General features: G+C 59.4%; 47 protein-coding genes and 5 pseudogenes (1 of these 52 running past the window's edge). 21 read left to right on the top strand and 31 right to left on the bottom strand.

What is annotated here, in order from left to right; translation table 11 throughout:
* Window positions 1–1000: the 5' portion of a translesion error-prone DNA polymerase V subunit UmuC gene (umuC, locus tag PSTU_RS0110400; RefSeq protein WP_019340966.1), read on the bottom strand. Its footprint begins 257 nt before the window's first position; 1000 of the gene's 1257 nt are visible here — the first part of the coding sequence; the start codon lies at window positions 998–1000; the stop codon falls past the left edge of the window.
* Window positions 988–1413: a LexA family protein gene (locus PSTU_RS0110395; protein ID WP_019340965.1), complete on the bottom strand. Its 426-nt coding sequence runs from the start codon at window positions 1411–1413 to the stop codon at window positions 988–990. Before PSTU_RS0110395 ends, umuC begins: the two co-directional genes overlap by 13 nt.
* Before the next feature lie 627 nt (window positions 1414–2040).
* Between PSTU_RS0110395 and PSTU_RS0110390 the strand changes: the two genes are divergently transcribed.
* The 4 genes from PSTU_RS0110390 to PSTU_RS0110370 all read left to right on the top strand — a co-directional run bounded on the left by PSTU_RS0110390 (window position 2041) and on the right by PSTU_RS0110370 (window position 11662).
* On the top strand, window positions 2041–2451 hold the full coding sequence (locus PSTU_RS0110390) for an antitoxin Xre/MbcA/ParS toxin-binding domain-containing protein (protein WP_019340964.1): 411 nt from the start codon (window positions 2041–2043) through the stop codon (window positions 2449–2451).
* Window positions 2452–3595: 1144 nt separating this feature from the next.
* Complete coding sequence (locus PSTU_RS0110380; RefSeq protein ID WP_019340962.1) at window positions 3596–7279, top strand: patatin-like phospholipase family protein; 3684 nt, start codon at window positions 3596–3598, stop codon at window positions 7277–7279.
* A 15-nt stretch (window positions 7280–7294) separates the two neighbouring features.
* Window positions 7295–9358 carry a dynamin family protein gene (locus tag PSTU_RS21070; RefSeq protein ID WP_019340961.1) on the top strand — a complete coding sequence of 688 codons (2064 nt, stop codon included), beginning with the start codon at window positions 7295–7297 and terminating at the stop codon, window positions 9356–9358.
* A 27-nt stretch (window positions 9359–9385) separates the two neighbouring features.
* Window positions 9386–11662 carry a dynamin family protein gene (locus PSTU_RS0110370; protein WP_019340960.1) on the top strand — a complete coding sequence of 759 codons (2277 nt, stop codon included), beginning with the start codon at window positions 9386–9388 and terminating at the stop codon, window positions 11660–11662.
* A gap of 336 nt (window positions 11663–11998) precedes the next feature.
* Here the strand turns inward: PSTU_RS0110370 and PSTU_RS0110365 are convergent, their stop codons facing one another.
* The 3 genes and pseudogenes from PSTU_RS0110365 to PSTU_RS20660 all read right to left on the bottom strand — a co-directional run.
* Complete coding sequence (locus PSTU_RS0110365) at window positions 11999–13009, bottom strand: helix-turn-helix transcriptional regulator (protein ID WP_019340959.1); 1011 nt, start codon at window positions 13007–13009, stop codon at window positions 11999–12001.
* Window positions 13010–13888: 879 nt separating this feature from the next.
* Window positions 13889–13987, bottom strand: a pseudogene (locus PSTU_RS21340) (antitoxin Xre/MbcA/ParS toxin-binding domain-containing protein); the annotation flags it as partial.
* A gap of 54 nt (window positions 13988–14041) precedes the next feature.
* A pseudogene (locus PSTU_RS20660) lies at window positions 14042–14227 on the bottom strand (antitoxin Xre/MbcA/ParS toxin-binding domain-containing protein); the annotation flags it as partial.
* A 1279-nt stretch (window positions 14228–15506) separates the two neighbouring features.
* On the opposite strand from PSTU_RS20660, the gene PSTU_RS0110350 reads away from it, so the two are divergent.
* Window positions 15507–15752 carry an AbrB/MazE/SpoVT family DNA-binding domain-containing protein gene (locus PSTU_RS0110350; protein ID WP_019340957.1) on the top strand — a complete coding sequence of 82 codons (246 nt, stop codon included), beginning with the start codon at window positions 15507–15509 and terminating at the stop codon, window positions 15750–15752.
* A 687-nt stretch (window positions 15753–16439) separates the two neighbouring features.
* On the opposite strand, the pseudogene PSTU_RS22280 reads toward PSTU_RS0110350, so the two are convergent.
* Window positions 16440–16577 (bottom strand): annotated as a pseudogene (locus tag PSTU_RS22280) (helix-turn-helix domain-containing protein); the annotation flags it as partial.
* A gap of 231 nt (window positions 16578–16808) precedes the next feature.
* On the opposite strand from PSTU_RS22280, the gene PSTU_RS22275 reads away from it, so the two are divergent.
* Window positions 16809–16994: an Arm DNA-binding domain-containing protein gene (locus PSTU_RS22275; protein ID WP_413771558.1), complete on the top strand. Its 186-nt coding sequence runs from the start codon at window positions 16809–16811 to the stop codon at window positions 16992–16994.
* Between the two features lie 390 nt (window positions 16995–17384).
* Here the strand turns inward: PSTU_RS22275 and PSTU_RS21320 are convergent, their stop codons facing one another.
* The gene (locus tag PSTU_RS21320) at window positions 17385–17771 is read right to left on the bottom strand and encodes an outer membrane protein assembly factor BamE (protein WP_157999800.1); all 387 of its coding nucleotides are present in this window, start codon (window positions 17769–17771) and stop codon (window positions 17385–17387) included.
* Between the two features lie 228 nt (window positions 17772–17999).
* The gene (locus PSTU_RS0110345; protein WP_019340956.1) at window positions 18000–18443 is read right to left on the bottom strand and encodes a TM2 domain-containing protein; all 444 of its coding nucleotides are present in this window, start codon (window positions 18441–18443) and stop codon (window positions 18000–18002) included.
* Window positions 18444–19361: 918 nt separating this feature from the next.
* Here PSTU_RS0110345 and PSTU_RS0110340 point away from each other — a divergent pair.
* From PSTU_RS0110340 to PSTU_RS22270, 4 genes and pseudogenes are all read left to right on the top strand, one after another.
* On the top strand, window positions 19362–20969 hold the full coding sequence (locus PSTU_RS0110340) for an OmpA family protein (protein ID WP_237709858.1): 1608 nt from the start codon (window positions 19362–19364) through the stop codon (window positions 20967–20969).
* A 21-nt stretch (window positions 20970–20990) separates the two neighbouring features.
* Window positions 20991–22586, top strand: coding sequence for a hypothetical protein (locus tag PSTU_RS0110335; RefSeq protein WP_019340954.1), 1596 nt, complete (start codon window positions 20991–20993; stop codon window positions 22584–22586).
* A complete protein-coding gene (locus tag PSTU_RS0110330; protein ID WP_019340953.1) occupies window positions 22583–23416 on the top strand; it encodes a hypothetical protein in 834 nt (277 codons plus the stop codon). The genes PSTU_RS0110335 and PSTU_RS0110330 overlap by 4 nt, the downstream gene beginning before the upstream one ends.
* 65 nt (window positions 23417–23481) lie before the next feature.
* A pseudogene (locus PSTU_RS22270) lies at window positions 23482–23625 on the top strand (IS3 family transposase); the annotation flags it as partial.
* A 265-nt stretch (window positions 23626–23890) separates the two neighbouring features.
* Here the strand turns inward: PSTU_RS22270 and PSTU_RS0110325 are convergent.
* Together PSTU_RS0110325 and PSTU_RS0110320 are read right to left on the bottom strand one after the other, a co-directional pair.
* On the bottom strand, window positions 23891–24616 hold the full coding sequence (locus PSTU_RS0110325) for a DUF4198 domain-containing protein (RefSeq protein WP_019340952.1): 726 nt from the start codon (window positions 24614–24616) through the stop codon (window positions 23891–23893).
* A 57-nt stretch (window positions 24617–24673) separates the two neighbouring features.
* A complete protein-coding gene (locus tag PSTU_RS0110320; protein ID WP_019340951.1) occupies window positions 24674–26797 on the bottom strand; it encodes a TonB-dependent siderophore receptor in 2124 nt (707 codons plus the stop codon).
* Window positions 26798–26935: 138 nt separating this feature from the next.
* On the opposite strand from PSTU_RS0110320, the gene PSTU_RS0110315 reads away from it, so the two are divergent.
* Window positions 26936–27304, top strand: a complete 369-nt coding sequence (locus tag PSTU_RS0110315) for a PH domain-containing protein (protein ID WP_019340950.1) — start codon at window positions 26936–26938, stop codon at window positions 27302–27304.
* 95 nt (window positions 27305–27399) lie between these two features.
* Here the strand turns inward: PSTU_RS0110315 and PSTU_RS0110310 are convergent, their stop codons facing one another.
* Window positions 27400–27585, bottom strand: coding sequence for a hypothetical protein (locus PSTU_RS0110310; RefSeq protein ID WP_029404715.1), 186 nt, complete (start codon window positions 27583–27585; stop codon window positions 27400–27402).
* Window positions 27586–27867: 282 nt separating this feature from the next.
* Between PSTU_RS0110310 and PSTU_RS21315 the strand changes: the two are divergent.
* Window positions 27868–28158, top strand: a pseudogene (locus PSTU_RS21315) (LysR substrate-binding domain-containing protein); the annotation flags it as partial.
* A 439-nt stretch (window positions 28159–28597) separates the two neighbouring features.
* On the opposite strand, the gene PSTU_RS0110295 reads toward PSTU_RS21315, so the two are convergent.
* The 3 genes from PSTU_RS0110295 to PSTU_RS0110285 form a co-directional block, all read right to left on the bottom strand.
* Window positions 28598–29035 (bottom strand): YqaA family protein, encoded by a 438-nt coding sequence (locus PSTU_RS0110295; RefSeq protein WP_019340947.1) that lies wholly within the window; start codon window positions 29033–29035, stop codon window positions 28598–28600.
* Between the two features lie 145 nt (window positions 29036–29180).
* Window positions 29181–29423: a hypothetical protein gene (locus PSTU_RS0110290; RefSeq protein WP_019340946.1), complete on the bottom strand. Its 243-nt coding sequence runs from the start codon at window positions 29421–29423 to the stop codon at window positions 29181–29183.
* A gap of 233 nt (window positions 29424–29656) precedes the next feature.
* Window positions 29657–30085: a DNA methylase gene (locus PSTU_RS0110285; RefSeq protein WP_019340945.1), complete on the bottom strand. Its 429-nt coding sequence runs from the start codon at window positions 30083–30085 to the stop codon at window positions 29657–29659.
* A gap of 379 nt (window positions 30086–30464) precedes the next feature.
* Between PSTU_RS0110285 and PSTU_RS0110275 the strand changes: the two genes are divergently transcribed.
* From PSTU_RS0110275 to PSTU_RS0110260, 4 genes are all read left to right on the top strand, one after another.
* The gene (locus PSTU_RS0110275; RefSeq protein WP_019340943.1) at window positions 30465–31418 is read left to right on the top strand and encodes a TAXI family TRAP transporter solute-binding subunit; all 954 of its coding nucleotides are present in this window, start codon (window positions 30465–30467) and stop codon (window positions 31416–31418) included.
* 170 nt (window positions 31419–31588) lie between these two features.
* On the top strand, window positions 31589–33622 hold the full coding sequence (locus PSTU_RS0110270) for a TRAP transporter permease (protein ID WP_019340942.1): 2034 nt from the start codon (window positions 31589–31591) through the stop codon (window positions 33620–33622).
* A complete protein-coding gene (locus PSTU_RS0110265) occupies window positions 33619–34020 on the top strand; it encodes a DUF1850 domain-containing protein (protein WP_019340941.1) in 402 nt (133 codons plus the stop codon). Before PSTU_RS0110270 ends, PSTU_RS0110265 begins: the two co-directional genes overlap by 4 nt.
* Before the next feature lie 302 nt (window positions 34021–34322).
* The gene (locus PSTU_RS0110260) at window positions 34323–34847 is read left to right on the top strand and encodes a DUF3617 domain-containing protein (protein ID WP_019340940.1); all 525 of its coding nucleotides are present in this window, start codon (window positions 34323–34325) and stop codon (window positions 34845–34847) included.
* A 38-nt stretch (window positions 34848–34885) separates the two neighbouring features.
* Here PSTU_RS0110260 and PSTU_RS0110255 read toward each other — a convergent pair whose 3' ends face one another.
* Entirely contained in the window at window positions 34886–35239 is a 354-nt protein-coding gene (locus tag PSTU_RS0110255; RefSeq protein ID WP_029404714.1) for a hypothetical protein, read from the bottom strand.
* A 91-nt stretch (window positions 35240–35330) separates the two neighbouring features.
* On the opposite strand from PSTU_RS0110255, the gene PSTU_RS0110250 reads away from it, so the two are divergent.
* Window positions 35331–36305 (top strand): CobW family GTP-binding protein, encoded by a 975-nt coding sequence (locus PSTU_RS0110250; RefSeq protein WP_019340938.1) that lies wholly within the window; start codon window positions 35331–35333, stop codon window positions 36303–36305.
* 6 nt (window positions 36306–36311) lie between these two features.
* Here the strand turns inward: PSTU_RS0110250 and PSTU_RS0110245 are convergent, their stop codons facing one another.
* Together PSTU_RS0110245 and PSTU_RS0110240 are read right to left on the bottom strand one after the other, a co-directional pair.
* The gene (locus tag PSTU_RS0110245; protein ID WP_029404713.1) at window positions 36312–36686 is read right to left on the bottom strand and encodes a DUF3301 domain-containing protein; all 375 of its coding nucleotides are present in this window, start codon (window positions 36684–36686) and stop codon (window positions 36312–36314) included.
* A gap of 85 nt (window positions 36687–36771) precedes the next feature.
* Window positions 36772–37179 carry an SMI1/KNR4 family protein gene (locus PSTU_RS0110240; protein WP_019340936.1) on the bottom strand — a complete coding sequence of 136 codons (408 nt, stop codon included), beginning with the start codon at window positions 37177–37179 and terminating at the stop codon, window positions 36772–36774.
* Between the two features lie 211 nt (window positions 37180–37390).
* Here PSTU_RS0110240 and PSTU_RS0110235 point away from each other — a divergent pair, with 211 nt between their 5' ends.
* The 4 genes from PSTU_RS0110235 to PSTU_RS0110220 all read left to right on the top strand — a co-directional run bounded on the left by PSTU_RS0110235 (window position 37391) and on the right by PSTU_RS0110220 (window position 43158).
* A complete protein-coding gene (locus tag PSTU_RS0110235; RefSeq protein WP_019340935.1) occupies window positions 37391–39649 on the top strand; it encodes an ATP-binding protein in 2259 nt (752 codons plus the stop codon).
* Between the two features lie 13 nt (window positions 39650–39662).
* A complete protein-coding gene (locus tag PSTU_RS0110230) occupies window positions 39663–40148 on the top strand; it encodes a response regulator (RefSeq protein ID WP_019340934.1) in 486 nt (161 codons plus the stop codon).
* A gap of 68 nt (window positions 40149–40216) precedes the next feature.
* Window positions 40217–42616 (top strand): hybrid sensor histidine kinase/response regulator, encoded by a 2400-nt coding sequence (locus PSTU_RS0110225; protein WP_019340933.1) that lies wholly within the window; start codon window positions 40217–40219, stop codon window positions 42614–42616.
* Window positions 42616–43158, top strand: a complete 543-nt coding sequence (locus tag PSTU_RS0110220) for a biliverdin-producing heme oxygenase (RefSeq protein ID WP_019340932.1) — start codon at window positions 42616–42618, stop codon at window positions 43156–43158. Before PSTU_RS0110225 ends, PSTU_RS0110220 begins: the two co-directional genes overlap by 1 nt.
* 50 nt (window positions 43159–43208) lie before the next feature.
* Here the strand turns inward: PSTU_RS0110220 and glmS are convergent, their stop codons facing one another.
* The 14 genes from glmS to PSTU_RS0110150 all read right to left on the bottom strand — a co-directional run.
* Entirely contained in the window at window positions 43209–45059 is a 1851-nt protein-coding gene (gene glmS / locus PSTU_RS0110215) for a glutamine--fructose-6-phosphate transaminase (isomerizing) (protein ID WP_019340931.1), read from the bottom strand.
* Between the two features lie 2 nt (window positions 45060–45061).
* Window positions 45062–45844 carry a DeoR/GlpR family DNA-binding transcription regulator gene (locus PSTU_RS0110210; RefSeq protein ID WP_019340930.1) on the bottom strand — a complete coding sequence of 261 codons (783 nt, stop codon included), beginning with the start codon at window positions 45842–45844 and terminating at the stop codon, window positions 45062–45064.
* A 75-nt stretch (window positions 45845–45919) separates the two neighbouring features.
* Window positions 45920–48067: a methyl-accepting chemotaxis protein gene (locus PSTU_RS0110205; RefSeq protein WP_019340929.1), complete on the bottom strand. Its 2148-nt coding sequence runs from the start codon at window positions 48065–48067 to the stop codon at window positions 45920–45922.
* A 108-nt stretch (window positions 48068–48175) separates the two neighbouring features.
* Window positions 48176–49540: a bifunctional UDP-N-acetylglucosamine diphosphorylase/glucosamine-1-phosphate N-acetyltransferase GlmU gene (gene glmU / locus PSTU_RS0110200; RefSeq protein WP_019340928.1), complete on the bottom strand. Its 1365-nt coding sequence runs from the start codon at window positions 49538–49540 to the stop codon at window positions 48176–48178.
* Window positions 49541–49662: 122 nt separating this feature from the next.
* Window positions 49663–50091 carry a F0F1 ATP synthase subunit epsilon gene (locus PSTU_RS0110195; protein WP_019340927.1) on the bottom strand — a complete coding sequence of 143 codons (429 nt, stop codon included), beginning with the start codon at window positions 50089–50091 and terminating at the stop codon, window positions 49663–49665.
* Between the two features lie 80 nt (window positions 50092–50171).
* Window positions 50172–51548 carry a F0F1 ATP synthase subunit beta gene (atpD, locus tag PSTU_RS0110190; RefSeq protein WP_019340926.1) on the bottom strand — a complete coding sequence of 459 codons (1377 nt, stop codon included), beginning with the start codon at window positions 51546–51548 and terminating at the stop codon, window positions 50172–50174.
* 30 nt (window positions 51549–51578) lie between these two features.
* Window positions 51579–52442 carry a F0F1 ATP synthase subunit gamma gene (gene atpG, locus PSTU_RS0110185; protein ID WP_019340925.1) on the bottom strand — a complete coding sequence of 288 codons (864 nt, stop codon included), beginning with the start codon at window positions 52440–52442 and terminating at the stop codon, window positions 51579–51581.
* A gap of 50 nt (window positions 52443–52492) precedes the next feature.
* Window positions 52493–54037, bottom strand: a complete 1545-nt coding sequence (gene atpA, locus PSTU_RS0110180; RefSeq protein ID WP_019340924.1) for a F0F1 ATP synthase subunit alpha — start codon at window positions 54035–54037, stop codon at window positions 52493–52495.
* Between the two features lie 15 nt (window positions 54038–54052).
* Window positions 54053–54589 carry a F0F1 ATP synthase subunit delta gene (locus PSTU_RS0110175; protein ID WP_019340923.1) on the bottom strand — a complete coding sequence of 179 codons (537 nt, stop codon included), beginning with the start codon at window positions 54587–54589 and terminating at the stop codon, window positions 54053–54055.
* A gap of 12 nt (window positions 54590–54601) precedes the next feature.
* Window positions 54602–55072: a F0F1 ATP synthase subunit B gene (locus PSTU_RS0110170; protein WP_019340922.1), complete on the bottom strand. Its 471-nt coding sequence runs from the start codon at window positions 55070–55072 to the stop codon at window positions 54602–54604.
* A gap of 93 nt (window positions 55073–55165) precedes the next feature.
* A complete protein-coding gene (gene atpE, locus PSTU_RS0110165) occupies window positions 55166–55393 on the bottom strand; it encodes a F0F1 ATP synthase subunit C (RefSeq protein ID WP_019340921.1) in 228 nt (75 codons plus the stop codon).
* A 69-nt stretch (window positions 55394–55462) separates the two neighbouring features.
* Complete coding sequence (atpB, locus tag PSTU_RS0110160) at window positions 55463–56335, bottom strand: F0F1 ATP synthase subunit A (protein WP_019340920.1); 873 nt, start codon at window positions 56333–56335, stop codon at window positions 55463–55465.
* Between the two features lie 14 nt (window positions 56336–56349).
* Complete coding sequence (locus tag PSTU_RS0110155; protein ID WP_080571200.1) at window positions 56350–56748, bottom strand: F0F1 ATP synthase subunit I; 399 nt, start codon at window positions 56746–56748, stop codon at window positions 56350–56352.
* A gap of 135 nt (window positions 56749–56883) precedes the next feature.
* The coding region (locus PSTU_RS0110150) for a ParB/RepB/Spo0J family partition protein (RefSeq protein WP_019340918.1) at window positions 56884–57671 on the bottom strand (788 nt) is incomplete at its 5' end.

The raw sequence follows: 57671 nt of genomic DNA, 5'->3' as shown, positions 1-57671 counted from the left end.
CGGGGCGGTAAATGGCATCCAGGCCGCGAACCGCCGCGGCGGCAAGCACACGGGTGTCGTCGGTGGGGTACGGCAGAGGGCAGTTGATGGCGTTGGCGTAGCGCGGCTGGTTGGGGTTGTGCATACCTGTGCGGATGGCCACCTGCAGGGTGCCGGCGAGGCTACCCTGGGCGCGCAACTTTTCCGCCGCCTTAGACACGTAGGCGGCAACCGCCTGGCGGATCGGCGGCAGTTCGCGCACCCGAGCACCAAACATCTTGCTACTGCAGATCATCTGCCGCGGCGGCTCTACCTCCGCAAGGTGCAGACACGAGATCCCGCGCAACTCGCGAGCCGTTTTTTCCAACACCACACTGAACTGCTGGCGTAGTGACGCCGGGTCGTACTGCGCCAAGTCCCAAGCCGTCTTGATGCCCAGCGGCTTAAGCCGCGCGGTCAGCCGGCGACCGACGCCCCACACTTCGCTCACCTCGGTTATCTGCAGCAGTCGATCGCGCCTAGACGGGTCGCGAAGGTCAATCACCCCTTCCGATTTACGCCAGGTCTTGGCCGCCCAATTGGCCAATTTTGCGAGCGTCTTTGTGGGCCCGATGCCAACGCCCACTGGGATGCCGGTCCACATCAGCACACGCGCCCTCGCCTCGCGTCCTAGCGCAGCCATGTCACCTGGCAGGCCGGTCAGGTCGGCAAATGCCTCATCAATGCTGTACACCTCCAATCGCGGAAACATCCCCTCGAGCGTGGTCATCACGCGCGCACTCATCTGCCCGTAAAGCTCATAGTTGCTTGAGAAGCAGACCACTCCCCAATCCCGCAACTGGTGGCGCCATTTGAAATACGGTGCGCCCATAGGGATACCCAAGCGCTTGGCCTCGTGGGTGCGAGCAATCACGCAGCCGTCGTTGTTGCTCAGCACCACAACGGGCACGCCGTCTAGCCAAGGTCGGTAAACCCGCTCACAGCTGGCGTAAAAGCTGTTGCAGTCGATCAGCGCGAACATAGGCTGTGCAGGTTATGCGTGGCCACGCCCCACACATGCAATGATTCGGTCACGGCCACTGCCCTGTAATCAGGGTTCTCGGGCTGCAGCCTCACTCCCGCGGCGGAGATTTGCAGTCGCTTGACCGTCATCCCGCCATCCACGTACGCGACAACGACGTTGCCCGACCGCGCCTCCAGGGCGCGGTTGACCACCAACACGTCCCCGTCATAGATCCCGGCGCCGATCATGCTTGGCCCGCTCACCCGTACCAGATAGACGTTGGGTGCCCGCAGGTCGACCAAGTCGTCGATCGACAGGGTTACCTCCTCATAGTCGGCAGCGGGTGATGGGAAACCCGCCGGCACTCGGCTGTCCACGTATTGAGAGAAAGTTTTGGCGGGGCCGAGACGCCCCAGAATAGTGACCCGCATTCTCGTACTGCTCTGCGATAACTGTATAAATATACAGATATCAGAGCCGCATCGCGCGGGTCAATTCAACGGCGATGACCGGAGGGCCTATGTGTGGACGATTCACCCAGTACCGGACGGCGATCGAGTACCTCGAGGCGCTGCGCTACAACGTACCGCCCCGCTCCCGGGTGCTCGTCTTCTTTGGGTGGGCGAATCGACGCCGCCTCGTGCGGCTACGAGACAGCCGCACAGAATGAGTCATGGGGCACCACAACCCTCCGGAGACGTTCGCGAATGAATCCGCAGCCATTGCCGCGGGCTACAGGATGGCAGCGACTGTCGCCAGTTTCCGGTCAGCGCTCAGCTAATTCCGGTCAGGTAGTCGACCTCCCTGTCGGCTCTGGCGGGCAGCCGATGCCCTCAACAGCGCCTGTGGGAATGCTGCACGAAAAGTCCGTACCCCAGCAACGGCGCGGGTTGAAGCCATGGTACAACCTTGACTGCATTCTCGGGGCGCTCATGAAATTCCTGTGGGCGCGACTTGGCTCCATCAAGGTCCTGCGTCGAAATCCGTAAGTCGGTGCGTAGCGCGCCACGCTCGTTATAGTGGAAGGGTTATCCCATAGCGAAGCCTAGGTCTCTAACGTGACTTTTAAAAATGAAGATGAAATTTCAGCCCCTGATACTCCGCTTGCAGGCAAGGTCGCGCTGACCTTTTTCTTCAACCTTATGAAGAAATGGGGATGCTCTGAGGATGAGCAGAAGGTTTTGCTCGGAGGCATCGGCGACGCCGCGTACCACGAGTACAAGAGGTTGCCAGAGGTATGCCTGTGCCACGATCTTCTGGTGCGGATTTCCTACCTGATGGGGATCCACAAATCCTTGAGGCTGATCTTCAGTAACCATGCCGACTACGTCTATCAGTGGGTAAAAAAACCCAATGAAACGCACCCTTTCAATGGCCAAAGCGCTCTGCAGTTCATGCTGTCTGGGCGCACTGCTGAACTGGCCGAGGTGCGCCGCTACCTAGATTCGGTACGGGAGCTACCTATCTAAATAAAGCTTTTCGTAACGCATCGAAGCATGCTGGAATTTCTGTCGGCGCAGCTACGTCTCTTGAGCGAATCCACAAGAAAAGCAGCGTTTAACTGAAGGGCCGCCCTAGGTAACCTTTTTTGGCGGCATCGAACCAGCCAAGCGGCCCCCCGGCTCCATATCTAGACCCGCAGCGCCGGCAGCGGCGGCAATAGCTAATAAGCGCCCTTGAGCACCATGGCGCTTAGCCAACACCAAGCGCGCTTCATCCTGGTATCGAGCTATCATTTCAGCTTTAGATTCACGTTTCCGCTGTTTCATCGAAACCTCACGTTGCTCCGATAGCATACTACGATAGCTGCCGCTGCAATGAAGCGCCGTGATAGAAGACACTCAGCATCTGCCCTAACCAGCCGCTGACTCTCGTTCAGTCTTTCCAACGACTCAGAGCGCGGAATCACGATTACGCCCCTTTCTAGGCTCCCGCCATTCTGCCCACTGGCATAGCCCACGTCGCGATTACCAGGACCACCAAGGCCCATAGCAGCCATTGCTGGGCTTGGTATTGACCGCTTTGCCAGAGACCGGCGCCACCGCCAAGCATCGTCACACAACTATCTCATCAGCGTGCTCTCGTTGACTACATACGAGATATCACGACAACGGGATGCTCGGCTGTGCTATGGCCTAGCTAGGGATTTTTCGGCTCCCAGATTAGGAAATGAAGGAGGACACTCCGCAACTATCACCTTCGCACGCATCCCGCGGTCGAGGGATGCGCCATTCATTTTTATCGCGCCCCCTCTGGCCCTTTGACACGTTACAACTATGCCCTCCACCAATGGGGGCGATAGATCGCTAAGCACACGTGCGCAGCAGCGTGACGTGCAGGGCCGATAATCGAGTTTTAGCAACCAGTCTGAAGGTTTGCTTCGTTTTGACCAGCGGGATATTGCAAAACGGGAGGCAGTGCCCGAGCATTATCAAAATGCCACCATGGCCGACTAACAAGGCCAGACGACTATTTTTCTTACCACCACGTCCTTGCAGACACTGTGCGAATGGCCCAGCGCAATAACGCCAGCCATCTGCCGTATCGCACAGACACTCTCTAGAGCATCTCGTCGGGGGTTCCGGCGACGGACGTCTTCTCAAGGAACAGAGCATGAAATTCAACAAACTAGGCCTCACCCTCTCCGGCGGCGGCGGCAAGGGCGCCTACCAGATTGGGGTCTGGCAGGCCATGCGCGAGCTCGGCCTGGACAGCCAGCTGAGCGCCATAGCCGGCACCTCGGTGGGCGGCCTCAACGGAGCCATGTTCGCCCAAGGCAAGTTCAACCAAGCCCGCGACATGTGGCTGAACATCGAGAGTCGCAACATGCTGACCGTGCAGGACGTTCCCGGTCTGGCCGCGCAGCTGGCATCAATGGCTACAGGCAGCGTGATGGCGCAGGCTATTAGCCACTTCGTCAGCACCAAGGGCTTCTTCAAGCAGGACGGACTGAAGAGCATGATCAGCGAGGGCCTTAATTCCGGTCGGTTGGCCTCCTCGGCGCTGCCGCTGACCGTGGCGCTTCATAACACCGAAGCCAACCGAGTCGACTACTTGGAGGTGCGCGACGCGCATACCGCCGCAGAGATGCTGCTCGGCACCGCCGCCCTGCCGATGATTTTCGACGAGGTGCGCATTCAGGGCAGTATCTACAGCGATGGGGGCTTCTACTGGGGCCTGCCGCACAAGAACGTCGACAACACCCCGATCATTCCGCTGATCAAGTCTGGTTGCGACACCATCATCGTCGTCTACCTGTCGCCCGATGATCTGAGCATCGACCCGCGCCACTATCCGGGTGTGCGCATACTACCGGTGGTGCCGACGCGCAGTCTCGGGGGCGTCAACGCCACCCTCGACTTCTCCAACCAGGGTGCCGCGCGGCGAATGGAGCAGGGCTACAACGACGGCCTGCAGCTGTTCCGCCACCTCGAACTCTTCCTCAGCAACGAGGCCCAGTACGAAGCTCTCTGGGAGCGTGCGCGCCTGAGCGCAGAAGAAGAACGCAAGAGCGCCCAGCAGTTGCAGGCTATGGATCGCCAACACGGCCAGACGGTCTACGACATCCACGACTTCGACCGGACGATCCGCAGCGACGACTTCAGCCAAAAGCCCGAGCTGGCCGACGACGATGAAACGCCGCTGGCGCTCGACCAGCTTGCCCTGGAAAACACCGCGCTGCTCGCCGACATCGAGCGCTGTCAGATCGAAACCGCTGTCGACAGCTTCATCGCCCAGAATGCTAACAACCGCCGCAAGGTGGAAGGGGCCGTGCTGGATGCCCTCAGTGCCCTGTCGCCGGTCACCGGACGCGCTAACCATATGCGCGAGCAGGGCGTGCTGTCGCGCCTGTGGGGCACGATTACCGGAAAAAGCCAGCAGATCGCCGCAGAGAACGACCGCGACCTGGCCCAGGCGCAGTTCGCCGCCCTGCGCTTGATCGCTGCCGTGCAGGAAAAAGGTGCGGTTACTCTCGAATTCGCATGCGCCCTGCAGAACCGCCTGAACAGCGCCTTCGGCGAGATCCAGCGTCTCGGCAAACGCCACAACCGCGACCTGCGCCGCGTCTACCGCTCGCTGGCCGGGGTGTACTGCAAGCTGCGTGAGCGCCTCAGCCAACATGAGGATCGCCTTAGCACGCTGGAGCGCCAGGGCCGTCTGCATAACTGGCTGCTGCACCCCAACCGGCCGCGCCTCGACGGCCAGCCGCTGGCCAGGCTGCCGGTGCCGCTGCGCCTGGCCTGCATCGCCAACGATTTCTACCTGCTGACCGAGGGCAACTGGTCGCCGGCCGAGCTGGTCAGCCTCAAGGAGATGTGCATCAACACCGGCCTGGATGACAGCCAGCCAATACGGATCGCCGATTTCTGCGCGCAGTTGAGCGAACAGCCCGAGTGCGCGCGAACTATGACCGAGCGCCTGGTGATCCTGCCCGAGGCCGACCGGCAGCCTGGCCAGCCGGCCCGCTGGCTGCGCGACCTGCGCAACCAAAGCGCCGAACCGATGAGCAGTGAACAGGCCCTGACGCTCTGGGGCTATGGCTCCGCCGCCGAGCTGCCGGCCTGGGACTTCCTGGCCGAGCTGCTCTATCACCTCAAGGTCGCGGGCTTCTCGGTGGTGCACGGCAGCGACCTCAGCCGCTTCAAGGCCGGCTGGCTCGACCAGCTCAAGGTACTCGACGAACTGGTCGGCGAAAAGATCCTGCCTAACGGGTTCCGCGGCGAAATCGTCGAGCTGCGCGAGGCCATTAGCGGCTTCCATCTCAAGGTGCCGCTGATTGGCAAGTTCAGCGTCGGCAAGTCCACCCTCCTCAACTGCTGGCTGGGCGAGGACATCCAGAAGGACGACCTGGGCGCCTGCACCAGCCTGGCCACCGAATTCCATTACGCCCTGCCGGGCGAGGAGAAGCTGGTAATCCACTGGCTGGACGACTTGCACAGCAGCGGCCTGCGCCGCGAGGAGCGCGAGCTGGCCGCCTACCGGCCGCTGCTAGAAAACCCGCGCACCGACGCTCAGCCGCCGTTGTTCGTCGAGCTTCACCTCAATCGCAGCGCACTGGCCCGCCACCCGGATCTGATTCTGGTCGACACCCCCGGCTTCGGCTCCGGTAACGGCAACCACGAGCGCGCCCTGCAGCAGTACATTGGAGAGGGCGCGGCCTGCATTCTCTGCGTAACCCGCAGTAGCCAAATAGGCATCGACGAGCTGGGCTTCATCAACCGCCAGCGCTCGCTCGGCCAGGAGTTTTCCCTGCTGGTCTGCCAGGAGGCGCTCAACACGCCCAGCCAGCGCGAGGCGCTGCGACGCCAGCTGGCCGAGCAGGCCGGCCTCGACCCCAGCCATCCGGTGCGCGGCTGCTCAGCACGCGAGGGCGACCTGAGCGGCTTAGACGACCTGCTCGCCCAGCTGGAAACCCGCAAGGCCGCGCTCTTCCAGCAGCACCTGGCGCCGCGGGTGGAATACCTGCTCGGCCGGGCCGAGCGGCTGATCCGCCAGCAATTGGCCCTGGACACCACCCGCGACGACCTGCTCGACCAGCGCAAGCTGCTCGAACGCAACCGCGCCCGCTTGGAAGAGAACTACGCCAGCGAACAGGAGAGCCTGCTGCGCGATTGCCGCGGCCCGATCACCCGCCAGGTGGTCGCCACCGTCAACAGCTACCTGCGCAGCCGGCGCAGCGCCTACGCGCAGATCCTGCTAGGCGGCCAGAGCATCGGTCCGCTGCTCACCGCGGATGCGCGCAACGCCTGCCAGCTGGCCGTCGACCAGAACCTAACGCCGCGTCTCAAGGATGCCTGCCAGAACCTCGGGAGTCATATCGAGCTGAACGCCTTCGACGGCCCAACGTTAGCCGGCGACGGCCCGATCGGCATTGCACAGGACCAGAGCGTCGTTGGCGCGACGTTGAGTGCCGCTACCGGTGCTGCAATAGGCAGCATGATTCCGCTAGTCGGCACCCTGATCGGCGGCCTGCTCGGCGGTGTGATCGGCCTGTTCGTCTCGGGCACCAGCAAAGAGAGCGAAGCTGAAGGCCGTGCTAACGAGGCCATTGAATCGATCATCGGCCAGTTGCAAGCAGCGATTCCCGAGCTGCTGGAGAAGCACGCCGGACAATTCCTGGCCGCTATGCGCGACAGAATTTCCGCCCAGCTCGATGTGCAGCGGGAGAACATCGAGCGCATCGATCAGCAACTGAGCGCGGATGAGCTGCGCAAGCAGCAGATCAAGGAACGGGGCGAACAGGCTCTCGAGCGGGTGGCCAAACTGGTCGCCCAGCAGCCGGCGCTGGCCGCCTGACAGGAGCATTTAAGCATGTCCCTCGACTTCAACTTTTCCCTGGAAGAGCTGGAGGCCGCCGAGGCGGCTACCGCCAACCCCTACCTCAGCCACCCGGCGCGCGGCTTGCAACTGCTCGCCCGGCTGATCGGCCATCCCGCCCCGGAGGCCGTGCAGGAAGCCCAGCGCGCCCAGCTCGCCCGCCTGCACGCCCTGATTCACCAGGACTTTATCGCCCTCACCGCCCGCGGCAGCTACCCCGGCGAGGCCCAGGCCCTGCGTCACCTGCTGGCGCTGGAGGACGCACTGGAGAACCTCGCCCTGTTCCCCGACCTGGCCAGCAAGAGAGTAGTCGGGGTCGGTGGCGGATTCAGCGCCGGCAAGTCGCGCTTTCTCAACACCCTGCTCGGCGTCGACCTGCTGCCCGAGTCGCTGGAGCCGACCACCGCGATTCCCAGCTTCATCACTCGTGGCGAGGCCAACATAGTCGCACTGAACTGCTTCGACCACCGGATTGCGCTGGACCGCGACGCCCTGCAGGCGATTACCCACGCCTTCAACGACCACTACCGCGGCAGCCTCGGCGAGGGCTTCGGCTTTGCCCATATCCTCAAGCTGCTGATGCTGCACCAGCCTCACCTGCCGTGGGACGGCCTCGCCTTTCTCGACACCCCTGGCTACAGCAAAGCAGACGCCGAGGGCGCTGCAGAGACCGACCAGAATATCGCCCTGCGCCAGCTCACCGAAGCCGATCATGTGCTCTGGCTGCTCAGCGCCAAGAACGGCTCGATCCGCCAGGACGATTTGGACTTCCTGCGTCGCCTGAACCACCCGCAACCGATCTTCTTCGTCGTCACCCAGGCCGACCTGGTCGGCGAGGCGCGCATCGACGCGATCCTCGAGAGCGCCCGCGCCGCCATCGAACAGGCGGGGATTCCCTGCGCCGGACTAATGGCCTGGGCCGCCCCGCTGGGCAGCGAACATGGCGGGCGGATTGCCGGTGACGATGTCCGTGTCTGGCTCGGTCAACTGGACAGCCGGCCCAAGTACACCCAGCACCGCCGTACCTGCGAGCAGATACTGGACGGCTATATCCGACACAACCAGGACAGCCTGGCGGACAGCCGCAAAAAACTCGCCCTGCTCAACACCCTGCTGCCACTGGCCGATCAGTTGCCGGAGAGCGAGCGCAGCACGCTACAAGGACTGATTCGCGAGCAGCGTCATAGCCAGGGGGCTTTCAAAGAGCAGGTCGAGCAATTTATCGCACTAAAGGGCGAAATACTGAAGCTAGTCGGGGACATCGTTGGCGAGGTGGCGGTAGATGCGCCATCAAGCGACGAGATTTTTCGGCAGGCGATCCAGCATCATGATCAGCAGCAGTACGAACTGGCTGCTACTCATTTCCTGCAGGCGGCGATGCTTGGTCATGCATCAGCTCAATTCAATTTGGGTGTGTATCACGCGAATGGCGTTGCTGTTGCCCAAAGTGACGAACAGGCCGTCGCTTGGTATAGAAAGGCGGCTGAGCAGGAGCATGCCAGCGCACAATTCAATCTTGCCGCACACTACGATACGGGAATCGGCGTGGCACCGGATCAGTACCAATCTGCCAAATGGTATAGCAGAGCAGCCCGGCAGGGGCATAAAGAAGCTCAATTTATCTTGGGCTTAGGCTACGCAAACGGTCAAGGGGTACCGCACGACGAACAACAAGCCATCGAGTGGCTCCAAAAGACTGCCGCGCAGGATCACCTTGAAGCGCAATTCCATCTGCTCCAACTCTCAGCGAGCAAAGGAAACATAAACTCCCAGTATGCGCTGGCCATCTGCCATGAGACAGGCCGAGGCACAGCTGAAGATCTTGCACAATCGGTTCACTGGTATAAAGAGGCCGCCAAGGCAGGACATCCTGATGCACAGCTCAATATTGGCAAGCACTATCTCTCTGGAGAGGTCCTGACAAAAAACTCCGCTCATGCAAAAAGTTGGCTACGAAAATCTGCAGCCCAAGGGAATCAACGGGCCAACGCTCTATTGCAGAAGCTGGAAGAGCCAAGCGGACCGCTCTGGTGGCTTGTAAACAATCAACGAAAATAGAATTTCGGATCAACAAGAAGTAACTTCATGCAAGGATTCCAGTCCATTCTGAACAATTTGCAAGCCCATGCCTCCATCCTCGATGGCGAACAGCTCGGTAACTTGCAGGTGCTGATCGACGGGCTGCAGAACAATCTCCAGTCCGTACGCGAGGAAGGCCGCAATTTGCGTATTGCCGTGATCGGGCAGATGAAGGCCGGCAAATCATCCTTCCTCAATGCGGCCATCTTCGAGCGCGACCTGCTGCCTAAGGCCGACACGCCGATGACCGCCGCGCTGACCAAGATCGTCTACGCACCGAAGGCAAGCGCCGAAGTGGTGTTCTACAGCGCCGACGACTGGGCTGACATCGAGCAGCGCGCCAGCGAGTATCCGCGCTTCTACGCCGAGGAAGAGCGCAAGCTGATTGAGGAGCGGCAGCCCGCGCAGGCGAGCCCCTTTGCCAAGGCGTGCTCCGCACCACCGCACCAGCCCATGTCCGAAGAAGTCAGGCAGCGGATTCCCGAAGCCATCAAATCCTCGGTGGAACTGGTGGAAAAGGCCCGCCAGCAGCGCCTCGACGTGCAGGAGTACCTCGGCAAGACCCATACCCTGGAGAACATCGACGGCGCCGCGAATCTAGCCGATGCCCTGCAGGACTACGTCAGCAGCCACGGCAGGTTCACTGCCATCACCAAGATGAGCGTGCTGCATGTCGACGACCCGCGCTTGGAAGGGCTGGAAATCATCGACACCCCCGGCTTCAACGACCCGGTGGTGTCGCGCGGGCAGATCACCCGCAGCTATCTTGGCCAGTGCGACGTGATCTTCCAGCTGTCCAACGTGGGCCAGTTCCTCACCTCCTCCGACATGTCGGTGCTGCGCGAACAGCTGCCCGAGGCCGGCATCGACGACAAGGCGGTGTTACTGATCGGCTCGCAGCGCGACCTGGCTCTGCGCCAGGATCGCGGCATCGCCGCCACCGCCAGCAAGCTGACCGAGCGCCTGCCGCCCGAGCAGCGCAGCGGCGCCCGCGCGGCGGCGATGATGCAGTTGCTCGACAAGAAGCTGACCGGGCTGGCCAACCAGACCCTCGACCTGCAGATCAACCAGCCCGGCCAGGACGAGAAGACCCGGCGCATTCTCGGCGCCGTCAAGCAGACCGCACCGCGCTTCGTCTCCAGTTGGGCGTGGATGATCGCCAAGCAGTTCGACAACCTGTCCGACAACGACCGCTACCATCTGGACCAGCTGTGCACCGCCACCGGCTACCCGTTCGCTCCGGATAGCCTGCGCCAGCTCTCCAACATCCCGGCCCTGCGCGACGAGCTGCTGGCCCAGCGCCAGCGCAAGCAGCAACTGCTGGCCGGCAAGGAGCAGGCGCTAATCGCGGGCGTGCGCGAGGGGGCACGCGAGCGACTGCAGAAGATGGCCGAGGAACTGGCCAGCCGCAGCGAGCGTATCCGCAGCGGCAATATCGGCGAGCTGGAAAAGACTGAGCAGGACATGCTCAAGCGCATGAGCGGCGGCAAGACCAGACTGGAGGACGTGTTCGACGAGCAGTTCGTCAAGGCCAGCCAGCAGTTCGCCCTGCTCAAGACTGAGATCCGCGCCCAGGCGCAGAAGTACAGCAAGGTCGAGGTGCTCAAGGAAACCAAATCCGAGTCCTATGAAGTGTCCAAATCGCGCTGGTACAACCCGTTCTCCTGGGGCAGCAGCGAAACCCGTTACCGCGACGTGGTCACCGTCTACGCCAGCGCCCAGGATGCCATCGAGCAAGTCGAGGCCTTCGCCATCCAGACCACCCAGGCGCTGCAGAAGGCCATCCTCGACTGCGTGGACCTCGACGGTCTGCGCCGCAAGGTCGGCGTGGCGGCCATGGACCTGTTCGATACCGGCGATGCCGGCTTCGATGCCGAGCTTATGCTCGCCGAGGTCAACAAAAGCCTGCGACGCATCACCATTCCGGACGTGTCGTTCGGCGATAAGAACTACGGACGCGACATCGTCAAGTCCTTCGGCAGCGACCGAGTTTCGGAGAACCAGATCAACGGCCTTAAGGAAGCCCAGCGGGTAGCGGTGGCGGCAATCATCGCCGACCTGGAGAGTGAAGTGGAGCGCAAGGTCAAGGCGATCGGCGACAGCCTGGAAAGCACCGGCAAGACCTTCGTCGAAGACATGACTTCCGATATTCAGCGAGCTCTGACCCAGCTACGCGCCGACATCCTTAACAAGGAGCACACAATCCAACAAATTGCTGCCGCCCATGATGTAGTGCAAGTGGCGCTTGCCACCGTTAGCGAGCCTTCCGCTGTTGGGTTATAGCCTACGACGAACGGCTGGCCGCTGGCGGCGACCCTCGCATAGCTATCCGAGCGAGGTATTCCGAACACCGCGTCATACACTCGAAAGCCCCGCTGGGCTCTCCTAAAGGTTTAGACGCTTTGCTTGATTCATCGTGACGAATGCACGAACGGGGTAGAGGCACAGCTGGGGCTGCTATTGCGGGCATGGAGGCCCTCGCTCTGCGCTTCTTCCCTGAAGAAGCGCAGTCAAGCCATGAGCCCTGCAAGACCGTCAGTCGGAAGCATAAAGAACACGGTACCTTCGCTAAAGTTTGTCCACTAAATGTGCGGATCTTTTTTCAGGTTGAGTCGCAGCTTATTGAAGCTGGTACATCTGCCGCAGTGATTCAAGCCGCTGCTTGATTTCGTCCACCCAGATCTGCGGCGAATGCACATGGATTTGGTCGTTAAGTCCGAATACCCACCAAAGCGTTTCTCTGTCCAGCGGCACGTGTGCGACCAGTCGGTGCCAATAGCGATCTGGAATCGTCTGAATAGTTTGCTCACTACTAAGAGGCGTCTCTCTTAGCAGCGAGGCAAGCTGAGGGTGTATATCCGCAACTAGCTCGACCCGCTCATCGGCCTCGCGCAGATTGAAAACACCGCTTTCGATGTAGCGATCCACATCGAAGTCCTGGTGCGCATCAGCATCGACATCGAGGACTTCAGCTTGCTTGATACGGTGAAGCGCGAACTGCCGGATGTCACCGTAGCCATCGACCGAGCCGAGCAGGTAACTGATAGAGTGGCGAGAAACCAAGCCCGCAGGATGTATTAGGAGGCTTGAAAGGGTCTCCTTACTACGACTGAAATAACTGATTCGCAGCTGCCGTCGCTCCAGCAACGCCTCAGATACATATCCCCAAATTCCCGGCGTCAACTGTGCCGGCAGAAGCGTCTTGCCATTTGGTAACGCGCGAACGCGGTGTGCCCAGTCCGCGAGTTCGTTGCGACTCAAACTGTCAAGATAGTTTCGAGCTCTGCGGAACTGCGAGCTCAACTGATCAAGTACGCCTTGTGGAAGAAGCATTGCCAGATGGCTTTCGGACAGGTAGAGCGCCAATGCAGTTGGCGTATCCATCTCGATAAGATCCAGCGGGACGTCACGGGTAAAGCTCCATCGAAAGGGCGTCTCACTGTCGTCACATTGCAGGGAGAACGCCGTGGAGAGACGATTGAGATCGCGCTGAATCGAACGAAGCGTGACGGAGAAGCCGCGATCTTTGAGTTTTTCCTGCAAGGTAGGGGTGGAGATGCGGCGGGGCTCTGTTGGAATCAGCCGTAGCAGAGCAAGAAGCCGGTGCAGCGTATCCTTCGCTTCAGACATGAAAAGCCTTGTTTAAATCGCAAGTGCGCGACATCACCGCGTCGTATATCTAATCGCGCCGAAAAAAATGAGATCATAACGCCACCACATGGATGCTGAATAGTGAAGACAAAAAACGCCCAAATAGTACTTCGCGGCTCCATAACTCCCGCTTTCCTCTCGATCCTCGCATGTCCAAGCGTCACGCCTTACTCAAAAAACCGGCACGCACTATCCATCCGATTCGCGGCGTGGCCATATGAAACCAGGCGGAGCAACCCGCAAAGATGGACGCAATCTTGAGGCGTCCCGTCCATCGCTGCTTCAGCTCAATATTCGGGAAAACTGCTCCAGCCGCGCCATGAATATCTCTCTTTGAGAAGCCGGTCCATGGTCTATCGACTCATTCCCGCAGCGGGGGCAATGAGCGAACCAGTCGCGCCCAACGACAAGCGCATCACTCTGAGGGAAAGTCGTTTCCTTCCAAGAACAACGAGGGCATACGAAGGTAAAGGGATGGGGTTGTACAGGCATATCGAAAACCTCGCGGTTTATTGGTGCCCTCAAACTAACCGAGAGCGGCGACAGGCTGCGTCGCAGGGTCCACCCATGCGGGGCGGCCGCTTGCCCGGGCGGAGATCCGTTGCATTTAGGTCGATCTCTCAGAGCTCTTGATGGCGTAAGCAGCCAGCATCCAACCGTATCCAATGCAGCGAAGCCTACAGGCACCGCTACTTCCAAAAACTGGCGATTGAGAGATCCGCGGAGGCGTACACGGCGTTTCGCCCTGGTGGACTCCAACGGCCACCCATCATGTACGCACCGATGCCCTGTCCCAGGTGTCCTTGCAAAGCTCGCGGTCGAGGCGCCATGCGTACCAGCCAGACCAGTGAGTTGGATTCACTGATAGACCCTGCATTCGATACGTTCCAGATAATCCTCGACTGCCTGAAACCCCAACGGATTGTCGATAACGTCCAGCGGCACGTCGCCATCCAGGTGCCCCGAGGTCGAAGATTGAGTAGGAGCGTTGGGGCACGCATCGGCTGCACTTCACTGGTAGACGCCGCGCTCGATGCGCTGCAAGTAAGCCTCGACGGCCTGCAACCCTACCGGATCAGTGATGATTGCCAATGGCAATTCACCATTGAAGTACTTGCAAGGTCGGCCAAGCCATTCCTCGGCCAGTTTTTGGTTACCAAAGACGGCGATCGCCCGCTCCAGCACTTTGTTGTACTGGCCTGAGCTGAACGGAACCGACTGTTTCTTTACTAGACGCTGTTTGCGCATCCGACCTCTTCCTAACCTAGAAGAATTCCACTTCATGAGATCTTCCGAATTGAAAGCTGCAGAGTTTTTGCCGCCTGAAGATGCAAGGTGATCCAATAATGTTCAACGCGCGCCATCATGATTACGCCCTTTTTTGGAATCCCTCCATTCCACCCACTTCGCAAAACCCCACGCCGCGGTTCCCATTGTCAGCAAGGCCCAGAGTAGCCATTGCGGAAATTGGTACTGGCCGCTTAGCCAAAGACCTGCGCCTCCGCTAAGCATCGCCATAAAAAACCATCTCATCAGCTGTTCTCCCGTTTAGATACGAACTACCAAGATACCGGGTGCTCGGCTGTGCTAACGCCTGCGCTGAAAATTTGGTGAACTCCTAGATGGGGAATTGAGAACGGGATCCGCAGGTCAGCGCCAACCTTTCCAAGGCTTGAAGTCACGTCGCTCAGACCAGGGCAAGCGAGGCTAAATCGTGAAGTCCTCGGCGCCTATAAGCCGGCATTTCGGGTCAGCAGACCGCAGCAGAGGCAAGACCTTATCAGCCGTTTCCAGAATCCGAGTCCGGAAATATTTCATTCACCGCTTGGAGCGGTCGAGATTGAGCCTCTGTAGTAATTGAGGACTGAAACGGCGACGGCGCGGCACCCGCCTGACGAGGTTTTTCAGAAAACGGGAATCGACGTTGTAAAGACACGCTCCCCTCACTCCAAGTGCTCATTTCCACCTTGCGCAGAAGCTGCATGGGTGAGCTTTTATGCCGCCAGCAGAGCTGCACGGCGCGTTAGGGCCAGACCGTCCGCTATGAAGCCGTCCCGCGTGGAAAGCGATAGTTATCAGTTTTTCTGTGGTGGGAACTGCAGAGTTCGCAGCGTCTGAACACCCTAGATCATCTAGCCCTGATCGCGCCTTTTCTCTGCGGCCCGCCTTCAACCCTCTTGGCAAAATCCCCCTTCGAGGTGCTCAGTACCAGCAAGCCCGAGTAGCCTTTGCAGGAATTTGCATTGCTGCTTAGCCAAAGACCTGTGCCTGCGCTGCATCACTGGATAAGCCTCGGTTTTTGAAAGGCCGATGCGATTGGTGTCAGAGCAGTGGCAGGTGCCAGTCCTAAACGGTGGTTACAACGCTCCGAGCTAGCGTTTTGCTATGCTTTCGATCTGCGCCGCGGGACTTCGTTGGCAACAGCTCACCGTTGCCTCCCCCTGCGGACATCCATTTAACCGTTCCATGAGTCATGATGCAGCATAAAGTGGTGATCGAAGATTGGGACGGCGACGGTGCTGTTCGGCTTCCTGACGAGGTCTTGCAGGAAATGGGCGTCGACGTTGGGGACACGCTCTACCTCCTTGAGGAGTACGTGGGTACAACCCGCTGTTTGGTGCTCAGTAAGTCACCGCGTATTCCCGATCGCGTGGATGAGCTGGTTGGCCACTGGGAGTCGTTTGGCAAGGTCTCCGCCGAGATAAACGCCAAGGACGAGTGAGCTAGCTGCCACACTAACCTCGACGCATGCACGGCCTTGGCCCCTGCGAGGGTAGAGTTCCTCCACCAGAAAAGCATTGCTAACGCTGGGCCCTGCGCACTCCTGTGTTGCCTATTGATGTAAAAGCAACAGCAGAGGGCAACATAACGGGTTTGTGTGGACGTGGGGAAGCCCAATGCGGGAGGCCTTACGGATAGTGTTAATACCTATGACCATGCTGGGCTAAGTCGCTGCCCATAGGCCGCCAGCCGCTTTTCGAAATTCAAGTCCGGTGAGAAGGCGGCAGGGCGAGCTAGGGGCTGGCTAGGTGTCAAAATCGCTGGAGCCCATTTCGTTTTTCGTGCCCTAGATAACCACCCTCAGATACCGCTAAACGCTATAGACTGCAGGCAGCGAGATAAGGCCAAAGCCTTGCAGGACGGTACTTAGAGACATTTTTGAACCTTTGCCGCTAGCCTAAATACCTGTACCGCATTGCCCTCCGAAGGAGGGGTCGTGGGTTCGAATCCCGCCTGGTGCGCCATATAAAACAAGGGCTTAGGTGAAAACCTAGGCCCTTTTTTTTCATGTTTCCAAAAATGTGTCCATTCTGTGCCCATCCCAACCAGCATTCGGAATGACCACTGCCCTTATCTGCAGGGCGTTGGTGAACACTAATGGCTTTTATGAGGGGTAGCGCGGAAAGCGTTACTCAGCATCTCCAGGTAACTCAGTTACTCCCTTTAGTAAATCGCCCAATTCGCACCCCAGATACTCACATAGCAGATCAATATGATCCGTCGACGTGTTGTAGCCGGGCGTGTCGGCTATGCGGGACAACGTGGCTCCGGAAAACCCATGGCATCACTCACGTCTTGAAGGGTGATTCGCCGGATTCCGTGCTGCAGGAAGATATCCACTACTTCCGCCCTTTTGGTGGTCGGTAAATCCTTTTCATCTGGCAAGCTGTCGAGCGCGACATGGTGAAGTTTTCGCGGGCAATTGCTTCGGCATCCCAATGACCAATGGTGGTGTTTGCCATGGGTAAGATCGTCGCGCGAAAAATAAACGGGGAATCTGTTCTTTGATTTCCGCTATCTGGGCAAGCGGTGTCGAGAGCGAACCACGCTGGCCAACACGCCAGCCAACCGTAAAAACTGCAGAAGTTTCTCGATCGAATTGAGGCCGAGATCACCCTTGGCACCTTGGATTGCAAGAGTATTCCCCCTCAGGGAGTCAGGCTCAGGTAATCAGCAGGCTTAAGGCCAGGCGTGGAGATTCGAAATACCGATGTTTTTGGACTTCGCCGAACTCTGGTTCGACGAGAAACAGATGGAGTGGCGGCAGAGCTATATCAAGACAGTGCGACTCACACTTAAAAAGCACCTGCTACGACCTTCGGCAAAAAGGAGTTCAGCGCCATCACCAAGGCAGACATCCTGGCTTTTCGCTCGGCACTCGGCAAAGTCCCCCGGCAGAAAGGTCAGAGTCTGTCAGCGACGCGAATCAACCACATCATGACGCCATTGCGCATGATCCTTAATGAGGCTGCTGACCACCTTGAGTTTACGTCACCCTTCCTCGGTATCAAATCCCTGAAGATGCCCAAAACGAATGCTGGCTAGTGTTGCTAGCGGGGCGCTAACAATGTTTTTACATTCCGGCAGCATTTAGTAGTGGATTCCCACTTTGTCCGGGTGCCCCGCCAGTCTTATACGCATTCACCACAACACCTCTTTTGTTGAATTCAATGACAGTATTTTCGAATTTATTTTTTTCAAATGGTAATGCCGGGATGAGAGTATAAGTATAAGTCCAAACTTCTTTACCAAGTACCTCCGCTCTCTGCGGCGGATTTCCAATCATAGCGATCACGTCGGCCTGACGTGTTTTACCCTTTTTGAAAGAGTCGATCTGTTGCTGGGTCACATAAGTGCCAGTACTATAATCAAGACCTGATGCGACGTTCTTAATCTGTGCACAGCCACTCAGTAGGGTGGCTGACAAAATAGCAGCAACAAAAATTTTGATTTTATACAAAATACAATTCCTTTTAGTCAACAAGACGCGCAATGCAAATCTCCACCGCTCGTAAAATACTGGAGCTTTGCGCATATATGAGCTAGCCATTCAGTGGTGTTTCTTAATCACCTTCTGAATGAGAGCCAAAGAGTTAATACTTAAAGTTTACATCTAAAGGCGCCAAACCATCGGTGCGTGAAGATTTTCTCAGCCGCGATTATTGAGCGCCTTATTATCTAGCTTAGATTAGAACCAAGCTTTCTTAGCAAGAACATAGGTCTGCTCAAAATCTTCTTCTGATTTCGTAAGGTAGATAATGAATTCTACGAAAGCGATTAGACCTATAATGAAAGATGGAATCCCTAAGATTATAAATCCGAACACGAAGACCAGCAGCATGATCAACCCTTGTGTTTTATATCCGAGGTAAAATTTGTGTGCTCCGAAAGCGCCTAGGAAAAAGGCTAAGAGTGCGGCTGTTAGCTTTTTCGAGTTCCCATTGGCGGCAATCTTGATAAGATAGATCGCTTCGGCTTCGTGACCATTAACTGAAAAGTCTACTTGGCTCCCCGCGCTAGGTAGAGCGGCACTTTTCCAGTGTTCAACATTAAACGAATATCGAGACCCATCATCACCGGAAATCACACCGTTGCGGCTTTCCACATTATAATCTAATACTTTGCCTTTCATTTATAACTCCTTCCTTGGCTCGCTTGTCCAACCAAGATCTACGACATTAACCGTTACGAGTGATCCACGACATTTACGTATTGCACGCCCTTCATGGTAGCACTAGGCTACCATAGCCGATACGCCAAGATAAACATTAAAAAGGTCGCAGCAGGAATGACGGTTACACGTCCGTAATAGCCGACCTCGCTGCGGTAGCACCCGTTGGCTTGAAGCTGATCGACTCCTCTACCGATTTGCGCGCAGAAGTTGCCGCTTCAGTTGTTCGACTTGGCCTTCTTCAGCCCTCAGTAGAGGCAACTGCGGAGCTCAATATGTTGAGATACCTCTACAGAATCTCGGCGAGATTATCCGACACCTTGAGGAAGAAAAGGCGGAGCTAGCTGCAGGACCAGCATGGCACAAAATGAACTGTTCATTGCTAACCATGCCCCGCTCATTGTATCCATTGCCAATTCCATCTGTTCAGTGACCACCAGTACGACGTCGAATTGAACGATATGTCCACTAAGACGACACGTCGGTATTGTTTGCTTGAACAGGTAGAGAAACGCAGTAGGTTATTCCTACGGTTCGAATGAGGTAAAAAAGCGGAGCTGCGTCTTTGAGCTGGCTATGGGTGCTGAAACCGAGGTGCTCGGTGATCCGTCCTCGGACGCCGATCTGTTGTCGGGCGTGACGACAACCCTGCACCTGCGGTTTCGTCAGCTGAATTACGGTCGTGTAGCGAGGCTGCGGTGGCAATTTCTACAGCGCACAGCGCCCCCGCGTATCGACGTAAGCAACGTAGCGCAGAACTGTCGTCGGCTTAGAAAACAAGTTCGCTGAATTTTCGAGCGCTTTGTTTTTTCTAGACTAAGCAGGCCCTTCGGATCAGTGCCAAAAAAAATGCTCCGTCGACTGGTTCACGGTAGCGGTGTGATCAATCTCTCTGTAAATTCCGTGCGCGACATGTGCCTATTGGCCGCCAAAACATATCGACAGGGAACCGTCATGCACCATTCGTTTCGCCTAACCGCGCTCAGTTGCGTATTTCTTACGATTGCCGGCTGCAGCAATCAGCAGATGCAGGGGCTAAAAGACTCTGTCACCACCATTGGCAAAGACTATGGCATGCCGGTCCTGTGTGGGGTCGGAATCATTGCTGGTGGTGCAGCAGGGTACGCGCTGAAGGGCAAAGACGGAGCACTTATCGGTGCAGCAGCCGGCGGCGCAATTGGCTGCATCCTGGGCCATGCGTGGCAGTCCCGCCTTCAAGAGCTGGACCGCATCGCCAAGGAAGAAAACCTGAAAATCTCCACCGAACAGCTAACGGTGGCGTCCGGCGCAATCGCCACCGCCGTGCCAAAGGAAGCGGGTCTCGTTACCCAAATCGAAGACAGCGGCATGTTTGCCAGCAACTCTGATCAGCTGACCGATAGCGGCACGCGCGCTGTCACCAAGCTGGCACAGATGTATGCCAAGCCCACCGAAACTGACCCTCAAGCGGCCACCGAACAGCTCCAAACGCGTCGCCTGCTCGTGGTAGGCCATAGCGATGCCACCGGCGGGGCGACGTACAACCAAAAGTTGTCCGAGCGCCGTGCACGCACCGTGGGCAAGGCATTGGTTCGTGCGGGCATTCCCTCCACATCGATCTTCTACCAGGGCGCGGGGTCTTCGCGCCCAATTGCAGACAACAGCGACCCGCTTGTGCGGGGGCAAAACCGTCGCGTGGAGATTGTAGAACTGGCCAACGAGCAGGCCTTGGCAATGCGAGCGCAGGCTGAGGCAGGCAATACAAAGTACCTGCATTACGGCACATCCACGACCGCCAAGCCGAAAGCAAACAGCGGGCGGACAGCAGAGACATTTCAATCTAAAAGCGCACCGGCGATTGTTGAGAAAACGGCCTCCAAGATGCCTGCGTCTCGCAACGTCAGCACTGCAAAGCAGATCGCCAAGGCAGAGCCTGCGATCGATTTTGCTGGCAAGCCGGCTCAAGCGTACAACTGGTCCATGGCTCAAAACATCAAGCCCAAGCGCAGCGGTTTCGAGCTGATCAGTTCGGCACGCGCCAGCGAAATGCCAATGGCCAGCTGCGAAACCGACATGCCACGCAACGCCGGCGAAGTGCTGAGCATGAAAGACGACAAACCTTTGCAACGTCGTGCCACCCGGGACTATCTGCCGGGCTACAACAACCGCGTGTGGGCAAACACCGTTAATGGTCACTTGGTCACGGTATCCCCCGTCTCGATCCTGCGCGAAAACGCACAGGTGGACCGCCAGCCAATTCTGCAAGTGGTCAAGGACTATGACCAAAACAGCAGGAAGGCCCAGACAATCAAGGCCGTCGCCAATACCTACGAAGGCGAAAGCCAGGTGCTGTATCGCGTTTTCGCCAGCGACGCCAAGGCATCGGTGTCGTGCATGGATCTCGTATTCAGCAAGGGCAACGCCAAGGTTACCGAAGGTGCTCTGTACTATCCCGCCGGCTCTGAAGCCTACATGGCTTCGTTCATGCCCATCCCTGCTACCAAATAACCCCAGTCACGGAAATCCGAAATGGAAGACTTTTCTCTAGCGGCACTCAAATCCTTGATCCTTGCCAATCAGTTGATTACCGCGGGCGTACTTTCGCTGTTGGTAAGCGCCGTATTTGTGTGGAAATATTGGGAGCAGGTTTCCTACTTCTTGATTCGCGTATGGCATAGCTTTCCGCTCGTCGGCACTGTGGCTCGCCTGGCTCGCAAGCCGTCGTCGGTCGACAGCGATGGCTGGATCAACCATGAAGTGACCTTGGCTGGTGTGTACTACCGAGAATTCAAGAAATATGTGAAGGGGCCTGATGCCTACAATGCTTCGCTCGACTATCTGGCCAAGGCTGGTGAAGCTGGACGCCCTCCGCGTCCGGCGTGGGTGCTGTTTCTGGTCGTCGGCCTGGTCCTGATCGAGGCGATGGGTTTTGCCTACGTTCTCGCGGGCTGGATGAACATGGATGCCTCGACCAATGATCGTCACTTGCTAACGGCTGGCACCGCAATCCTGCTGGCCGTGGCTTCGGCGATCTTTGCCGAGGCTGCCGGCCATACGGTGCACCACAACACTCTGATTGCCCGTGCTCGTCATTGGTGGCAGGGAGAGGAGCCGAGCAAGCGTTCGCGTTCTCTGAAGGCCAACAAGGCGATCAACCTTGAAGACTCGTTTTCGGACAATAACAGCCCTGACTACGAGCAACTGCTGGCCCGCATGAAGGACGTCAACTCCAACGTTTCGCGCAAGTTTCTGTGGCTGATTGTCTGCGGCGCCTTTGTAGCCAGCATGGCAATTGGTGCCTTCGTGGTTCGCTCCGCCACTCTGGATAGCATCGAAACCGAAATGGTCAACGGCATGCGTGCTGAGGCTTCTGCACAAAGCGACAGCAGTATCGGTTCGCCATTTGACCTGCCTGATGAATCCCAAGCCATTAATGACGAAGCTGAGGACGCAACCATTACAGATAAGATGGAGGCGATCCGCCAGGCGAGCCTGACCACCTACGTCATGCTGTCATTGATCTATATCGCCATTCAGGGCATCAGCATCTGGCTGGCTAGCAAATATTATTTCGCCGGTACGCATTCCTACACAGCGTGGCGCCTGACACACAAGTACGCGACGGCCGAAGAAATGATGGATGCTATGGACCTGCACCGTACAGCCATTGCCAGCCACGCCGACGATAAGCTGCGCCGACTGCAGACGAAGCTTTCGAGCCGCGACCACACCAACTCCGGGGTGCTTGCCGCCCTGGAAGGCGAAAGTTCGGCGCACCGCAACTTCTTGGCCTATGTCCAGTACAAGGCCGGCAAGGTCACTCAGAGAGCTGCGATACAGCCAGTTCCTCCTGCTCAGCCCGCCGCAGTCACCGTGGCGCCGCCGGTTGAAACCGTAACGGCACCGACTGTCGGCGAAACTGCGCCTGCCGTTGCGATTGAATCTATCGCTGCGATCAAAGCCTCAGAGTTTCATGATGTCACCGGCCTGGCCGAGGAGAGCCTTGCAGTCGCCAGCCGCGCGCTGAATGTCACCGAAGCTCAACTGCGTGAGATACGCGAACAGCAGCAGACTCTGAAAACGCTGGGCCTCTTCCCGACCAAGACAGAGGGAACGTTGTCGTGAAAGCTGCCAAGGCCCTGATCTTCTCACTGGCTCTGCCTTTTACGGTGCTGGCGTCTGAGCGAAACGACCTGCAGAGCTGCTACGACCGTGGCGGCCTGACTGCGATCAAGCCGCCGGGAACCGGGCGGGAGTTGGTCGTCATCATCGACCAGACCATCCCGATGCCTGAGGATCTGCAGCGCGGCAGCTGGGCCCACGTTGACCGATTTGTTCAAGCCGGCGACAGGGTGAAGCTGTACACCTTCTCGGCCTTTCTGCCTGGGGAATATCTGCGCCTGGCCTACGCAGGCGAGCTGGACATGCCGCTCGAAGGTGAAGTGCGTGACGACGTCAACATGCGCAAGTTACGCTCGCTCGACCAGTGCCTGGCGACTCAGAAAAAGGCATTTCAAGCTGGCTTCGGCAAGCAGTTCGTGAAAGGTTTGCGCGATGCCCGCCAGGACATTCCAAAAAGCGAAATCATGAACTCACTGCGCAAGGTGGGTGAGGACATGCAGCGTGAACAGGGCGTGAATGATCGCGTTGTCTATCTGATCTCGGACATGCTTGAGCACTCGGACTACACTAGTTTCTACGCCTCAAACCAGATCAAGCAGCTCAACGTGACTAACGAGCTCAAGCTCGCAGAAAGTAAGGGGCTGTTTGCCGATCTGCAGGGTTCACGCGTATACGTTTCGGGTGCCGGGTTGGTCACCGACTCGGTCAAGCATGCCTATCGCTCCGGCAAGACCATGGATGCGCTCGGCCAGTTCTGGTTTCAGTATCTGAATGCATCAAACGCGACGCTGGAAGGTTTCGGCACGCCAAGCCTAAGCACCGATCTTCGCTGAGTAGTCATAGTCCCCAAAAAAGCCCGCCATGCGGGCTTTTGTTGACTCTAAGGACCTGACGTCTGAAGCAAAGGATCAAGGAGCTTGAGCCGCAGCTGCGGGTTACATGTCAGAAAGCGCAATTCTTCGAACCGGTAGTCGATACTGAAGACTGATAACGGCGTATCGATAGTACAAAAGCGACCCGGCAGGTCCTCTCGCAAGAAAGAAGCATCGAAGTAGCCGGGTACTGATTCACCATTCCGATCGTGGAATCCAAGGCGGATGCAACCGGCCCGTCGCAACACTGAGTTGCTGAGTAGATCTTGTTGCGACGACCGGTTGAATTCACTCAATTTGCTTGGTTCTGTACCAAGCGCTGCATAAGCGCCACAAGGCCCGATGCTTGATGACAGATGGATATGGCTGCCGAACCACTAAAAACCGTCGTGGTTGCGTTTTGATCAGGCTCGTTTCGCTGGGCGAACGGTACGATCAGTGCTCATGCTTCGCGCTGACGAAACTCAGCGAGGAGAACATACCCCGCACGCGTGCGTCCGGGTCTTCGCTCGGGACCGTGGTGGAGGCGGCGATGACGTTAAGGCCGTGGTTGCGCACGGTGATCTTCGCCTTGCCCTGCTTGTTGGTGGTCGCAGCCACCTCGTCCGGGTTGTTCACGTAATCGGCGATCAACTCGACGTCGGCCGCTGGTTTACCGTCTACCAATACCTGAACCTCCAGCGCCTTGCCCGCTTCAACCGCCAAGGGATCACGCTGCGGCACGATGACCAGTTTCAGCTTGTCCAGCGCAGGCAGCTTGGCGCCCTCCTCCAATACCGCCAGGCTGTACTTGTAGTAACGCCCGGAATCCAGCGCGCCGGGAACCTTCGATTCTCCGACGTTGAGCCACTGCTTGTCCGGCGCCTGGGTCCAGTAACCGTTATCCAGCGCCACGCTGAGCACCGCCGGCGATTCAATCGGCTTCAGCCGTGCGTGGTCCTCTAGCCGCTCGACTGTGACAGGGATTCGGCTGCCGTGGTGGTTTGTGGCCCAGGCGCCGGAGATTTTCTTCGGGTCAAAGGCGTTGTCTTCGGCACCATGACCGTAGATCACCTCGATGTTGCCGCGACGCTCTTCGGTCCACATGCCGTGGGCCGCGGCCTGCCCTGCCATCAGTGCAGCGATCAAAGTCATGGCGTATTTCGCGTGGTGCTTGTTCATCTTCCATCCTTTTGGACTAGTGAATGACGAGCCGGCCCGGGGCGAGCCGGCTCTGCGTTACAGGTTCAGTGACAGGCTCAGGCTCAGGTTGCGCGGCTCGCCAGGCATCACCCAGACGTTGCTGTAGGAGCGCTCGTAGTAGGTGCGGTCGAAGGCGTTATTGAGATTCACGCCTAAGGTCATGTCCGGCGTGGCTTTGTAGCGCGCCAGCAGATCCATGGTGGTGTAACCCGGCAGTTCGAAGCCGCTGTCCGTCACGTTGCCGGAGCGCTCGCCGACGTAATTGACCCCGCCGCCCAACTCCAAACCGCGCAGTCCACCGTCGAGAAACTCATACACACCGAGCAGACTGCCGCTGTGCTCGGGCACGTTGAGCAAGCGACTGCCGCGCGCGAGGGTGTTGTCTTCCGTCACTTCGGCATCGACATAGGCGTAGGCGCCGATCAGCCGAATCGCGTCGGTCAGCTGGCCGGTCAGCTGGAAATCGATGCCGCGACTACGCACCTCGCCCGCGGCGATCTGATACGCGGAGTCGACCGGATCGGCAGTGAGTACGTTTTCCTTGGTGAGGTGAAAGGCAGCGACGGTCATGCCCAGACGGCTGTCGAGCAGGTTGAATTTGAAGCCCGCTTCGTAACCAACGCCTTCTTCCGGATCGAATGCCGTGCCTGACGCATCAATGCCGCCATTGGGCTTGAACGACTGCGAGGCATTGGCGAACACGCCAACTTCAGGCATCAGCTGATACAGCGCCCCAATGCGTGGCGTGACCTTTTCATGGGTCTGCTCCATGCGCGTGCTGACGACTACTTCGTTGTCCAGCCGATGCTCGTAATGGTCGTAACGGGCGCCAACAACACCGAAGAATTTTTCACTGAAACGGATCTGATCCTGCAGGTTCAGCGAACGGGAATGGACCCGTTCGTGGCGGTGGGTGCTGCGCCCATCGGGGCCAACACTAAACGGCGGTCTTAGCTGCCCATAGACCGGCTCGTAGATATCGATTTGCGAGACAGGACGGGAGCGCATCAGGCGTTCGTTCTTGACGTAACGCTCGTATTCGGTGCCGATCAACAGGTTGTGTTCGATGTCGCTCGTATAGACCAGACCGCGCAGCTCCAGCTGAGTGATGCTGTCCTGCCAATCGAAATCGCGGTAGCGGTATTCTCGGTTGAGGGTATGCGTGTCAGCCGCAAGGCTGCTCGCTTCAGTCGCACCACCGCTCAGGCGACCCTGCTTGTAGTGGCTGGCCAGGCGGACGGTCCAGCTGGCGTTCAGATCATGCTCGATCTCAGCCTGCAGGCTCTCGTTGTTGTTGTCGATGTCACCGTCGCCGGGCTCACCGAAAAAGTCCGTACGCGAGACGCTTCCGAGATAATCATTTGGCGCCACCACACCACGGTCGAACACCTGGCTGTTGCGGATGACTTCGGCTTGCACCAGCAGGCGCGTCTGCGGCGCCAGATCCCAGCTGAACGCAGGCGCGAAGAACTGGCGCTCGCCGGAGCGGTAATCGCGAAAACTCTTGCTGACCTCTACCGCTAGATTCATGCGGTAGAGCATCTTGCCCTCGTCATCCAACGGTGTGTTGACGTCCAGGCTGCCGCGATAGCGATCCCAGCGCCCAGCGCTCAGGTCCAGCCGGGCGAACCTGTCGTTCTGCGGGCGCTTGCTGACGATGTTGATGGTGCCGCCTGGGTCACCGCGACCGTACAGGCTGGACGACGGCCCCTTGAGCACGTCGATGCGCTCGACGTTGGATGGGTCCTGAGGGTTCATGTAGCCGCGGTTGACGCTGAAGCCGTCCTTGTAGAACTCAGAGGTCGTCAGCCCACGAATGCTGTATTCGTACATGGTCAGGCCGCCGAAGTCGTTCTGCCGCGCCACGCCGCCCGCATAATCCAGCGCCTTTTCGATACGCGGGCTATCCAGATCTTCAAGCACCGTGGCGGGGATCACGCTGACCGCCTGGGGAACCTCCTCCAGCGGCGTATCCGTCTTGGTGGCGCTCGCTGAACGCCGAGTCCGGTAGCCCTCTGCTAAGACTTGTTCCCAGTCTGCCGTGACGACCACGTCTTCAAGAACTGCGCTGTCTGACTCCTGCGCCAACGCTGACATGCTGGCCAAACCTGCCGCGGCGGCTAGTCCCAAAATGCTTGCTGCAACGCTACTGCTGTTCATACCCGCTTCCGATCAAATGTTATACCGTAACATTTGATCGGAAGCGGTCTGTCACTGTCAAGGCCGCAGGCGCTCTGGCAAGCCGCGTTCAGCTAGGGCAGCATGCAGCGACAACGATCCATGACGAGGAACGCAGCGATGATCGATTTTGATAACAAGGGTTTCTTCAAGCTAAAGCAGAACGATGAATACGCAGAGCGGGTCCGCTCGCTGCTACTGGACGACGAACAGGTGATCGATTCCTACAAGTCCATGCGTGACGGCGTGGTGTTTACAGACAAGCGGATCATCGCGGTCAACGTGCAGGGCATCACCGGCAGCAAGAAGGATTTCACGTCCTTGCCCTACAACAACATCGTTGCCTATTCGGTGGAGACGTCAGGAACCTTCGATCTGGACTCGGAACTGGAGGTTTATTTCTCATCGCTGGGGAAGGTCAAGTTCGAGTTCACCGGCAAGACCTCCATCGTCGAAATATCGAAGCACATTTCCAAACACGTGCTCTGAACTGACACAGCGGCCGGATACCGACCGACACCCAATCTGGCTCGCTAGTAGGGATAGCGAGCAGTTTGAGGTCAGCAGCAACCAAATGGTCGACGTTACCGTTCGATTCCCATGTCAGGGCAAGCTTCTTCGGATGCCACTTCGGCACGGCGGGAAGGTGACTTGGGGGGGCTGGGTTCTACTGCGCGGATACCTAACGCGACGAGCAACGTCTCGCTCATTTCCATGAACGAATAGCCATCGGCCCATATCTCGGTTTTGCCGTTCAGTCTGTTATCCATGCTTTCCATATCCCTGGCTGGCGCGGCCACTCAGCCATGCGTTCGAATTGTTGTGTTACGCCTGTGGCGATACGCAACTAGAGCATACGGCGTGCCAATCTTTTGAAAGTAATTTCTACTTGAGTATCAAACAGTTATACGGAAAGTGGTTTCACCTTCTGTTGCAAGATGCACGATTCGTCAACTGCACTCTTGCGATGTGCATGTCTGCCGTTTTTTTGAAGCAGGTCACAAACCAGGCCCGCGTGGGTGATCAAGCACCAGGCTTCGCTCGACGTCAGAGATAAACAGCTGATGTCGCTGAACGAGAGCCTTAGCTACGACCTGGATTGCGCACAGCTGCCGCTGTTTGCCGATGACATCTTTTCTCGTCACGCCGGTCGATTCACCCATCGCCCAGCAGGCGGAACTCGACCAGAGCAATCTGCGCAACGCCACCTCATCACGCTGACGCAAGATTCCGCGACGCACCAGGACGGCAATCGGGTCCTCCAAAAGGCGGGCTTCGAGCCCAAGGTGGCGATGCAGGTTAATGACGTCTTCACCTTGCTGAGCATTGCCAGCTGTGGCGTCAATTGCTCAAACGTACGCAGCGCCGGCAGATCGCCAGCAGCCGTTGCTCGACAAGCTGTTCCGGGCGCACATGGCGCAGCAATGCAAAGGCCGGCATCACCGAGGCATAGCGCTGATTACGGCTGGAGCCACGCAGGCCCACCGCGATCAGGCCGGCCGCGGCAACTGTGCGGCCCTTTTTTCGCGGTCGAGACCGCTCTCACGGACGCAACTAGACCGAACCTGCGGGGGCGGTTCTAGACCGCGAATAGCCCCTCGAACCCAGTCCCAACCAGCCCGCGCGCACCCGCTCGCGCAGCTTCTTTTCGCGGTGCAGACCCTCCCGCAATTGCAAGCCACCCGCACCGAGCTGCCCCGTGGGAGCGGTCTTGACCGCGAATGGTCCCTCAACCACAGAGGCGTTTCGTTACGTTGAGCTTAACGATGGCGCTGGATCACCTTAAAGCCAGCCAAGCGTCACGCTGGCGAGCAACAGGTAACGCCCGCCCTTGGCCAGGGTGACCAGCAACAGAAAGCTCCATAGCGGCTCACGCAGGGTGCCGGCGATAACGGTCAGCGGGTCGCCGATGATCGGCACCCAGCTCAGCAATAAGGACCAACGGCCGTAGCGGTGGTAGCGGCGCTGAGCGCGTTCGAGCTGTTGATCGCTGACAGGAAACCAGCGCTTGTGACGCAACCGTTCGACCGAGCGGCCCAGCAGCCAGTTGACCAGCGAACCGAGCACGTTGCCTGCCGTGGCGACCAGCAACAGCGCCGTGGCCGGCTGTGCTCCATGCAACAGCAACACCACCAGCACGGCTTCGGATTGTGCCGGCACGAGGGTGGCTGCGGCGAACGCGGCGCCGAACAGGCCGAAATAGGCGGAAAGATCGAACATTAAAAAAGGTACGGAGTGTCGGGCTCAGGTAGTGCCAGCGATGAGAAAGCAGATACCCGCGAAAGTCTGGAGGCTGCACGGCACTGACAACGCACCAGGCAAGGTAACAGAGGATTCGATGAAAGGCTCACCGCCCGCTAACGGTTCATCGGCCGGGCTGCGGATGAAAACCCGGCACGGCGTTGGGCCTGTCTATGCGGCCAGCCGGCAGGGTGCAGTTGAGATCGCGGAAAGGTTGGCCGTCGAGCAGTTCCCAGCCGTGCCCAGGCGAGGTCTGGCGGCAGATCACCGTGCCATCGGCCTTGCTCTGCCATCGGTAATACGGCGCCGGGCCGGCGGTGGCTGATAAAGGCAGGCATACGATGAGCGCGAACAATACAGCACGCATAGGGCTGGGTTCTCTGGAGATCTGGCGCCACTTTAGCCGGATCGCTTGGGAGCACAAGCGCGGCCGGTCGGGATGGCTAGCGCGACCCGCACGGCAACCGTCACCGAATGCGCGCGCAGCAGTACCGGGTACGCCACGGTGCGATCGCCAGCAAGCCAGCGCCTACACCAGCCGTGGCGCAATGGGACTGGGTTCTACGCGGGCTGGTACGTGCAAGATCGTTAAAGCTCTGATCAATACCAGAGCGTTTGCGCCTCGCGCATGAAGATCTCCACGGTCTTTGGCCCGACGCCTTCGAACTCGGCCAGGCGCTTTTCCAGCGCCTTGCGATCCTTGCTCAGCTCGCGGATGTTGCCGAGCTTGCCGCCGTATTCGCTGTTTAGCTTGTTGCACAGCTTGAGCAGTCGCTCGGCCGTTGACTCGTCGTAGCGCACGTAGCGACCTTCACCAAGCATGTTCACCAGCTCCTGCTTGCTGCAGTTACAGAGCTTTCGCGGCGTGTCGCGCTTGTGCTTCTCGACGATCACGCGGTAGCTGTCCGCCGCGATGTCCTGCTGGATGCGCTTGCCGAACAGAAAGCTGGCGATGAACCACTTGAACAGCTCGTCTTCGCCCTGGCTGATATCGATCCCGAGTTCTTTCGCACTGATTTCACTGGCCATTGCTGCGCCTCGCTTGCCCTATTTCTTCTGTTGCGACGCCAGCAGCCGCTCAGGGTTCGCCTCGGCCATGCCAGGTGATCGGCAAGAATCCGCCTATGAAGGCTTCATCCATAAGCGGGTTCTTGCCAGTGGGCGCTGTAACCAGCCAGAAATCTACCGAAACAGAGCCTTCAGCGTATATGGCACAACTCGTGCTATGTCTGACATGCCCGATGCGACGACCAATGACAAGAAAAGCCGCACAGCACTCCTGCTCTCCTCCACGAAAGCACATCCGTCGCCGTCTCTCTTTTCTTGTCGTTGCATGCAGCCCTGGCGCTGTAGCTGATCGTCTATCGTCAGTTCTGCAAAACCAATAACAACGAAACGGAGATACACCATGAGATTGACCAAACGCTTCAGCCTGCTTGCTGCCGCAGCGGCCTTCACCGCGAGCACCGCCGCAGTGGCCGCGCCGACCTTCATCAACATCCTCACGGGCGGCACCAGTGGCGTGTACTACCCAATCGGGGTAGGCATCTCCCAGCTGTACAGCAAAGGCATCGACGGCGCGAAAACCTCCGTGCAGGCAACCAAGGCTTCGGTCGAAAACCTTAACCTGCTGCAAGCCGGCCGTGGCGAGCTGGGCTTTGCCCTCGGTGATTCCGTGGCTGATGGCTGGAATGGCGTGGAAGACGCGGGCTTCAAGGCCCCGCTGAAGAAGCTGCGCGCCATCGGCGGCAGCTACCCGAACTACATTCAGATCGTTGCCAGCAAGGAATCCGGCATCAAGACGCTGGCTGATCTGAAGGGCAAGTCAATCTCCGTCGGCGCGCCGAAATCCGGCACCGAACTGAACGCCCGCGCCATCCTCAAGGCCGCCGGCCTGAGCTACGAGGACATGGGCAAGGTCGAATACCTGCCGTTTGCCGAATCGGTCGAGCTGATCAAGAACCGCCAGCTCGACGCGACCCTGCAGTCCGCAGGCCTGGGTATGGCCGCGATCCGCGACCTTTCCTCCACCATGCCGCTGAACTACGTGGAAATCCCGGCAGATGTGGTCGCCAAGATTGGTAACGACGCCTACCAGGCCGCCAAGATTCCGGCCGGCACCTATGAAGGCCAGGAAAACGACGTGCCGACCGTCGCTATCACCAACATCCTGGTTACCCACGAAGATGTACCGGATGACATCGCCTATCAGATGACCAAGCTGCTGTTCGAGAACCTCGATCAGTTGGGCAATGCGCACTCCGCTGCCAAGGACATCAAGCTGGAAAACGCTACCAAGGCGCTGCCGATCCCGCTGCACCCGGGTGCCGAGCGTTACTACAAGGAAGCCGGCGTACTCTGAGTACGTCCCGGGCAGCCCCTGCTGCCCGGTCTGAACCGCGGGCGTCTGCCCTGACACCCGCGGCTCGCCCAACCCGAATCTGAAGAGGCGCTAGTAAAACCAGCGTGCAGGCACGGCAGGTTTTGTTAGCGGCTCTACGCGACCACGTTTTATCCAGCTCGAGGCATTTCATGAGCGAACTACAACAAGAACAAGGCTTGACGGGCAGTGCAGGCGATTGGCCAAAGGCACTGTTTTATGTGGCCCTGCTGTTTTCCACTTACCAGATCGTCATGGCGGCGTTTCACCCGGTATCGAGCCAGGTGCTGCGAGCAGGGCATGTCGGTTTTCTGTTGATGGTCGTTTTTCTGTATTTCCCCGCCGCGGGCAAAGGCCGCCCCTGGCAGCCGCTGGCTTGGGTTCTGGCGCTGGCCGGCATGGGCACGGCGTTCTACCAGTGGTATTTCGAAGCTGACCTGATCCAGCGCTCCGGCGATCTCACGACCCTCGATTTCGCTGTCGGCGTCCTGCTGATCACGCTGGTGTTCGAAGCTGCTCGCCGCGTCATGGGCATCGCCCTGCCGATCATCTGCGCCACGTTTCTTGCCTACGGCCTGCTCGGCCAGTATCTGCCCGGTGATCTGGCGCACCGTGGCTACGCCGTCGATCAGATGGTCAACCAGCTCGCCTTTGGCACCGAAGGCCTGTACGGCACTCCGACGTACGTTTCGGCGACCTACATCTTCCTGTTCATTCTGTTCGGTGCTTTCCTCGAACAGGCGGGCATGATCAAGCTGTTCACCGACTTCGCGATGGGCCTGTTCGGCCACAAGCTGGGCGGCCCGGCAAAGGTGTCGGTGGTGTCTTCGGCATTGATGGGCACCATCACCGGTTCCGGTGTGGCCAACGTCGTAACCACCGGCCAGTTCACCATCCCGCTGATGAAGCGCTTCGGCTACAAGGCCGCCTTTGCCGGCGGTGTCGAAGCGACCTCCTCGATGGGCAGCCAGATGATGCCGCCGGTGATGGGTGCCGTGGCCTTCATCATGGCTGAAACCATCAACGTGCCTTTCATCGAGGTCGCCAAGGCCGCACTGATTCCGGCCCTGCTCTACTTCGGGTCGGTGTTCTGGATGGTTCATCTGGAAGCCAAGCGCGCCAATCTGAAAGGCCTGCCGAAGGAGGAATGCCCGAGCGCAATGGCCGCGGTCAAGCAGCGCTGGTACCTGCTGATTCCGCTGGGTGTACTGGTCTATCTGCTGTTTTCCGGGCGCACGCCGCTGTTCTCCGGAATGGTCGGCCTGGCCCTGACAGCCATCGTCATCCTTGGCTCGGCAATCATCCTCAAGGTCTCGTCATTTGGCTTGCGCATCGCCTTCTGGATCGCCTTGGGCGTGCTCTGCGCCGGTTTCTTCCAACTCGGCATCGGGGTGATCTTCGCAGTCATTGCCGTGCTGGTAGCGGTCTGCTGGTTCATCAAGGGCGGCCGCGACACCCTGGTGGTCTGCCTGCATGCGCTGGTCGAAGGCGCGCGCCATGCGGTGCCGGTGGGCATCGCCTGCGCCTTGGTCGGCGTGATCATCGGCGTGGTGTCGCTGACCGGCGTGGCCTCGACCTTTGCCGGCTACATCCTGGCCGTCGGCGAAAACAACCTGTTCCTCTCGCTGCTGCTGACCATGGCCACCTGCCTGGTATTGGGCATGGGCATTCCGACCATCCCCAACTACATCATCACCAGCTCCATCGCCGCACCAGCGCTGCTGGATCTCGGCGTACCGCTGCTCGTCTCGCACATGTTCGTGTTCTATTTCGGCATCCTCGCCGACCTCACACCGCCCGTCGCATTGGCCTGCTTTGCTGCGGCACCAATCGCCAAGGAGACCGGGCTGAAGATCAGCATGTGGGCGGTGCGAATCGCCGTTGCCGGCTTCGTGGTGCCGTTCATGGCGGTCTACAACCCTTCGCTGATGATGCAGGGCGAGAGTCTGTGGATGACCGCCTACATGGTGATAAAGGCAGCCTTCGCCATTGGTTTGTGGGGCGTCGCCTCGATTGGCTATCTGCAGCGGCCATTGGCCTGGTGGGAACGCGTGCTCGGTTTTGCCGCCGGTGCGACGCTGATCATGGCCATGCCGATCACCGATGAAATCGGCTTCGGTATCGGCATCCTGCTGCTGGCGCAACACATCGTGCGCGCCCGCCGGGCCGGCCCGGTACTGGCGTGATCGGTCTTTGTCTGGGACTGGCCGGGGTGGTGTGGGCAGAGGTGCCCACCGCCGATTTCACCCTGGCCTGGAATCACACCATCGAGAAGATCCGCTGGGAGGAGGATTACCGCGTCACGCCGGAGGGGCTGGTGCTCGGCGAAGCGCGGGTCAAGGGCTCGGGCGCCGGGATGGAAATTCCGGATGACGCCGAACTGCGTGACGGCACCTGGCACTACCAGCGCCAGATGCCGCTGTTACAACCCTTGCGAGTGGGGCGAACCCCCGAAGCAGGGGACTACCAACTGTGTTTCAACCAGCGTTGCCACGCCTTGAGCGAATGGCTCGGTCCGCCAAAAGCGGAGCAGCCCGCGCTGGAACTCTGGAGCTGCGCCGCCTCGGCGGTCAGCTCCTCCTAATTCCGTGTGAGGCTTGCGTTAGGGCCGCATACATCGCCCGGCGGATCGGTGAAGTGTGTCCGCCGTTAGCAGGACGTCTTGACGCGCTCGGGATCACGTCGCGGTAGATCGGTACGGTTGATACCAGCGAAACCGCCGGCTTGCCTCTCTGTTCGGGCAGGTTCATGGCGATGCTGCTGACCACTACCGGCGTGAGCAGCCACAGCCGCGATCCGCCTGCCCGAGGCACGCTGCTGTCCGTTCGGTCTTTTGTCGCCCGGCTCGTCTAGGCTCAACTAAAAGATCGATTTACGAGGCAGCACATGAAACACATCGCCGCGCTGACCGCTACGGCACTGCTGATAGGCGTATGGCCAGCCAATGCGGAGGCTTTATTGCCTGGGCTATGGGAGTTCTCCAGCGACAACATCGAGGTGAACGGCATGCAAATGCCCGGCGTCGCGGAGATGATCGAACAGATGGACAGCCTGCCGCCCGATCAGAACAAAATGATGGAGGACATGCTCGCCGCACAAGGCGTCGAACTCGGCGCCAACGGCATGCGTATCTGCCTGAGTGAGGCGCAGGTGAAATCTCGCAAACTGCCCTTCCAGGACGAACCGGGATGCAGCCAAACGATCACCGAGCAGACCCCTAGCCGCTGGTCATTTACCTTTGAGTGTCCGGACGCGAAGGGCCGCGGTGAGACTCGGCTGATTAGCGAGCGTGAGGTGGCGAGTTCGATTGAAAGTGAATACCGGGTCGGTAGCCAACAAGGCAGCAGCCGCATGCAATCGCAAGGAAAGTGGCTCAGCGCAGACTGCGGCGGCCTGGAACCGCGAAGCTAAACGCGAGGTTTCACGTGGAACCTCGCGTTTAGGCCGCTCTATTCCGAAACCCACTCGCCGCCGCTGGTTTGTTCGCACGCAGGCTGCAGAAAGCGTGCATCGCTGGCGACACCGTAATAAAAAATGTCCTGCCGATAGGGCATGTTGGACACCTGCGCATTGCGGCAGATACCGAAGGCGCCGCTTGGGCACTGCTCAACGAAGGTAACTTCGACCTTCTGATCCTTAAGCTGGGGCTGGCAAAAGCCTGATCGGAACAGCTCGGCCGGAATCGTGCGGTTCTGCTGGCAAAGCTTCACCTCGATCCGCTCATCCTGGCTGTGAATAATGCAGCCCTCCGCCCACGCCTGCCCCACGCTCCCCAGCAACAGCAGAAAACACATTGAACGCATCGATCGCCACCCTTGATCTGGCCGCCGCGACTCTAGCATGCAGCCATGAAAACCGCTTTCAACCTGCTCACCGAAAACGCACCATGTCGCGATGTTGAATCAGATACCCACCCACGTGATTTGTGGCCCTCTCGGCGCCGGCAAGACCAGCCTGATTCGTTCTTTGCTGGCGCAGAAACCTGCAGCCGAGCGCTGGGCGGTGCTCATCAACGAGTTTGGCCAGATCGGGCTCGACGCCGCATTACTGAGCACCGACGACGCAGGGGTCAGCCTGGCCGAGATCGCCGGCGGCTGCCTGTGCTGCGTCAATGGCGTGCCGTTCCAGGTCGGTTTGGGCCGTTTGCTGCGCAGGGCAACGCCGGATCGACTGCTGATCGAACCCTCTGGACTCGGCCACCCAACCGAGCTGTTGGCGCAACTTGTCACGCCACCCTGGCGCGACGTGCTGGCGCTTCAGCCTGCCGTCAGCGTGCTGGACGCCGCCGCACTTGCTCGTGGAGAGCCGTTGCCGCACAGCCAGCAGCAGGCGCTCAAGCACTGCGGCCTGGCAGTGCTGAACAAAAGCGAAACGCTTGATCAGGTGCAACGTCAACGCGTGGCAGCCCGTTTGCCGTCGTTAATCCTGCACTGGACGCAACAGGGCGAGCTGCCGATTTCCGAGCTGCCCGGTATCGACAAACGCGCCGGTGACGACGTCGATCGACCCATACCGGACCCCGCGGCCTCCACACCACTCGCGATGTCCGGTGCGGTCTGGCTGGATCCGCAACAGCCGTTCTGCCAGAGCCAGGGCAACGCAGACGGCTGGAGCATTGGCTGGCGTTGGCACCCAAGCCAGCGTTTCGATCTAGCGCTGGTTACACGATGGCTCAGCGGATTGAGCTGGCGCCGGGCAAAACTGGTGCTCCACACCGCAGATGGCTGGCGGTCGGCCAATGCGGTGGCCGCGGAGGCGCTGGCATTCAAACCCAGCGAATGGCGGAAAGACTCCAGGTTGGAGCTGATCTTCGCCGAGCCACAGGACGATAAGCAGCTGACCGCCGACATGCAGGCCTGCCGTCAGTAATCAGGTTCAATCGTCCCGCCGTCGCCAATCGTCGATCTGAATGACTTGCCCTGAATCAGGTGGTGTGCGGAAGGGGTGCGCATCCATTTCAATCGGGCCCGGCCGGGCGCCGAACATGACGATGCTGCCCTGATGACGCTGCTCGCCGGTCACGGTGAACTCGAAACCGTAGACCCGTGCGAAACGACGTTGCCCTCGCCCATCGCGCAACAGCCCCAGCCGGCGAAACGCGACGTTGCCGTCAAGCAGTGCGACATCCATCTTTTCGCAATGGCGCCGTACCGTTGCCAGCGCTCGCTCGCGGATGCCATGGGAATGCCAAAGCCAGGCCGCCGCCGTCATCAGCAAGAGTAAAATAAACAGATTGCCGAGGGTTATCATCCGCAGTGCGTCCTGCGCCAGCCTAACGAGAGCGACTCGCATCGACCCGACGCTGCCGGCGTCAGCCATACGTCAGCCACGCGGCTCAACTTTCCAGCCAGACGTCACGCGCCCAATGCCAGACCGTCTCCCAACTCTGGTCTGTCATCTCATGCTCGCTACCATCGAACAGCATGACTTCCCCTTCCAGGTCGACGACATAAAAATCAGGACCGTCCTGACAGATCGGCAACAGATCGCGCTCGACACCGGCATCCCACGCGTTGGCCGCTACTTCCGGCAAATAAGTGTGCGATTGCGGGTCGGCAGCGGTTACCGGCTCCAACCGGCCATACACCACGTCACTGACGGTCAGCAGGAATTCGCGCAGGCCGAACGGCAAGTTGATCAGCAATTCCTCTTCGACTTCGACCAACCGGTCATCGTCAGGCAGCTCCAGCGGTACCGGCACCGGTTCGTTGAGTTCACGCAGTTGTTCGATCACCTCTTCCATGGCAGGCCCCCTTTCGGTCATCAGGAAATGCGCCGTTTATACAAGCCCTCGCATTGGCTAGCCAGTACCAGTCGCGCTAAAGTGGCGGCCGCACGAAAAAACGGCGTTTCTCACGCCTTGCAAACGCAGCGCCGCAGGCACCAACCTGGACAACAGCCGCACGGATGCCGGCTCGTAGCGCTCAGTCGCTCGAGCCTGACGAGGAGATAACGTGGCATCCACCGTAGAACAACAACGGCTCGCGGAGGCTTACGCCCAATGCGGTGAAGAGCCCATCCATATCCCCGGCAGTATCCAACCCCATGGCTTTCTGCTGGTGCTTGACGAGCCGCAGCTGACCATCATCCAAGCCAGTGAGAACGTTTCGAAGTGGCTCGGCGTCAATGCCCAAGCCTTGCTCGGCCGCCCTTTGACCGACCTCATCGGCGAGTGCGGCTTTGCCGATCGCTTGGCCACCCTGGCCGAGGATGACCACAATCCGTTTCATCTAAGGGATATCAGCTTCACGCTGCCGGATCGCACCGATCGTCCCTCGTTTGCCTTGATGGCTCACCGCTTTGCTGGGCAACTGATCGTCGAATTTGAATCCGCAGGCAGCTCCGGCCAAGCCTACGATACGCTTTATCCACTGATGCGCACCTTTGTTGTGCAGCTCCAGGAGGCGCAGGAGCTCGAGCTCATTTGTCAGCTGGCCGTGCGCGAGGTCAAGCGCATCACTGGCTTCGGCCGGGTCAAGGCATACCGTTTCGATGCACAAGGCAACGGTCTGGTGCTGGCCGAAAATGCTGACGAGGGTTATCCGCGCTACCTCGGGCTGTGCTTTCCGGCCACAGACATTCCGCCACAGGCACGCCAGCTTTATAAGAGCAACCTGATCCGGGTGATTCAGGACGCGAACTACCAGCCCTCCCCGCTGGCTCCGCCGCTCAATCCGAACACAGGGAAACCGCTGGACCTGAGCTTCGCCTCGCTTCGCAGCGTGTCGCCCGTCCATCTGCAATACATGCGCAACATGGGCACCCTCGCCTCCATGTCGATTTCCATCGTCATTCGCGACCAGCTCTGGGGCATGATTTCCTGCCATAACGCCTCGCCGCGCGCGGTGAGCTACCAGACCCGCACGGCCTGCGAGCTGCTGGGGCGAATTCTTTCGTTGCAGATCGAGGCCAAGGAAGGTGCGGTACTGGCTCAACGCAAGCTGGAACTGCGGCGGCAGATCGTCGAGCTGCTTTCGGCGATGGCTGATCGCGACAGCGTCATCGAAGGCTTCAAAAGTCTGCCCTCGGTAGCGCTTGCGTTTGCCGGCGCTACTGGCGCTGCGATCGTTTCCGGGGAAAGTCACGAAACGGTCGGTGAGACGCCGCCGCCCGAGCTGCTGACCCGTTTGACGTTGTGGCTGTCGCAGGAGCATGAGCGGCTGTCGTTCAGCACCGATTGCGTCTCGCGCGATATCGCCGCTATTCCGGAACTGGCCGAGCACTGTGCCGGCCTGTTGGCGGTATCGATTTCGCGCCTGCACCCGCACTACCTGCTGTGGTTCCGCCCGGAACAGATCAAGACGGTGAACTGGGCAGGCCAGGCGGATAAGCAGAGTGACGCGCACGGCCGTTTGTCACCGCGCGACAGCTTCGAAAGCTGGCGCGAGACCGTCCGTGGCTACGCCGAGCCCTGGCAGCAGGTCGAACTGGAAGGCGCCCTCGAGCTGCGTACCGCCGTGCTCGGCATCGTGCTGCGCAAGGCCGAGGAAATGGCGCAGCTTGCTGGGGAGCTACGCGAAAGCAACAAGGAGCTGGAGTCATTTTCCTACAGCGTTTCGCATGATCTGCGCGCCCCGCTGCGGCACATCGCCGGCTATACGGAACTGCTGGGCGAGCTTGAAGGCAGCAAGCTCAGCGAACGCGGCTTGCGTTTTCTCGACAACATTGGTGACGCGGCTCGGTTCGCAGGCACGCTCGTCGACAACCTGCTGAGTTTTTCCCAGATGGGCCGCGCCGCGCTACGCCTGTCTGACGTGAACCTCTATGCGTTGGTCGAATCCATTCGTCAGGAGATGGCTCCGGACTGCGAGGGCCGGCAGATAGAATGGCAGGTCCATCCGATGCCGATTGTGGTAGCGGATGCCGCCTTCATTCATATGGCCCTGCGCAACCTGGTCTCCAACGCGATCAAGTACAGCCGCAAACGCGAGCTCGCGGTCATCGAGATCGGCGCCGAAGAGCGGCCCGAAGAAATTATCGTCTACGTCCGTGACAACGGTGTGGGCTTCAACATGCAGTACGCCAACAAGCTGTTCGGTGTGTTTCAGCGCTTGCACCGAATGGAAGAATTCGAGGGCACCGGCATCGGTCTGGCCAGTGTGCGCCGGATCATCGAGCGCCACGATGGTCAGGTGTGGGCCAACGGTGAGGTCGGCCAGGGCGCAACTTTCTTCTTTTCGCTGCCCAGACTCAGCTACGCGTCATCCATTTAGTACGGGACCCTAAATGCTCAAACCCATTCTGTTGGTCGAGGATGATCCTCACGACCTGGAGCTGACACTGGTCGCGCTTGAGCGCAGCCAGTTGGCCAATGAGGTGATCGTCATGCGTGACGGTGCCGAGGCGCTCGACTACCTGCTACGTCGTGAAGATTATGCAAGCCGCGCCGGTGGCAACCCGGCCGTGCTTCTTCTCGACCTCAAGCTGCCCAAGGTGGATGGCCTGGAAGTGCTCAAGACCGTACGTGAGACCGCCGAGCTGCGCAGTATTCCCGTGGTCATGCTGACCTCTTCGCGCGAAGAGCCCGATCTGGCAAAAGCCTATGAACTCGGGGTGAACGCTTACGTCGTCAAGCCGGTCGAATTTCGGGATTTCGTGGCGGCCATTTCGGATTTGGGGATTTTTTGGGCGGTGCTCAACGAACCGCCACCGGGCTCGTTTCGGCTGAAGCGCCAACGCCGCGACCGTCCAGACGACGACACCCGTGACTGAGAAGCCTGCGCTTCATACGATCTCAACTGAACCACGACACGCCGTGCGACTCCCGCGACAGGATGGTTATGCCGCCGAAAACTACTATCAGCGTCCTGTTCGTCGAAGACAGCCCGCACGATGCCGAACTGGCATTGCTGACCCTCGAGCGGTGTGGTTACACCATCGACACGGAGATCGTCTTCGACCGCGCAGGCGTCGTCGAAGCCTTGCAGCGTCGGCGCTTCGACCTGATTCTTTCGGATTACATCCTGCCAGGCTATTCCGGTAGCCAGGCGTTGCAGGAAGCCAGACAGCTGGCCCCTGACACACCCTTCATCTTCCTATCCGGCGTATTCGGAGAGGAACATGCCGTCAACATGATGCGCTCCGGCGCCATCGACTATGTGCTCAAGCAAAACCTCGGATTCCTGCCCAAGGCCGTCGAGCGTGCCCTTAGCGAAGTCCAGGAGCGCCGAGGCCGCCTGCGCGCCGAAGAAGCCCTGCGGGAAGTGGAGGTGCGCGCTCGTCTGGCGATCGATGCTGCCGGCCTGGGCATGTGGGATTACGAGCCGGAGAGCGGCACGATGATCCTTGATCGACGCTGCCGCGCAATGTTCGGTCTGGCAGACGATGTGCCCGTCAATATTCGTGAGTTCGAAGCGCTCTGCCATCCGGACGATTTGCAGCGCATCCGCGAAGAGATTTGGGCCACCCTCTCCTACGCCGACGACAAGGAGTTCACTGTCGATTACCGGATTCTGCTCGACGACGGGCAGGTGCGTTGGGTGGAAGTCCGTGGCCAAGGCTTCTTCGAAGACGGAACAGGCAAACGTTTCATTGGCGTGGTGATGGATGTCACCGAACAAAAGCAGGCCACCGAGGCGCTCAAGCGGATGAATGAGACGCTTGGCGAGCGCGTCGAGGCGCGTACCCGCGAGCGCGACCGCACGTGGGAATTGTCGCGCGACCTGCTCGTGGTGATGCGCTTCGATACGACGGTCGTCGCCCTCAACCCCGTCTGGGAAACCACCCTCGGCTGGCCCCGTAAACAACTGGTGGATCAACCTCTGTGGTCCTTGGTGCATCCCGATGACCTCAGTGCAACGCTCGAGGAAACCGCTCGCATTCGCCAGGGCGATGTGACCGATCGCTTCATCAACCGCATGCAGCACAGCGACGGTGGTTATCGCTGGTTCTCCTGGACGGCCGCGCCTGAAGGCGATCGGATGTATGCCGCCGGGCGAGACATCACCAGTGAAATCGCAGCGGTCGACCGGCTCGCCGCCGCGAACCGCGAGCTGACCGAGCAGATCAAAGAACGCGAGCGCATTGAAGCCACTCTGCAGCAGATGCAGCGTCTCGAAGCCGTCGGCCAGCTCACCGCCGGGGTTGCCCACGACTTCAACAACCTACTGACCGTCATACTCACCAGCGCCAGCTTCCTCAAGAACGACCTTGAGCGAGGCGCACCGATCACCAAATCACTCAGCCGCCTGCAATACATCCAGGAATCCGGCGAGCGTGGCGCAACCCTGACCAGCCAATTGCTGGCCTTCGCCCGCCGCCAACAACTGGCTCCTAAAGCGGTAGATCTCAACGACACACTGGTGGGTCTGCTCAGCCTCTTGCACAGCACGCTCGGCGGCGCCGTCACCATCGAGACCGATACCCGCGCCGGGCTCTGGCATGCGTTGGTCGACCCAACCCAGATCGAGATGATCATCCTCAACCTGGCGATCAATGCCCGCGATGCCATGGGCTCCAGCGGTACGCTGACCCTCAGTACGGCCAATGCAGTAGTCGACACCTCCCCTCTGCGCGCCGAAGAGCCCGTTCCCGGCGAGTACGTTGTCCTGTCCGTCACCGACACGGGCACAGGCATGAGCGATGAGGTTCTGCAGAAGGCATTCGAACCTTTCTTCACTACAAAAGAGGTGGGCAAAGGTTCGGGACTCGGATTGGCACAGGTGTTTGGCTTCGCCAAGCAGTCAGGTGGCGGCGCACGAATCGAAACAAACCTGGGTGTCGGCACGACGGTGAAGGTCTACCTGCCCCGCGTGATGGCACCGGAACTGCCGACCGGTACGCCCGAGCCCGATCACAGCACGCCCATCGGCGACGCGTCCCACACGGTGCTACTGGTCGACGACGATAACAGCGTGCGAGAAGTAACCGCACAGATGTTAGGCAACCTCGGATACCTGGTCATCCAGGCAGACAGTGGCCAGGCGGCATTGGACCTGCTGCAGGATGGCGCAAGCGTGGACCTGCTATTGGCCGATTTCGCCATGCCGGGCATGAATGGCGGCGAACTGGCACGCGCTGTCCTGTCGCGTTATCCAAAGCTGCCTGTGGTATTCGTCACCGGTTATGCCGAGCTCGGTGAACTCGGCATGGGTACCTCGACGATTATTCAGAAGCCGTTCCGCGAAGAGCATCTGGCTGCAAAGCTCAACATGGCCCTTAAAGAAAGTGTGCCGGCCTGATGGAGTCGCTCCGTTCTCGCCTGCGAGCGGCTACCGCACCGCACCATCAGCGCGTCGATGCCGCCTTTTCTGCGTTCCCGCTGGAGCAAATCGACGGCTACCGTGACTTTCTTCGAGCACATGCCCAGGTCGTTGAACCGCTGGAAGTCGCGCTCGAAGCATCCAGGATCGAAGCCATGGTCGGCGATTGGCCGCAGCGTCAACGACGCCACGCGCTGTCTGCGGATCTGGCGGAGCTGGAAGGCCGGCCACCGGTAACGGAATCAATCCCCTATCCACTTCGGCCTGGCTGGTGTTTGGGCGCGGCCTACGTCATTGAAGGGTCACGGTTAGGCGGGCGCGTGCTGGCTAAACGCGTCGCCAGCGGCAACCCCAGCGCGCCGTTGCGCTATCTCGCTGGTCACGGCACGACGCCGTCATGGGCGGCTTTCCTCGAGCAGCTCGAGCGGCACGGTAAAACCCACCCGTGGGAGGATGTGCGGGCCGGCGCGATGGATACCTTCGAACGCTTCCTCGCTGCCGCAAAAACCCAACGTCCATAACGAAGAAAAACCCTTTCGGGCTTTTCGTCTGACTTCAACCGCTGTCGCCTTTATTCCACCGTCACACTCTTGGCCAAGTTGCGGGGCTGATCGACATCGGTTCCGCGCAGCACCGCGACGTAGTAGGAGAGCAGCTGCAACGGCAGGGTATAGAGGATCGGGGCCAGCACATCGTGAATGTGCGGCATGCTCACGATGAAGGTGCCCTCGCCGTTTTCGATGCCGGCTTCTCGGTCGGCAAATACGATCAGCTCGCCGCCCCGGGCACGGACCTCCTGCAGGTTGGACTTGAGCTTTTCCAGCAGCTCGTTGTTAGGCGCCACCGTCACCACCGGCATGTCCGCATCAACCAGCGCCAACGGGCCATGCTTGAGCTCACCGGCTGGATACGCTTCGGCATGGATGTAGGAGATCTCTTTAAGCTTGAGCGCGCCTTCCATCGCCACCGGATACTGCGCGCCACGGCCCAGAAACAGCGTGTGATGCTTCTCGGCGAAGTGCTCGGAGATTTTCTCGACGGTGGTATCCATTGCCAGCGCCTCGCCCAAACGGGTCGGCAGTCGGCGCAGCTCGTCGATCAACTCCGCTTCCAGTGCCGGGGCCAAGGTGCCGCGCACTTGCCCTAACGACAGCGTCAGCAGCAGAAGGCCGACCAGCTGCGTGGTAAAGGCCTTGGTCGAAGCCACCCCAATTTCGGGCCCGGCCTGGGTCAGCAGGGTCAGGTCGGACTCGCGCACCAATGAGCTGATCCCAACGTTGCAGATCGCCAGGCTGGCGAGATAGCGTCCCTCCTCGTCCGTACGCGCCTTGGCGTTGCGCAGCGCCGCGAGCGAATCGGCGGTCTCGCCGGACTGAGAAATGGTCACGAACAGGGTGTTGGGCTGCACCACCACCTTGCGGTAGCGGAACTCACTGGCGACCTCGACCTGGCAAGGGATGCCAGCCAGTTCTTCCAACCAGTAACGGGCCACCATACCGGCGTGGTAGCTGGTGCCGCAGGCGACGATCTGCACGTTACGCACCTTGGCAAACAACTCGGCAGCCTGCGGCCCGAACGCCTGCACCAGCACCTGATGCTCTCCGAGGCGGCCTTCAAGGGTGCGCTGCACAACCTTGGGCTGCTCGTGAATTTCCTTGAGCATGAAGTGGCGGTACTCGCCCTTGTCAGCGGCTTCGGCGCCCTCGTGGTACTGCACGCTTTCGCGGTCAACCGGCTGACCATTCACATCCCAGATCTGTACGCTCTCGCGGCGGATCTCGGCGATGTCACCTTCTTCCAGGTACATGAAACGGTCGGTTACCTGGCGCAAGGCCAGCTGATCGGACGCGAGAAAGTTCTCGCCCATTCCGAGACCAATAACCAGCGGGCTGCCGCTGCGCGCGGCGAGCAGGCGATCCGGTTGCTTGGCGCTGACCACCGCCAGACCGTAAGCGCCATGCAGCTCCTTGACCGCCGCCTTGAGCGCGACAGTCAGATCGCCGAGCTCGTCGAGCTTGTGGCGCAGCAGGTGGACAATGACCTCCGTGTCAGTGTCGGAGACGAAAACGTAGCCCAGACCCTTCAATTCATGGCGCAAGGCTTCGTGGTTCTCGATGATGCCGTTATGCACAACGGCCAGATCTTCACCGGAAAAATGCGGGTGTGCGTTGCGCTCGCAGGGTGCGCCGTGGGTGGCCCAGCGGGTATGAGCGATGCCCAGGCGACCGTTCAGCTGTTCCTGCTGTTGCGCCTGTTCCAGCTCGGCGACCTTGCCAGAACGGCGCAGACGATTGAGCGAGCCATGGCCATCCAGCACCGCAATACCGGCGCTGTCGTAGCCGCGGTATTCGAGCCGCTTGAGGCCTTCAAGCAGGATTGGAGTAATGTTACGTTCGGCGACGGCGCCAACAATGCCACACATGTTCAGGTCTCCAGATGGGTTTCGACGGCCGCGCAGATCAGCTTGACGCCGCGGGCCTGAATGCTTAAACGCGCCTCGGCGGTGAGGCGATCGTCCGTTATGAGGGTCTGAATGTCGGCCCAGGGCAATTCCAGATTGGGTATGCGTCGGCCAATCTTGTCGGACTCGGCGAGCACGATGACCTCGCGCGCCACTTCAGCCATGACGCGCGACAGGCCGAGCAATTCGTTGAATGTCGTGGTGCCACGCTGCAAGTCGATGCCGTCGGCGCCGATGAACAGCTGATCGAAATCGTAGGAACGCAGCACCTGCTCGGCCACCTGCCCCTGGAAAGACTCGGAATGCGGGTCCCAGGTGCCGCCGGTCATCAGTAGCGTGGGTTCGTGTTCCAGCTCGCGCAGGGCGTTGACCACACCCAGCGAATTGGTCATGACCAACAGGCCGTGCTTGTGGCCCAGTTCGGGAATCATCGCGGCCGTGGTTGTGCCGCTGTCGATGATGATGCGGGCGTGCTCGCGGATGCAGCTAACGGCCGCTCGAGCGATGGCTTGCTTCCAGGGCGAGACGGGCTGGGCGCTGTCGCCAATCAGCTCCTGCGGCAAGGGCACCGCACCACCGTAACGGCGCAACAGAAGACCGTTTTTTTCCAGCGCAGCGAGGTCCTTGCGTATGGTGACCTCGGACGTCTCGAAACGCTTGGACAGCTCATCGACGCTCACTTCGCCTTGCGCATTGAGCAAGGCGAGAATGGCGTGGCGTCGTTGCGGTGTGTTGCGTTTCGACATTGCTTAAGTTTCGATTCGAAAGATAATTCGCGAATCAAAACTTATCTTGCCGCCCTCGTCAACCGCCGTGAGGCGTCAAACGCGGAAATAGCCCATGAGACTCTGCTGATGGTTCGCCAGCTGGTTCAGCGCCTGGCTGACCCGCGCAGATTCATCCGCCTGTCCGGAAAGCGATTCAGTAACGTCCCGTATCCCCGCCACATTACGGTTGATTTCCTCAGCGACCGCGCTCTGCTCCTCAGCGGCGCTGGCAATCTGTAGATTCATGTCGGAAATCACCGCCACCGCATCCCCAATCTTACGCAACGCCGCGACAGCATTGCCCACTTGGTCGACGCTGCCCTGAGCCTGACTACGGCTGCCCTGCATGGCTGTTACCACATCGCGGGTGCCGCTCTGCAGGCGCTCGATAACCTGGCGGATCTCTTCAATGGACTCCTGGGTGCGCCGGGCCAGGCTGCGCACTTCATCAGCCACGACGGCGAATCCACGCCCGGCTTCGCCAGCCCGTGCCGCCTCGATCGCCGCGTTAAGGGCCAGCAGATTGGTCTGTTCGGCAATCGCGCGAATCACCTCGAGTACCGATCCAATCTGCTCGCTGCTGGCTGCCAGACTCTCCACTTGAGTCATGGCACGGTTGAGCTCATCCGCCAGACTGCCAATGCTTTGCGTGGTGTTGTCGATCACGCTAAGCCCCTCGTGGGTGGCCTGGTCCGCGTCCCGTGCCGCTTCAGCGGCTTGCGCGGCGTTGCGCGCGACGTCTTGCGCAGTAGCGCTCATTTCCTGCGACGCCGTCGCGACCTGATCGACCTCGCGGAATTGCTGCTGCATGCCGGCGCTGGTCTGGCTGGCGATAGCAGCCGACTGGTCAGCACTACTGCGCGCGTCCTGTACCGAGCGCTTCACATCTGCAATGGTCGGCTGCAGCTTGTCGAGGAAGCGGTTGAACCATCCCGCCAGGGCTCCGAGCTCATCATCACGGCTGTATTCCAACCGGCGCGTGAGATCGCCTTCGCCACTGGCGATGTCCTTGAGCATCGCGGCCACACCTTCGATTGGCCGGGTGACGCCTCGTGCAGTCAGCCACATCAGCACAAGACCCACCAAACCCGCGCCAAGCCCGATCGCCAGCGCAATGATGCTGTCCTGCCGGCTCTCCTGTTGCAGTGTCTGTTCGAGGCGCAACGCCGGACTTAGGAGCACTTTGCGCGGTACTTCCAGCAGTACACCCCAAGGCGCCAGCTCAGGGATCGGCTGTACGGGCTGTAAAACTCTCAGCATCTCGCCGTCTTCAAGCATGGCGAGCCGGCCGGCATCGACCGCGCGAGCGATGGTCTCGCTTTCATCGCCAAAGGCGGCGCTGAGCGGCTTGCCCAGCAGCCCGGCATCACGACTGTGCCCACCTAAAAGCTTCGCAGGGCTGATGACGCTTAGCTGGCCTTCGCCTTGGTAAAGTTCCTGATGGGCCTGTTCGCTCAGTTGCTGAAGCGAGGCAAGACTGATGTCCACGCCCACGACACCGATGACCTTGCCGTTGTCGATAAGCGGAAACGCGACACTCGTCATGAGCAGCGGCTTGCCCTCTACCTCGTCGAAATAGGGATCCAGAAGACAGATTCGCGCGCTGTCGCGCGGGCAGCTGTACCAGGCGTTATAGGGCGCGCCACTGATACCGGGCGTGGTATCCGCTATCTCCGACTCGGCCATGGTTTCAGCGCTGAGCTCGCCGGGTGTGCGTTGTGACCAATACAGCGAGAAACGCCCGGTGTCATTTCCGCCCATCTCCGGGTTGCCGATGAACATGCCGTCCTTGTCATCCAGCGCATCCGTCTCGAACACCACGTAGAGCCCGATGAGAGACGGATTGGCCCGCAACGCCGTTTGAATTTGATGGTGAAGGTCTTCGCGGAGTTCGAACGCATTGGACATCCGTTCTATGGACTGCTCGCGCAACGACAGCACTTGCCTCGCAAACCCCAGACCATACTGATAGGCGTCGTTGAATTGCCGCTCGATGCGCAGAGCCTGGGACAATCCACGTGCTTGCAGGTTATTGCGTGCCGACTCCTCGAGCATTGCGCTGCTCGAGGCGTTGACCAGCGCGACAGTCTGATGCGACTGATAAAGCGATGCGCTGACCAGCAAACCGACGATCAGCAGCAGGCATAAGCCTGCCAGCAGGGTGAGCTTCCACTGGATAGACAGGCGGTTCAGGGAGGGCATGGTGGCGTCCTGTGTGGTTATGCCCTTCTATCGACCAAACCCGCGATCACTTGAGTACCGCTGGTAAGAACACGACTCGCCCGAGCACAGGGCGAGCTTCAGTAGGCGCTACTTGCGGGCTTTTTCTGGTCGCTTCCAGCCACTTATCAGTGCCTGGCGAGCACGCCCCAGCGCCAGCGTGCCGGCTGGCACATCAGCCGTGATAACCGAGCCCGCACCCGTTGTCGCTCCATCACCCAGCGTCACCGGCGCCACCAGCGAACTATTCGACCCTATGAAGACATCTTCACCCATGACCGTACGGGACTTGTTGGCTCCATCGTAGTTGCAGGTGATGGTGCCGGCGCCGATATTGGTTCGCGCGCCGATTTCCGCATCGCCCAGATACGCCAGATGGCCGGCTTTCGCGCCCTCTCCCAGGTGCGAGTTTTTCACTTCAACGAAGTTACCCACATGCGCCCTTTCCCCCAGCACAGCGCCCGGACGCAGACGTGCAAACGGCCCACAATCAGCGCCCTCGCCCAGCTCCGCGCCTTCCAGATGGGAGTTGGCCTTGACCACCGCTCCGCGACGCAGGGTGCTATTACGAATCACGCAGTTCGGTCCGATCTCGACGTCATCCTCGATCACGACTCTGCCTTCGAGGATCACATTGACGTCGATCAGCACATCACGGCCAACGGTAACCTCGCCACGCAGGTCGAAGCGGGCCGGATCGCGCAATGTCACGCCTTGAGCCATCAAGCGGCGCGCAGCACGCTGCTGATAATGCCGCTCGAGATCGGCCAATTGGATGCGGTCGTTGGCGCCCTGTACTTCCATGGCATGCTGCGGCTGTTCAGTGGCCACCGTCAGACCATCAGCCACAGCCATGGCGATGACGTCGGTCAGGTAGTACTCACCTTGGGCATTGCTATTGGACAACCTTCCCAGCCAATCGCCGAGCCGCTCGCCCGGCACTGCAAGAATTCCGGTATTGCCTTCGCTGATCTGCTTCTGCTCGGCGGTCGCATCCTTGTGCTCGACGATCGCCTGAACCACGCCCTGTTCATCCCGGACAATGCGGCCGTAACCGGTCGGGTCGTCCAGACTCACGGTGAGCAGCGCCAGTTGCTGCGATCCGACTTTATGCAGAAGACGATCCAGCGTTGCTGTCTCGATCAGCGGTACGTCGCCGTAAAGAATCAGCACCCGTTCGGCTGTGAGGGCCGGTAGCGCCTGAGCCACGGCGTGTCCGGTACCCAGCTGCTCGGCCTGCACGACGAAATTCAGATCATCCGCCGCCAACCGCTCACGTACCAGCTCGGCGCCATGGCCAATCACCACATGGATGGCCTTTGGTTTAAGGCCACGAGCGGTGTCGATGACGTGACCGAGCATCGATTGTCCGGCGACCGGATGAAGCACTTTGGGCAAGGCTGAACGCATGCGCGTGCCCTGACCGGCAGCGAGAATGACGATATCGAGAGACATGGCAGATCCTGAACAATCGTGACCCTGCGGGCCGACGTGAGAAGTTGATATCGGAATACGGAAAAAGAAAAAGGGTAGCCAAGGCTACCCTTTTACTCGTGCGCGATGAAGCCGTTAACGGATCAACCGCGGCCGTACTTCTTGCGCATCGCCTCGATGGTCCGCAGCTGGGCTGCAGCCTCGGCAAGGCGCGCAGCAGCAGAGCCGTAGTCGAACTCGGCACCTTTCTCGTGCAACGCTTTTTCGGCGGCTGTAACAGCAGCTTTCGCCGCCGCCTCGTCCAGGTCCTTCGCGCGAGTAGCGGTATCGGCAAGTACCTTCACCATGTTCGGCTGGACTTCAATGAAGCCGCCGGAAATGTAGAAGATTTCCTCACCGCCGCCCTGCTTGATCACTCGCACCGGACCGGGCTTGAGGTCGGTCAGCAGTGGAGCGTGGCCCGGCAGGATACCCAGATCACCCAGGTGACCATGAGCGACAACCATCTCCACCAGCCCCGAGAACAGCTCTTCTTCCGCACTGACGATGTCACAGTGGACTGTCATAGCCATACTTATGCCTCGGTAATGAGCCCTGCCGCAAGCACATGCCGCCAGCAGAGCTTATTGGCGCCCGCGAACGGGCGCGCCAGTTACAGTTTGTTGGCTTTTTCGATGGCTTCGTCGATACCGCCAACCATGTAGAACGCCTGCTCCGGCAGGTGATCGTAATCACCGTTGAGGATGCCGGCGAAGCCACGGATGGTTTCTTTCAGCGAAACGTACTTGCCTGGCGAACCGGTGAAGACTTCGGCCACGAAGAACGGCTGGGACAGGAAGCGCTGGATCTTACGAGCGCGGGATACCAGCTGCTTGTCGGCTTCGGACAGTTCGTCCATGCCGAGAATCGCGATGATGTCCTTCAGTTCCTTGTAACGCTGCAGCACGTACTGAACGCCGCGAGCAGTGTCGTAGTGCTCTTGACCAATCACGTTGGCATCCAGCTGACGCGAAGTGGAGTCGAGCGGATCGACCGCCGGGTAGATACCCAGGGATGCGATATCACGCGACAGAACCACGGTAGCGTCGAGGTGGGCGAAGGTGGTCGCCGGGCTCGGGTCGGTCAAGTCGTCCGCAGGAACGTAAACGGCCTGAACGGAGGTGATCGAACCGCTCTTGGTGGAGGTGATGCGCTCCTGTAGAACACCCATTTCCTCAGCCAGCGTCGGCTGATAACCCACCGCGGACGGCATACGACCCAGCAGCGCCGATACTTCGGTACCGGCCAGGGTGTAGCGGTAGATGTTGTCGACGAACAGCAGAACGTCCTTGCCTTCGTCACGGAACTTCTCGGCCATGGTCAGGCCGGTCAGTGCCACGCGCAGACGGTTTCCTGGTGGCTCGTTCATCTGGCCGTAGACCAGAGCAACCTTGTCCAGAACGTTGGAGTCCTTCATCTCGTGATAGAAGTCGTTACCTTCACGAGTCCGCTCACCCACACCGGCGAACACGGAATAACCGCTGTGTTCCATGGCGATGTTACGGATCAGCTCCATCATGTTTACGGTCTTGCCCACACCGGCGCCACCGAACAGACCGACCTTACCGCCCTTGGCGAACGGGCAGACCAGGTCGATAACCTTGATGCCGGTTTCCAGCAGCTCGTTGCCGCCCGCCTGTTCGGCATAGCTCGGCGCAGCGCGGTGGATACCCCAGCGCTCTTCTTCACCGATCGGACCGGCTTCGTCGATGGGGTTACCCAGGACGTCCATGATCCGGCCCAGTGTGGCGGTGCCCACCGGTACGGAGATGGCAGCGCCAGTGTTGCTGACGTCCAGGCCACGCTTGAGGCCTTCGGTCGAGCCCATGGCGATGGTACGGACAATGCCGTCGCCCAGCTGCTGCTGGACTTCCAGGGTGGTTTCGGCGCCTGTGACTTTCAGCGCGTCATAAATGTTCGGTACCAGATCGCGCGGAAATTCCACGTCGATAACGGCGCCGATGATTTGAACGATACGTCCGCTACTCATGTTTGGTTCCTCTGAATATTTGAACCGTTCTTAAACCGCGGCAGCGCCGCCGACGATTTCCGAAATTTCCTGGGTGATCGCAGCCTGACGGGCCTTGTTGTAGACCAGTTGCAGGTCGCTGATCAGCTCACCGGCGTTGTCGGTTGCGTTCTTCATGGCGATCATCCGGGCAGCCTGTTCGGCGGCACCGTTTTCGACCACGGCCTGGTAGACCTGGGATTCGACGTAGCGAACCAGCAGCGCATCGAGCAACAAGCGAGCGTCGGGTTCGTACAAATAGTCCCACTTACCTTTCGGCGCGGCCTGATCGTCACTCGCGGCCAACGGTAGCAACTGGGCTACGGTCGGCTTCTGCGTCATGGTGTTGATGAACTTGTTCGACACCAGGTAGAGACGGTCCAGACGGCCTTGATCGAAAGCGTCCAACATGACCTTGACGCTGCCGATCAGATCATTGATCGACGGCTCTTCACCAAGCCCGTTGACCGCCGCGACCACGTTGCCGCCAAAGCTGCGGAAAAAGCTCGCACCCTTGTTACCGATCACGCACAAGTCGGCTTCGACTTTACTGTCGTGCCATTCCTTCATGTTCTTGATCAGCGCCTTGAACAGGTTGGTGTTCAAGCCGCCGCACAGGCCACGATCGGACGAGACGACGATGTAGCCGACACGCTTGACCGAACGCTCAACCATGAACGGGTGACGGTATTCCGGGTTGGTGTTGGCCAAATGGCCAATCACCTGCTGGATCCGCTCCGCATAAGGACGGCTGGCAGCCATGCGCATCTGTGCCTTGCGCATCTTGCTGACCGCCACCTTTTCCATGGCGCTGGTGATCTTCTGCGTGCTTTTGATGCTCGCAATCTTGCTGCGAATCTCTTTTGCGCCTGCCATTTGACACCTATCGGGTTAGCAAGCGGGAGCCCTGCGGCTCCCGCTGCGGCTTACCAGGATTGGGTGGCCTTGAACGACTCGATACCGGCCTTGATGCCCGCGTCGATTTCGTCGTTGAAGTCGCCCTTCACGTTGATCTTGTCCAGCAGAGCAGCATGCTCATGATGGAAATAGGCAATCAACGCCTGCTCGAAGGCACCAACCTTGGCTACTTCGATGTCCTGCAGGAAGCCACGCTCGGCTGCGTACAGGGACACCGCCATGTCGGCAATGGACATCGGCGCGTACTGCTTCTGCTTCATCAGCTCGGTGACACGCTGACCATGCTCGAGCTGCTTGCGGGTCGCTTCATCCAGATCAGAGGCGAACTGGGCGAACGCCGCCAGTTCACGGTACTGAGCCAGCGCGGTACGAATACCACCGGACAGCTTCTTGATGATCTTGGTCTGCGCTGCGCCACCAACACGTGATACCGAGATACCGGCGTTGACGGCCGGACGGATGCCTGCGTTGAACATCGATGATTCGAGGAAGATCTGACCGTCGGTGATGGAAATCACGTTGGTCGGAACGAACGCGGAAACGTCACCCGCCTGGGTCTCGATGATCGGCAGAGCGGTCAGGGAACCGGTCTTGCCAGTCACGGCGCCATTGGTGAACTTCTCGACATATTCTTCGGATACGCGCGAAGCACGCTCCAGCAGACGGCTGTGGAGATAGAACACGTCGCCCGGGTAGGCTTCGCGTCCTGGTGGACGACGCAGCAGCAGGGAAATCTGGCGATAGGCAACAGCCTGCTTGGACAGGTCGTCGTAAACGATCAGCGCGTCTTCGCCGCGGTCACGGAAGTACTCGCCCATGGTGCAGCCGGCATACGGAGCCAGGAACTGCAGCGCAGCGGATTCCGAAGCCGAAGCGGCAACGATGATGGTGTTGGCCAGGGCACCGTGCTGTTCCAGCTTGCGCACTACGTTAGCGATGGTCGACTGCTTCTGACCGATGGCGACGTAGACGCACTTGATGCCGCTGTTGCGCTGGTTGATGATCGCGTCGATGGCCAGAGCCGTCTTACCGATCTGACGGTCACCAATGATCAGCTCGCGCTGACCACGACCGACCGGGATCATGGCGTCGACCGACTTGTAGCCGGTCTGTACCGGCTGGTCGACCGACTTACGCCAGATCACACCAGGGGCGACCTTTTCAACCGCGTCAGTCGCCTGCGCGTTGACCGGGCCTTTGCCGTCTACCGGGTTGCCCAATGCATCGACGACGCGACCCAGCAGCTCCGGACCTACCGGAACTTCCAGTACGCGACCGGTGCACTTGGCGCTCATGCCTTCGGTCAGGCTTTGGTAGGCGCCCAATACCACGGCACCTACGGAGTCCTGTTCCAGGTTCAGAGCCATACCGAAGACGCCGCCAGGGAATTCGATCATCTCCCCGTACATGACGTCGGCCAGGCCGTAAATGCGAACGATACCGTCGGAAACACTGACGATGGTGCCTTCGTTACGCGCTTGGGCAGACACGTCGGAACTACCGATGCGCTGCTTTATGATTTCACTAATCTCGGAAGGATTCAGTTGCTGCATGCCACGACCCTCAAATCAGGATTTCAACGATTCGGCCAACTGGCTCAGTTTGCCGCGGACCGAACCATCGACAACCACATCGCCGGCGCGGATAACAACGCCGCCGATCAGCGCAGGGTTCACGACCTGCTGGGGGTTGACGGTACGATCTAGCCGCTTCGACAGGGCGGCAGCCAAGGTTTGGAGTTGCGCAGGTGTCAGCTCGAAGGCTGTCTGCACTTCAACGTCGAGTGTCTTTTCAGCTTCAGCCTTGAGCTCCTCGAACAGCTCCCGAATGGTCGGCAACACGTCCAGGCGATCGTTATCGCCCAGCGTGGTAACGAAGTTTCGGAAAGCCTCATCGATGTCGCTACCAAACAGCTGAACCAGCGTCTTGACCTTGCTTTCGCTGGTAAGACGCGGGTTCTTGAGCAGTTCGGCAACATGGGGAACGTCAACGGCGACCGCAGCCAGGCTCAACATGCCCGACCAGGCATCAATCCGGCCAGCAGAACTGGCGAATTCGAAAGCGGCCTTTGCATAGGGCCGAGCAAGCGTCTGGGTATTGATCATCGCTTGCCTCGCTTAGAGTTGGGAGGCCAGTTTTTCGACCAGATCGTTGTGCGCCTTGGCGTCCACCTGGGACTCCAGGATCTTCTCCGCACCCATGACAGCCAAAACGGCTACCTGGTTACGCAGTTGCTCCTTGGCACGATTCACTTCCTGCTCGATTTCGGCGCGGGCGCCGGCTACCAGTCGCTCGCCTTCGACGCGCGCCTGTTGCTTGGCATCCTCAACGATGGCGTTGGCCTGCTTGTTGGCTTGCTCAAGGATCTGGGCAGCTTGCCCCTTGGTCTCGCGGAGGGTGTTGGACACCTTTTCCTGAGCCAACTTTAGGTCTTGCTGCGCACGGCCTGCGGCGTCCAGCCCTTCAGCAATTTTCTTCTGGCGTTCTTGCATGGCCTTGGTGATGGGCGGCCATACGTACTTCATGCAGAACCAGACGAAAATAGCGAAAGCGAACGTTTGACCGAACAGCGTCAAGTTAATGTTCACAGCGATATACCTCGTGCTATCTCGTTCGACGCGGTTGTCAATTCCACGGCAACGGGGCTCGCCAGGCGAACCCCATCAGGAACCGGAAAAGTCTTAAGCAGCGACAACGAAGATGAGGTACATCGCGATACCAACACCGATCATCGGTACGGCGTCGAGCAGACCGGCCATCAGGAAGGTCTTGGTTTGCAGCTGAGGAGCCAGCTCGGGTTGACGAGCAGTGGATTCCAGCAGCTTGCCGCCCAGCAGGGCAAAGCCGATGCCAGTGCCCAGGGCACCCAGACCGATCATGATAGAGGCGGCGATGTAGACGAGTTCCATGTAAAGCTCCTGAAGCTAAGGGTTAAGGTTTTCTTGGGTAAAGCAAAACAGAATGAACCGGTTCAGCGGTTACGGTGTGAGTTCGGCATGACCGTGATCTTCATGCGCAGAGCTCAGGTACACCACGGTCAGAACCATGAAAATGAACGCCTGCAGCGGGATCACCAGAATATGGAAGATCGCCCAGGGCACATTCAGGGTCCACTGTACGTAGAACGGCAGCAGCGCGATAAGGATGAACACCACCTCACCGGCATACATGTTGCCGAACAGACGCAGAGCAAGGCTCAGCGGCTTAGTCAGCAGACCGAGGATTTCGAGGAACAGGTTGAACGGGACGAGCGACCAATGATTGAACGGCGTGAATGCCAATTCTTTGGTGAAACCGCCGAAGCCCTTGACCTTGAAACTGTAGAACAGGATCAGGATAAACACGCCGAGCGACAGGCCGAAGGTACCGTTCGGGTCGGCTGTCGGGACGATCTTAAAGTACGGCAGACCCAGCATGCCCGCCAGACCCGGGATGTAATCGACTGGAATCCACTTCAGGCTGTTCATCAAGAACACCCAGACGAAAATGGTCAGTGCCAATGGAGCAATCAGTGCATTGCGGCCATGGAAGGTGTCTTTCACCACGCCTTCAACGAACTCGACGCACATCTCGACGAAATTTTGCAGGCGGCCTGGAATACCGGCCGTAGCGCCCTTGGCTGCCATGCGGAAGACCAGGATGAAGACCAGACCCATGAACAGCGACCATCCGAGCGTGTCGAGATGGACGGCCATGAAACCCATGTCACGCGCTTCTAGGCCTGATTGAGCAATGGTCCAGCCAGCCTGATCAACGACTGAGCCGTCTGCACGCACGTAACCTTCCGGCAGTTTTCCGTAGGTCAGATTCTGCAGGTGATGCTGGATGTATTCCGCCGGGGTACTCGCCATAAACGCCTCAGTGCTCAATGCTTCGGATTAGTTTTCATCAGCAGGAGGGCGCTCGCTCCAGCGCCAAGAACCAACAAATAACCGACGAACAAGGCTGCCGGTTGCAGCGGCTTCACTCCCACAAACACCAGCGCAAAAAGCGCTGCTGCCAGAATCTGTTTACCCATTTCACCAGCCCAAAGGGACTGCACGATGGCTCTAGCCGATCTTGCGCCAAAATAGCGAAACGCCTTGAAGGCGAAGTACAGATTAGCCAGTAACGCAATCAGGCCGCCCAGCAATCCCGAATAGCCGGCGACAATACCAAAAAGCAAGCCGCACGCGACGCCAGCGCCTAACGCAACAATCGCCTGTACGGCTAACACACGTACTACAGGCAACCGATGGAGAGGTGTCTTGTTGCGTATATTCACCGTGCATCCATCGCCAAAAATCGTTCGCCGTTCAGCTTGACCGCAGTCAAAAAAAGCGCCGCGAGTATAGGAGCAGCCCATCCTGCGTTCAACCGTCAGGTAGCACTTTCTGACGGGCACTACATAAACTTTGTATCAGCGGATGTGCGCAAGCACACCCTGCAGCTCATCCAGCGAACTGTAACGGATCACCAGCTGGCCCTTGCCCTTTTCGCCGTGCTTGATTTGCACAGGCGAGCCCAGGCGCTCAGCCAGACGCTGTTCCAGACGAACGATGTCAGGGTCACTTTTCGGCTCAGTCTTGGCGTTTTCCGGTTTGCTCAACCATTGCCTGACCAGCGCTTCGGTCTGCCGTACGGTCAGGCCGCGTGCGACAACGTGCCGCGCGCCTTCGACCTGCTGATCGGCCGGAAGCCCGAGCAATGCCCGAGCGTGGCCCATTTCCAGATCGCCATGCGAGAGAAGCGTCTTGATCTCCTCCGGCAGTGCAATCAGACGCAGCAGGTTGCTAATGGTCACACGTGATTTACCGACCGCGTCCGCGACCTGCTGCTGTGTCAGCTGAAACTCCTGCTGCAGTCGCTGGAGCGCAACGGCTTCCTCGATGGGACTGAGATCCTCGCGCTGGATGTTCTCGATCAACGCCATGGCGATGGCAGCTTCATCGGAAACATCCCGGACCATAGCCGGAATCCGGTCCAGGCCAGCCTGCTGGCTGGCACGCCAGCGCCGCTCCCCGGCGATGATTTCATAGCGGCCAACGCCGATCGAGCGAACCACAATCGGCTGCATCACGCCCTGAGTACGAATCGAGTTGGCCAGTTCGTCGAGCGTAACCGGATCGATATCACCGCGCGGCTGGTACTTGCCCCGCTGAATCACATCAAGCGGCAACTGCTGCAGCTCATGCACATCGGCGTGGG

The sequence above is a fragment of the Stutzerimonas stutzeri SDM-LAC genome, from assembly GCF_000235745.1.
Lineage (GTDB): Bacteria > Pseudomonadota > Gammaproteobacteria > Pseudomonadales > Pseudomonadaceae > Stutzerimonas > Stutzerimonas stutzeri_H.
The sequence above is the reverse complement of the archived record's forward strand: the minus strand, read 5'-3'. Positions and strand labels throughout refer to the sequence as shown.

What these genes read in the sequence shown, in the direction of transcription:
- PSTU_RS0110395 (WP_019340965.1), bottom strand. Translation starts at nt 1,413, where the DNA reads ATGCGGGTCACTATTCTGGGGCGTCTCGGCCCCGCCAAAACTTTCTCT.
- PSTU_RS0110380 (WP_019340962.1), top strand. Translation starts at nt 3,596, where the DNA reads ATGAAATTCAACAAACTAGGCCTCACCCTCTCCGGCGGCGGCGGCAAG.
- PSTU_RS21070 (WP_019340961.1), top strand. Translation starts at nt 7,295, where the DNA reads ATGTCCCTCGACTTCAACTTTTCCCTGGAAGAGCTGGAGGCCGCCGAG.
- PSTU_RS0110370 (WP_019340960.1), top strand. Translation starts at nt 9,386, where the DNA reads ATGCAAGGATTCCAGTCCATTCTGAACAATTTGCAAGCCCATGCCTCC.
- PSTU_RS0110365 (WP_019340959.1), bottom strand. Translation starts at nt 13,009, where the DNA reads ATGTCTGAAGCGAAGGATACGCTGCACCGGCTTCTTGCTCTGCTACGG.
- PSTU_RS0110350 (WP_019340957.1), top strand. Translation starts at nt 15,507, where the DNA reads ATGCAGCATAAAGTGGTGATCGAAGATTGGGACGGCGACGGTGCTGTT.
- PSTU_RS0110345 (WP_019340956.1), bottom strand. Translation starts at nt 18,443, where the DNA reads ATGAAAGGCAAAGTATTAGATTATAATGTGGAAAGCCGCAACGGTGTG.
- PSTU_RS0110335 (WP_019340954.1), top strand. Translation starts at nt 20,991, where the DNA reads ATGGAAGACTTTTCTCTAGCGGCACTCAAATCCTTGATCCTTGCCAAT.
- PSTU_RS0110325 (WP_019340952.1), bottom strand. Translation starts at nt 24,616, where the DNA reads ATGAACAAGCACCACGCGAAATACGCCATGACTTTGATCGCTGCACTG.
- PSTU_RS0110320 (WP_019340951.1), bottom strand. Translation starts at nt 26,797, where the DNA reads ATGAACAGCAGTAGCGTTGCAGCAAGCATTTTGGGACTAGCCGCCGCG.
- PSTU_RS0110315 (WP_019340950.1), top strand. Translation starts at nt 26,936, where the DNA reads ATGATCGATTTTGATAACAAGGGTTTCTTCAAGCTAAAGCAGAACGAT.
- PSTU_RS0110310 (WP_029404715.1), bottom strand. Translation starts at nt 27,585, where the DNA reads ATGGATAACAGACTGAACGGCAAAACCGAGATATGGGCCGATGGCTAT.
- PSTU_RS0110295 (WP_019340947.1), bottom strand. Translation starts at nt 29,035, where the DNA reads ATGTTCGATCTTTCCGCCTATTTCGGCCTGTTCGGCGCCGCGTTCGCC.
- PSTU_RS0110290 (WP_019340946.1), bottom strand. Translation starts at nt 29,423, where the DNA reads ATGCGTGCTGTATTGTTCGCGCTCATCGTATGCCTGCCTTTATCAGCC.
- PSTU_RS0110285 (WP_019340945.1), bottom strand. Translation starts at nt 30,085, where the DNA reads ATGGCCAGTGAAATCAGTGCGAAAGAACTCGGGATCGATATCAGCCAG.
- PSTU_RS0110275 (WP_019340943.1), top strand. Translation starts at nt 30,465, where the DNA reads ATGAGATTGACCAAACGCTTCAGCCTGCTTGCTGCCGCAGCGGCCTTC.
- PSTU_RS0110270 (WP_019340942.1), top strand. Translation starts at nt 31,589, where the DNA reads ATGAGCGAACTACAACAAGAACAAGGCTTGACGGGCAGTGCAGGCGAT.
- PSTU_RS0110260 (WP_019340940.1), top strand. Translation starts at nt 34,323, where the DNA reads ATGAAACACATCGCCGCGCTGACCGCTACGGCACTGCTGATAGGCGTA.
- PSTU_RS0110255 (WP_029404714.1), bottom strand. Translation starts at nt 35,239, where the DNA reads ATGCGTTCAATGTGTTTTCTGCTGTTGCTGGGGAGCGTGGGGCAGGCG.
- PSTU_RS0110250 (WP_019340938.1), top strand. Translation starts at nt 35,331, where the DNA reads ATGTTGAATCAGATACCCACCCACGTGATTTGTGGCCCTCTCGGCGCC.
- PSTU_RS0110245 (WP_029404713.1), bottom strand. Translation starts at nt 36,686, where the DNA reads ATGATAACCCTCGGCAATCTGTTTATTTTACTCTTGCTGATGACGGCG.
- PSTU_RS0110240 (WP_019340936.1), bottom strand. Translation starts at nt 37,179, where the DNA reads ATGGAAGAGGTGATCGAACAACTGCGTGAACTCAACGAACCGGTGCCG.
- PSTU_RS0110230 (WP_019340934.1), top strand. Translation starts at nt 39,663, where the DNA reads ATGCTCAAACCCATTCTGTTGGTCGAGGATGATCCTCACGACCTGGAG.
- PSTU_RS0110225 (WP_019340933.1), top strand. Translation starts at nt 40,217, where the DNA reads ATGCCGCCGAAAACTACTATCAGCGTCCTGTTCGTCGAAGACAGCCCG.
- PSTU_RS0110220 (WP_019340932.1), top strand. Translation starts at nt 42,616, where the DNA reads ATGGAGTCGCTCCGTTCTCGCCTGCGAGCGGCTACCGCACCGCACCAT.
- glmS (WP_019340931.1), bottom strand. Translation starts at nt 45,059, where the DNA reads ATGTGTGGCATTGTTGGCGCCGTCGCCGAACGTAACATTACTCCAATC.
- PSTU_RS0110210 (WP_019340930.1), bottom strand. Translation starts at nt 45,844, where the DNA reads ATGTCGAAACGCAACACACCGCAACGACGCCACGCCATTCTCGCCTTG.
- PSTU_RS0110205 (WP_019340929.1), bottom strand. Translation starts at nt 48,067, where the DNA reads ATGCCCTCCCTGAACCGCCTGTCTATCCAGTGGAAGCTCACCCTGCTG.
- glmU (WP_019340928.1), bottom strand. Translation starts at nt 49,540, where the DNA reads ATGTCTCTCGATATCGTCATTCTCGCTGCCGGTCAGGGCACGCGCATG.
- PSTU_RS0110195 (WP_019340927.1), bottom strand. Translation starts at nt 50,091, where the DNA reads ATGGCTATGACAGTCCACTGTGACATCGTCAGTGCGGAAGAAGAGCTG.
- atpD (WP_019340926.1), bottom strand. Translation starts at nt 51,548, where the DNA reads ATGAGTAGCGGACGTATCGTTCAAATCATCGGCGCCGTTATCGACGTG.
- atpG (WP_019340925.1), bottom strand. Translation starts at nt 52,442, where the DNA reads ATGGCAGGCGCAAAAGAGATTCGCAGCAAGATTGCGAGCATCAAAAGC.
- atpA (WP_019340924.1), bottom strand. Translation starts at nt 54,037, where the DNA reads ATGCAGCAACTGAATCCTTCCGAGATTAGTGAAATCATAAAGCAGCGC.
- PSTU_RS0110175 (WP_019340923.1), bottom strand. Translation starts at nt 54,589, where the DNA reads ATGATCAATACCCAGACGCTTGCTCGGCCCTATGCAAAGGCCGCTTTC.
- atpE (WP_019340921.1), bottom strand. Translation starts at nt 55,393, where the DNA reads ATGGAACTCGTCTACATCGCCGCCTCTATCATGATCGGTCTGGGTGCC.
- atpB (WP_019340920.1), bottom strand. Translation starts at nt 56,335, where the DNA reads ATGGCGAGTACCCCGGCGGAATACATCCAGCATCACCTGCAGAATCTG.